Origin of the sequence: Corynebacterium pyruviciproducens ATCC BAA-1742, assembly GCF_000411375.1 — a bacterium.
In the GTDB taxonomy this organism is placed as follows: Bacteria; Actinomycetota; Actinomycetes; order Mycobacteriales; family Mycobacteriaceae; genus Corynebacterium; species Corynebacterium pyruviciproducens.
Genome location: NZ_KE150446.1, coordinates 453,496 through 494,501, shown reverse-complemented (window position 1 = coordinate 494,501; position 41,006 = coordinate 453,496). Strand labels below are relative to the sequence as shown.

General features: G+C 60.6%; 34 protein-coding genes and 1 tRNA gene. 11 read left to right on the top strand and 24 right to left on the bottom strand.

All coding sequences use genetic code 11. The annotated features are described in order from the left end of the window. Positions 1-267: 267 nt before the first annotated feature. Entirely contained in the window at positions 268-2,508 is a 2,241-nt protein-coding gene (locus HMPREF1219_RS02190; protein WP_016457382.1) for a HelD family protein, read from the top strand. 184 nt (positions 2,509-2,692) lie between these two features. On the opposite strand, the gene HMPREF1219_RS02185 is transcribed toward HMPREF1219_RS02190, so the two are convergent. Then, on the bottom strand, positions 2,693-3,133 hold the full coding sequence (locus tag HMPREF1219_RS02185) for a universal stress protein (protein WP_016457381.1): 441 nt from the start codon (positions 3,131-3,133) through the stop codon (positions 2,693-2,695). Between the two features lie 55 nt (positions 3,134-3,188). Then, positions 3,189-5,282, bottom strand: a complete 2,094-nt coding sequence (gene uvrB, locus HMPREF1219_RS02180; RefSeq protein WP_040426773.1) for an excinuclease ABC subunit UvrB — start codon at positions 5,280-5,282, stop codon at positions 3,189-3,191. A gap of 683 nt (positions 5,283-5,965) precedes the next feature. Between uvrB and HMPREF1219_RS02175 the strand changes: the two genes are divergently transcribed. Both HMPREF1219_RS02175 and HMPREF1219_RS02170 read left to right on the top strand, forming a co-directional pair. Beyond that, positions 5,966-7,561: a peptide MFS transporter gene (locus HMPREF1219_RS02175; protein WP_016457378.1), complete on the top strand. Its 1,596-nt coding sequence runs from the start codon at positions 5,966-5,968 to the stop codon at positions 7,559-7,561. A gap of 350 nt (positions 7,562-7,911) precedes the next feature. Then, a complete protein-coding gene (locus HMPREF1219_RS02170; RefSeq protein WP_016457377.1) occupies positions 7,912-9,267 on the top strand; it encodes a glycoside hydrolase family 183 protein in 1,356 nt (451 codons plus the stop codon). Here the strand turns inward: HMPREF1219_RS02170 and coaE are convergent. The 3 genes from coaE to rpsA all read right to left on the bottom strand — a co-directional run bounded on the left by coaE (position 9,258) and on the right by rpsA (position 11,990). Next, a complete protein-coding gene (coaE, locus tag HMPREF1219_RS02165; protein WP_016457376.1) occupies positions 9,258-9,857 on the bottom strand; it encodes a dephospho-CoA kinase in 600 nt (199 codons plus the stop codon). The genes HMPREF1219_RS02170 and coaE overlap by 10 nt on opposite strands. 270 nt (positions 9,858-10,127) lie before the next feature. After that, positions 10,128-10,343, bottom strand: a complete 216-nt coding sequence (locus HMPREF1219_RS13165; RefSeq protein WP_016457375.1) for a hypothetical protein — start codon at positions 10,341-10,343, stop codon at positions 10,128-10,130. A 201-nt stretch (positions 10,344-10,544) separates the two neighbouring features. After that, positions 10,545-11,990, bottom strand: a complete 1,446-nt coding sequence (gene rpsA, locus HMPREF1219_RS02155) for a 30S ribosomal protein S1 (protein WP_016457374.1) — start codon at positions 11,988-11,990, stop codon at positions 10,545-10,547. A gap of 233 nt (positions 11,991-12,223) precedes the next feature. Between rpsA and HMPREF1219_RS02150 the strand changes: the two genes are divergently transcribed. Continuing rightward, entirely contained in the window at positions 12,224-12,976 is a 753-nt protein-coding gene (locus tag HMPREF1219_RS02150) for a class I SAM-dependent methyltransferase (protein ID WP_016457373.1), read from the top strand. A 204-nt stretch (positions 12,977-13,180) separates the two neighbouring features. Here HMPREF1219_RS02150 and HMPREF1219_RS02145 read toward each other — a convergent pair whose 3' ends face one another. The 3 genes from HMPREF1219_RS02145 to HMPREF1219_RS12420 form a co-directional block, all read right to left on the bottom strand. Next, positions 13,181-13,513, bottom strand: coding sequence for a hypothetical protein (locus tag HMPREF1219_RS02145; RefSeq protein ID WP_016457372.1), 333 nt, complete (start codon positions 13,511-13,513; stop codon positions 13,181-13,183). A 2-nt stretch (positions 13,514-13,515) separates the two neighbouring features. Next, positions 13,516-16,122: a DNA polymerase I gene (gene polA, locus HMPREF1219_RS02140; RefSeq protein ID WP_051120502.1), complete on the bottom strand. Its 2,607-nt coding sequence runs from the start codon at positions 16,120-16,122 to the stop codon at positions 13,516-13,518. A 72-nt stretch (positions 16,123-16,194) separates the two neighbouring features. Continuing rightward, positions 16,195-16,719, bottom strand: a complete 525-nt coding sequence (locus HMPREF1219_RS12420) for a hypothetical protein (protein ID WP_016457370.1) — start codon at positions 16,717-16,719, stop codon at positions 16,195-16,197. Between the two features lie 86 nt (positions 16,720-16,805). On the opposite strand from HMPREF1219_RS12420, the gene HMPREF1219_RS02130 reads away from it, so the two are divergent. Next, positions 16,806-16,888: transfer RNA gene (locus HMPREF1219_RS02130), tRNA-Leu, on the top strand. A gap of 447 nt (positions 16,889-17,335) precedes the next feature. Here HMPREF1219_RS02130 and HMPREF1219_RS02125 read toward each other — a convergent pair. The 4 genes from HMPREF1219_RS02125 to HMPREF1219_RS02110 all read right to left on the bottom strand — a co-directional run bounded on the left by HMPREF1219_RS02125 (position 17,336) and on the right by HMPREF1219_RS02110 (position 21,689). Continuing rightward, complete coding sequence (locus tag HMPREF1219_RS02125) at positions 17,336-18,700, bottom strand: MFS transporter (protein ID WP_016457369.1); 1,365 nt, start codon at positions 18,698-18,700, stop codon at positions 17,336-17,338. Positions 18,701-18,790: 90 nt separating this feature from the next. Continuing rightward, a complete protein-coding gene (locus tag HMPREF1219_RS02120; RefSeq protein WP_016457368.1) occupies positions 18,791-19,591 on the bottom strand; it encodes an ABC transporter ATP-binding protein in 801 nt (266 codons plus the stop codon). Beyond that, positions 19,588-20,583, bottom strand: coding sequence for a FecCD family ABC transporter permease (locus HMPREF1219_RS02115; protein WP_016457367.1), 996 nt, complete (start codon positions 20,581-20,583; stop codon positions 19,588-19,590). The genes HMPREF1219_RS02120 and HMPREF1219_RS02115 overlap by 4 nt, the downstream gene beginning before the upstream one ends. A gap of 149 nt (positions 20,584-20,732) precedes the next feature. Beyond that, the gene (locus HMPREF1219_RS02110; protein ID WP_016457366.1) at positions 20,733-21,689 is read right to left on the bottom strand and encodes an ABC transporter substrate-binding protein; all 957 of its coding nucleotides are present in this window, start codon (positions 21,687-21,689) and stop codon (positions 20,733-20,735) included. A 298-nt stretch (positions 21,690-21,987) separates the two neighbouring features. Between HMPREF1219_RS02110 and HMPREF1219_RS02105 the strand changes: the two genes are divergently transcribed. From HMPREF1219_RS02105 to HMPREF1219_RS02095, 3 genes are read left to right on the top strand one after another with little or no spacing between them, the layout of a single operon-like run. Beyond that, a complete protein-coding gene (locus HMPREF1219_RS02105; RefSeq protein ID WP_040426769.1) occupies positions 21,988-22,932 on the top strand; it encodes an ABC transporter substrate-binding protein in 945 nt (314 codons plus the stop codon). Positions 22,933-22,951: 19 nt separating this feature from the next. Continuing rightward, the gene (locus tag HMPREF1219_RS02100; RefSeq protein ID WP_016457364.1) at positions 22,952-23,851 is read left to right on the top strand and encodes an amino acid ABC transporter permease; all 900 of its coding nucleotides are present in this window, start codon (positions 22,952-22,954) and stop codon (positions 23,849-23,851) included. A 15-nt stretch (positions 23,852-23,866) separates the two neighbouring features. Further along, positions 23,867-24,631: an amino acid ABC transporter ATP-binding protein gene (locus tag HMPREF1219_RS02095; RefSeq protein ID WP_016457363.1), complete on the top strand. Its 765-nt coding sequence runs from the start codon at positions 23,867-23,869 to the stop codon at positions 24,629-24,631. 272 nt (positions 24,632-24,903) lie between these two features. Here the strand turns inward: HMPREF1219_RS02095 and coaD are convergent, their stop codons facing one another. The 7 genes from coaD to HMPREF1219_RS02060 all read right to left on the bottom strand — a co-directional run bounded on the left by coaD (position 24,904) and on the right by HMPREF1219_RS02060 (position 31,794). Beyond that, the gene (coaD, locus tag HMPREF1219_RS02090; RefSeq protein WP_016457362.1) at positions 24,904-25,386 is read right to left on the bottom strand and encodes a pantetheine-phosphate adenylyltransferase; all 483 of its coding nucleotides are present in this window, start codon (positions 25,384-25,386) and stop codon (positions 24,904-24,906) included. 4 nt (positions 25,387-25,390) lie between these two features. Next, on the bottom strand, positions 25,391-25,963 hold the full coding sequence (rsmD, locus tag HMPREF1219_RS02085; protein WP_016457361.1) for a 16S rRNA (guanine(966)-N(2))-methyltransferase RsmD: 573 nt from the start codon (positions 25,961-25,963) through the stop codon (positions 25,391-25,393). Further along, positions 25,964-26,191 carry an acyl-CoA carboxylase biotin carboxyl carrier protein subunit gene (locus tag HMPREF1219_RS02080; RefSeq protein WP_040427112.1) on the bottom strand — a complete coding sequence of 76 codons (228 nt, stop codon included), beginning with the start codon at positions 26,189-26,191 and terminating at the stop codon, positions 25,964-25,966. 398 nt (positions 26,192-26,589) lie between these two features. Further along, entirely contained in the window at positions 26,590-28,698 is a 2,109-nt protein-coding gene (locus HMPREF1219_RS02075) for an ATP-dependent DNA helicase RecG (RefSeq protein ID WP_016457359.1), read from the bottom strand. A 3-nt stretch (positions 28,699-28,701) separates the two neighbouring features. Continuing rightward, positions 28,702-30,147, bottom strand: a complete 1,446-nt coding sequence (locus HMPREF1219_RS02070; protein ID WP_245554377.1) for a DAK2 domain-containing protein — start codon at positions 30,145-30,147, stop codon at positions 28,702-28,704. A 10-nt stretch (positions 30,148-30,157) separates the two neighbouring features. Continuing rightward, complete coding sequence (locus tag HMPREF1219_RS02065) at positions 30,158-30,826, bottom strand: uracil-DNA glycosylase (protein ID WP_016457357.1); 669 nt, start codon at positions 30,824-30,826, stop codon at positions 30,158-30,160. Further along, positions 30,826-31,794 carry a thiamine-phosphate kinase gene (locus HMPREF1219_RS02060; protein WP_016457356.1) on the bottom strand — a complete coding sequence of 323 codons (969 nt, stop codon included), beginning with the start codon at positions 31,792-31,794 and terminating at the stop codon, positions 30,826-30,828. Before HMPREF1219_RS02060 ends, HMPREF1219_RS02065 begins: the two co-directional genes overlap by 1 nt. A gap of 19 nt (positions 31,795-31,813) precedes the next feature. Here HMPREF1219_RS02060 and HMPREF1219_RS02055 point away from each other — a divergent pair, with 19 nt between their 5' ends. After that, entirely contained in the window at positions 31,814-32,701 is an 888-nt protein-coding gene (locus HMPREF1219_RS02055) for a DUF3515 family protein (protein WP_040427109.1), read from the top strand. 258 nt (positions 32,702-32,959) lie between these two features. Here HMPREF1219_RS02055 and HMPREF1219_RS02050 read toward each other — a convergent pair whose 3' ends face one another. Next, on the bottom strand, positions 32,960-33,979 hold the full coding sequence (locus HMPREF1219_RS02050) for a D-alanine--D-alanine ligase family protein (RefSeq protein WP_016457354.1): 1,020 nt from the start codon (positions 33,977-33,979) through the stop codon (positions 32,960-32,962). A gap of 6 nt (positions 33,980-33,985) precedes the next feature. Then, positions 33,986-34,981, bottom strand: a complete 996-nt coding sequence (locus HMPREF1219_RS02045) for an NAD(P)H-dependent glycerol-3-phosphate dehydrogenase (RefSeq protein ID WP_016457353.1) — start codon at positions 34,979-34,981, stop codon at positions 33,986-33,988. Positions 34,982-35,136: 155 nt separating this feature from the next. Between HMPREF1219_RS02045 and HMPREF1219_RS02040 the strand changes: the two genes are divergently transcribed. Then, positions 35,137-36,123, top strand: coding sequence for an NUDIX hydrolase (locus HMPREF1219_RS02040; RefSeq protein WP_016457352.1), 987 nt, complete (start codon positions 35,137-35,139; stop codon positions 36,121-36,123). A gap of 177 nt (positions 36,124-36,300) precedes the next feature. Here HMPREF1219_RS02040 and HMPREF1219_RS02035 read toward each other — a convergent pair whose 3' ends face one another. From HMPREF1219_RS02035 to leuC, 3 genes are all read right to left on the bottom strand, one after another. Next, positions 36,301-36,894 carry an arsenate-mycothiol transferase ArsC gene (locus tag HMPREF1219_RS02035; protein ID WP_016457351.1) on the bottom strand — a complete coding sequence of 198 codons (594 nt, stop codon included), beginning with the start codon at positions 36,892-36,894 and terminating at the stop codon, positions 36,301-36,303. Positions 36,895-37,697: 803 nt separating this feature from the next. Then, positions 37,698-38,285, bottom strand: a complete 588-nt coding sequence (gene leuD / locus HMPREF1219_RS02030) for a 3-isopropylmalate dehydratase small subunit (protein ID WP_016457350.1) — start codon at positions 38,283-38,285, stop codon at positions 37,698-37,700. Between the two features lie 95 nt (positions 38,286-38,380). Next, complete coding sequence (leuC, locus tag HMPREF1219_RS02025; RefSeq protein WP_016457349.1) at positions 38,381-39,754, bottom strand: 3-isopropylmalate dehydratase large subunit; 1,374 nt, start codon at positions 39,752-39,754, stop codon at positions 38,381-38,383. Between the two features lie 53 nt (positions 39,755-39,807). Between leuC and HMPREF1219_RS02020 the strand changes: the two genes are divergently transcribed. After that, positions 39,808-40,512, top strand: coding sequence for an IclR family transcriptional regulator (locus HMPREF1219_RS02020; protein WP_016457348.1), 705 nt, complete (start codon positions 39,808-39,810; stop codon positions 40,510-40,512). Positions 40,513-41,006 lie beyond the last annotated feature (494 nt).

Here is a 41,006-nt window from a genome sequence, read left to right as displayed (position 1 = left end):
CCTATGACTGCAGGCACGGGGCCACCACCTATGACTGCAGGCACGGGGCCACCGCCCCGTGCCTACCCCACTGACGTCGCACGCAACCGGGAATAATTCTGGTGGTGCCCACGGTTACACCGTTGTACGAACATTCGACGGGCATGAGGGATATGCCTTCAGTTCCACGCACGCCTGCTACCTCGGATCGACGTGGAAGCCCGGCCGCAGTGCGGTAAAATAATCACTTCGATTTTCCGCGGTAGAAAACAACTGGACACAACTGACATGAGGCGGAGGTTGACCCCGGTGACAGACAAGCTGACAGATAAACAGGACGCGATCGCGTCCGAACAGTCCTACGTAGACGGGCTTTTCGCCCGCATCGACGGAGACATCGACTCCGCCCGTTCCCGGCTCGAGCAGGCGGTGAAGAAGCTCGACACCAACAGCCCGCTCGCCGAGGACCTCGTCCAGCGAGAGGTGGAGGTAGCCACCCTTTCCAAACGCCTCGACACCATGAACCTGGCACAGGTGGGACTCGTGTTCGGCCGCATCGACGTGGACGATGCCGACCCTGAGACCCCCGTGCCTGGCAAGCCTCAGCAGGATCGCCGGTACATCGGGCGCATCGGTGTGGACGCGCCAGAGGACCACTACAAAACGCTGCTCTTGGATTGGCGCGCGCCTGCCGCCCGCCCGTTCTACCTGGCAACCACGGCACAGCCCGAGGGAGTCCATGTCCGCCGCCATATCCGCATGTCCTCCCGTGAGGTTACTGATATCGCAGACGAGGTGCTAAACGCTGACGCGCGCGCCGATGTCGCAACCGGTACGCGCCCGGCCAGCGACACCGTGGCCGGCGAGTCCGCACTGTTCGAGGCCCTCAACCGGGCCCGCACCGGTTACATGTCCGACATTGTGGAAACGATCCAGCGCGAACAGGACACCATCATCCGGGATCCCTCCCGCGGTGTAATGGTGGTTGAGGGCGGCCCGGGCACGGGCAAGACGGCAGTCGCGTTGCACCGTGTGGCCTACCTCCTCTACACCTGGCGGGATGTACTCGCCCGAACCGGTGTGCTGCTCCTCGGGCCCAACACAACGTTCTTGGAGTACATCTCCAGGGTCTTGCCCGAGCTCGGGGAAACGGGCGTTGTTCTGCGTACGCCAGGCACGCTCTACCCAGGTTTCCAACCCGTAGCTGAGGAGACACTCCTGGGCAAGGAGATTAAGGGCAGCGAGGAGATGGTGCATATCCTCACCGCTGCGGTGCAGCGCTACGAGGCACTGCCCCAGGAGGCGGTGGAAATCCAGCTCGATGGCGTGCGGGCCTCCATCACGCCCGCGATGGTGAAGAAGTCCCGCACCCGCGCCCGGCGTTCGAGGAAACCACACAACGAGGCGCAGGGGATCTTCCGCGACCAGCTGGCCCAGTTGACGGCCCGGGTCATCACCGACATCATCGGTGCCGATCCACTCGGCGGGGACAACTTACTTTCTCAGGCAGATACCGCAGAGCTCACCGACGAGTTGCTACAGGACCCCGGATTTGTCTCCGTTGCGGATTCGTTCTGGCCTGAGCTCACCCCAGAGGGCGTGCTCGCCGAGCTGCTCAGTGATGAGGCCGTGCTGGACGAGGTGGCGCACGATTACGACGAGGAGACGCGGGCGGGGTTGTACCGCCCAGACGGTGAGGCGTGGACGGATTCCGATGGGGCACTTGTGGACGAGCTTGCCCACCTCATCGGGGTGCTCGACCCGGAGGAGCAGCGCGCGCGGGAACAGCGTGAATGGCAACGCCAGATTGCCGAGGCACAGGAGGCCCTCGATGTTCTCCAGTCCTCGGAAAATACTGACCTCGACGACGAGCTCGAGGCCGAGATCCTCTCCGCCCACGACGTTATCGACGCCGAACAGCTGGCCAAGCGCCAGCAGGAAACCGATGACCGCACGACGGTAGATCGCGCCTCAGAGGACTACACGTGGGCCTACGGGCACGTCGTGGTTGACGAGGCGCAGGAGCTCACCCCGATGGAGTGGCGCATGGTCATGCGGCGCTCCCCCAACCGGTGGATGACGCTCGTGGGCGATACTGCACAGACCTCAGCACCGGCCGGCGTGGAAAGCTGGGAGGAAACCTTGGAGGGGTTCGTCGACAAGCGTTTCACTGTCCACCGACTGACTGTGAACTACCGTACCCCAGCGGAGATCATGGAGTATGCGGGTGAGTTGCTGGCGGAGATCGACCCCGAGCAGGAGCCCGCGCGGGCCATCCGTGAGACGGGGATCCCGGTGCGCAGGCTGTCTGCGGGCACCGACCCCGACACGGTGGCACGGGAGTTCGACGACGGGCGACTTGTGCGGATTATCGATGCCTCCAACGTCCATGACATCAAGGGCCTGGAATATGACCATGTCATCCTCGTCAATCCCGAGGAAATAGTGACACAATCGCCCCAAGGTTTACAGGATCTGTACGTGGCGGCGACCCGGGCGACGCAGACCCTCACCCTCATCGGCGAGTGAGTGGCCAAGATGGCCTCCAAGAACTAGCCCGGCTGGCCCATCGCCACTGACCGGTAAGAACCGCGACGACCAGCCCGCGCGGGAAAGTGGTGAGGTCAATCCGCAGCGAATAACCGCAGCAAAAAACCGGCCCCACACCACGAGCGAATGCTCGCGCTGGGTGGGGCCGGCGTTGCGCTAAAAGTTACTGCACCGTGTGAACGATCATGACATCGCACTCAGACTGGCGAGCCACGTCTGCGGGGACGGAACCGAGCAGGCGCCCGGTGAGGGAGTTGATCCCGCGGTTACCGACGACGAGCAGGTCTGCACCGTTTTCGTGCACAATGCTCATGAGAGCCTCAACAGGGGTACCCGGCTTGATCGCGGTCTCAATGTCGGTAGCACCGGCGCTTTCCGCCTCGGAGCGAGCACTCTCGAGGTTCTTCAACGCCGGATCGTCGCCAAGCACGGTGACGGAATCCTTGCGGAGAGTCTTGGTGGCCTGCTCCTCGTTTTCGTAGTAGGCGCAGCCGATGATGAGCTTGGCGCCAAACGCGGCGGCGATCTGAGCAGCGCGTTTTACTGCAAGAAGTGAAGACTTAGAACCATCAGTTCCCACAACGATGTTCTTATAAGCGGACATTCGTTACCTTCCACATGTGTGATTAGTTTGCCTGTTCCCAAGATTACATGGTTACCTAAATACCCGCTTCTTTCAACCCCCTCAGTTCCTTCTCCAGGCTCAGCACCTCGTCTCTCAAACGGGCCGCGAGCTCGAAGTTCAGCTCGCGGGCAGCAGCCCCCATTTGTGCACGGAGATCCTTGATCAGCTTCTCCACCTCGTCCTGGGCCATGCTCGACACGTCATAATCCTTCGCGATCACCGCATCGGCTTCGGGCGACTCCTGGTCCCCCTCGTCCTCGTAGACGAGGTCGAGGATGTCCGCGATCTTCTTGCGCAGCGGCTGCGGATCGATCCCGTGTTCCTTGTTGTATTTTATCTGTAGCTCACGGCGGCGTTCCGTCTCATCAATGGCCTGCTGCATCGAATCGGTGATGGAATCCGCATACATGTGGACCTCGCCCGACACGTTACGGGCGGCACGGCCGATCGTCTGGATGAGCGACTTGGTCGAGCGGAGGAACCCCTCCTTATCGGCATCGAGGATGGAGACCAGGGACACCTCCGGCAGATCCAGGCCCTCACGCAGCAGGTTGATTCCCACTAGCACGTCGAATTCGCCGAGCCGCAACTTGCGCAGCAGCTCCACACGCTGGAGGGTATCAACATCGGAGTGCATGTAGCGCACACGGACGCCGTTTTCTTGCAGGTACTGGGTGAGATCCTCGGCCATCTTCTTGGTCAGGGTGGTCACCAGAACGCGCTCGTTCTTCTCCGCCCGCACACGAATCTCGTGGATGAGGTCGTCGATTTGTCCCTTCGTGGGCTTAACCACCACCTTGGGATCGACCAGCCCTGTCGGGCGAATAACCTGTTCCACGAACTCGCCTCCGGCGGCGGCCAACTCGTAATCGCCGGGGGTAGCGGACATGTAGACCGTCTGCCCCTTACGTTCCTCAAATTCCTCCCACGTCAGGGGCCGGTTATCAAGCGCGGACGGCAGCCGGAAGCCGAACTCTACGAGGTTGCGCTTGCGCGACGCGTCCCCCTCGTACATGCCCCCGATCTGGGGCACGGTGACGTGGGACTCGTCGATGATGGTGAGAAAGTCCTCCGGGAAATAATCGATGAGGGTTGGCGGCGGATCGCCCGCATCGCGTCCGTCCATGTGGCGCGAGTAGTTCTCAATGCCCGAGCAGAAGCCCATCTCCTCAATCATCTCGAGGTCGTATTCCGTGCGCATCCGCAGTCGCTGGGCCTCAAGCAGCTTGCCTCGGTTTTCAAACGAGGCGACGCGATCCTCCAGCTCCTTGCGGATCTCCACCAGGGCCTTTTCCACACGCCCCTCGGAGGCGATGTAGTGCGTTGCCGGGAAGATCCGCAGCACATCCACGTTGCGGATGATCTCCCCGGTGAGCGGGTGAATGTAGTAGAGCTGGTCCACCTCGTCACCGAAGAACTCGACGCGAACGGCCACCTCCTCATACGCCGGGATGATGTCGACGGTGTCTCCCTTGACTCGAAATGCGCCGCGCTTGAGGTCATAGTCATTGCGGTCGTACTGGATATCCACGAGTAACCGCAGCAACCGGTCCCGGTCGATCTCCTCCCCCACCTCGATCTTCAAGGAACGATCAAGGTAGGACTGCGGGGTTCCCAGACCGTAAATACAGGAGACGGAGCTCACCACCACCACATCCCGACGCGACAGAAGCGCCGAGGTTGCGGAGTGGCGAAGCCGCTCGACATCCTCGTTGATGGACGAGTCCTTCTCGATGTACGTATCCGTCTGCGCGATGTAGGCCTCCGGCTGGTAGTAGTCGTAGTACGAGACGAAGTACTCGACGGCGTTATTGGGCAGCAGCTGGCGTAATTCGTTGGCGAGCTGCGCCGCCAGCGTCTTGTTGGGAGCCATCACCAGAGTGGGCCGTTGCACCTGCTCGATGAGCCAGGCTGCGGTGGCCGACTTACCGGTGCCCGTGGCACCCATGAGGACGATGTCCTTCTCACCGCGGTTGATCCGCTCCGTCAGCTCCTTGATGGCCTTGGGCTGATCGCCCGCCGGCTCGTACTCGGAGATAACCTCGAATGTTCCCTCACGTCTCTCCACCGCCTCCACGGGGCGGAAATCAGAATGCGGTAAAATGGGGTGCTCCATCGGAAATGCCATAGTTACAGTCTACGGTGGGCTCCACAGGCGGGCGAACAACGACGTTTCCCACCCCGTGCCCATCACCGAATCCCTTCCCAGCCGTTGCCTATGCTCCAACGGTTCCCCTTCCCACGTGGCCCAAAAACCCGTTTTCCAGCGCTTTTTCTCCGTACAGTGGTGGGCCTTATGCCCGGGCATAGTCCGCCCCCTGGGAACTGCCTCTGCACGCGAGCAAACCCCGTCCTCCGACTGTCCGGGCACGAGCCACCCTCTTCACCAGCTCCATCACCGTGCACATAAAGCACAGTGAGCCGCCCCACAGCGTGATGCGGATGCCAGCGGGGAACGCCGTGAGAACGCAGTGGTTGCAGCATGTTGACATGATGTTTCCTGTCGGAGTGTTTCATCCATGCACTGGGGCCTTATTCGAGCGAAGAAGGCAACACGGGGGTGAAACTACGCCGACGAGCGTGGACTTTTTCAATAACACCCCCAACCAGGACAGTCTCATATACCAGACGATTGAGTGCGTTCAACACGTCACCCCCAAAGTTCAGACGAGTTATAGGCTGTTAACCTTTTATCTGTTAAGTCAAAAATGCTCACCAGTGTGATGTATTCCACACTGGTTTTTTGACGGGGGCTGCACACGCAGTCCGATGCCACCGGAAGCGGTGGCTGTTGTTCCAGAAAGGAAGATTATGGGTAAAGACACGCCAGATACCCAGCTAGAAGGCATCGCCGGGGTGGCTTCACGAAAGTCCCTGTACAAACCCACTGGCCTAGTTACTGGCCCGCCTAGAGAAGACAAAGCTTTCCTCGGCCATCCAGGCGGGCTTCCCTGGATGCTCCAAGTTGAGATGTGGGAGCGATTCTCGTGGTTTGGCATGCGAGCCATCCTCGTTTACTTCCTCACCGATACCATCGCCAACGGTGGCATGGGCCTGTCAGACAACGCAGGCCAGGTTGTCATGGCTTCCTATGGCGCGGGCGTACTCCTCATGACGATTCCGGGCGGCGTTCTCGCCGACCGATTACTCGGGCCATGGCTATCTACCCTTTCCGGCGGTGCCGTGATCATGGGTGGGCACCTCGTCCTCGCAATCCCCACGGTCCCAACCTCGTGGGTTGGTTTAGTGCTCATCGCAATCGGCACAGGGCTTATCAAACCGAACCTTTCCACCGTTGTCGGCGGATTGTATGAGGACGGGGACCCGCGGCGAGACCAGGGCTTCCTCTTCTTCTACATGTCCATCAACATCGGCTCACTTTTCGCACCACTGGTGACCGGCTTCCTCAAAGACCGCTACGGCTACCACATCGGATTCATCGCAGCCGCGATCGGCATGGCGTTCGCGCTCGTCGCCTTTGTCTACGGACGCCGCAAGCTCCGCGAATTTGCGTTCAATATCCCCTACCCCCTGCGCAAAGGAGAGGGACGAAAGCTCAGCCTCGCCGCTGTTGCTGTCCTCGTGGGATTCCTCGCACTCGTCGCCCTGTGCACCGCCATCTTCGGCGAGCTGACATCGGGCATTGCCTACTCGCTGTTCTTCTTCGCAGTTGGCACGAGCCTGTTCTACTTCCTCACCATGTTCAAATCCCCACAGGTCACCAGCCACGAGCGTGGCCACCTCATGGCGTTCATACCGCTGTGGGTTGGGCAGGTTCTCTTCGTGATGATTTTCGAGCAGGCAGCGGGCAAGATGGCAACGTTTGCCCGAGATAACACCGACGGTGCGGTCGGTTCGCTGTTCACCCTGACCCCCGAGCAGTACCAGATGTTCAACCCGATCTTCGTGCTCATCTTCGCACCTATTCTCGGCTGGATTTTTGCCAAGACTCAGGGGCACTTCCCCAACACCCCGCAGAAGTTCGCTCTCTCGGTGTTCATCATCGGGCTTTCCGCCCTCCTCATGGGCTTCGGCTTTGGCCAGTGGCCCGGTGGCGAAGGAGGCCTCTCTCCGTGGTGGTTCCTCGTCGCCGTGTTTGCCGTACAGACGGTGGCCGAGGTGATGATGAACCCGATCGGCCTGTCTAGCGCGACCAAGCTCGCCCCGGTTAAATTCGCCTCCCAAACAATGACACTGTGGCTGCTCGCAGCAGCTTGTGGGCAGGGACTAGCGGCCGTTGTCATCGAGCGCACTTCGGCGCTTGGCGATGTGGTCTTCTACTACGGTGTTGGCGGAGTCACCCTCGTTGTCGCCGTCTGCCTCTTCCTCATCTCCCCGTGGACGCAGCGGCACATGGAGGACGTGGACCGTCTGGAAGCCATGGAAGCCGAAACTGCAGCCGAGTAGTCACTTACCTCTCCACGTGCCAGATCAGAGATCCGGAGTTACCGCTGCCCCTTTCATACCCAGTCGGTTGGCTCACAGAGGCGGAACGGAGAGGACTACCCAGACGGCTGCGCCTAGCGCTTCCACCCGCACGCTGTAAGTAGCGTGCGGGTTTCGTTTCTGCAGAGGAAAGCACCTCAGTTTGATCCCCTCTGCCATCCCTCGTGGTGGCGAGTGCATGCCTGTGCACGGGCAAACGCCGAGGGTTCTCCTCCAAGTACGCCTCGGAATATTCGGCATTGACAGCTCAATGACAGGTTAAAGGGGGCCAAACACTTGCGTGAACCCCAGAATTCATTAAGGTTTGTTCCATGGCTAGCACTAACCGTCATCGCATCGCCCCGGTCCTCGCTACAGTTGCACTTGCCGCAGGGCTTGTGCTCCCCATGGCACCGTGGACCGTCACTGTCGCTTCTGCGGCACCGTGTTCGCCGGACAACGGTTCCTCGGCGATGAACATTTCCTCCCGGCTTGCTGTCGGTTCCTCCTTATCCAGTGGCTCGTCCGATTCGAGCCGTCAATTCACCAAGGACGAGAACTACCTGGGCAGCTCCAACCCGCCCTTCCTCAAGGGCCAGCCGGGCGGGATGCCGGTACTCAAGGGGCACACGCAGGTGACGCAACTGGTGACGGGGCCGGGCTCCCCCGATCGCACCGATCGTGTTTTTGATGTGACGGGCACCGACCTGGGCATCACCTATGACGATAACCGAGGCAACACGATGCTCGTGCTGGGTGACACGATGGCCTGCAACTTTGCCGCCAACCAGTGGCGCTCCAACACCATCCTCCGCTCCCACGATTACAACTATCGGGACGGTTTCACTATTCACGAGGGGCTCGGCGCAAACGGCTACATGGAGGGTGGCCACGCCACCGAATTTATCTCCTCGCTCAAGATCCCCGGTGTCGAGCAGACCACCATTCCCACTGCTGGAATCGCGGTTGGGGACACGCAGTTTGTTGATTACATGTCGGTGCGGAACTGGAACGAACCCGGCACGTGGGTGACCAACTACGCGGCGACCGTTAAATCCACCGACGGCGTGCACTGGACACTCGTCCCCGAATCAATCCGCACCAACACCGACGCGCCGGCGGCACTGAACTTCCTGCCGGGTTTCAGGGCCGGCAACCAGAAGGCACAAATGTCCGCCTTCATCGAGCACGACGGCTTTGTCTACCGTTTCTCCACTCCCTCGGGACGCAACGGCAACGCAATTCTTGGGCGTGCGCCGATCGGCCAGTTCCCCAACGAGAACGCCTTCGAGTACCGCGTCGGCGACGGCTGGACGCGCGACCTCAACGCCGCCACCCCGGTCATCAACGACCAGGTCAGTGAGCTCTCTGTGGCATGGAATGATTACCTGCACAAGTTCATCGCCATGTACACCGACGGCAGGGGCCTCGTCGTCCGCACCGCAGACTCGCTCGAGGGACCGTGGTCAGAAAAGACCATGGTGGTGGACGTTGACACCATGTACGACTTGTACGGCGGGTTCATGCTCCCCCACCAGAACGGCAAGGACCTGTATTACGTTCTCACCACGTGGTCAAACTACAACGTGATGCTCATGCACACCGATCTCAACGCCCTGTTCGCGCAGCGTCCGAATCCTGTCTGGGACGACGGGCTGGAAAACCACGGCGTGGCCACCTACAAGTAACGAGACACAATCTCCCCGGCGACTTTCTCCACTTGGGCCTCCAGGTGGTGGAGGTCGCCGCTGTTGTCTATGACGAAATCTGCGACGGACCGCTTCTCTTCATCGCTCGTCTGGCTTGCGATACGTGAACGGGCATCGGCCTCGTCGAGCCCGCGCAACTGCACCAGCCGGTTAACCCGCACCTCCAGGTCGGTTACAACCACCACTACCTCGTCGCAGGAGGCGTAGAAACCCGTCTCTACAAGCAACGGCATATCTACCAAGACCGGATTGTGGCGGGGGTCCGCCTGGTCAAGCAGAGCCTGCGTACGAGCCCGAATGGCGGGATGGGTGATCAGGTTGAGACGCTGCGTTGCGGCATCGTCAACAAAGGCACGGGAGGCAAGCAGTTTCCGGTCCAGTGGCGAGGAAGGATCGCCTGTGAGAATGTCAGCGCCGAAGGCCTCAGCAAGCTTTGCAAGGACCTCCGGGGTCTCGACTTCCTTTCGCGCGATGGCGTCGGAATCAATGACGGCAAACCCGTGACGGGCAAACAGCTCCGCCGCGGTGGATTTCCCGCTCCCGATTCCGCCTGTCAAGCCAACTAGCATGGGGTAAACCGCCTCTCTGCAATCATTAGTGCCCCGCCATTATAGGACGGTGCAACGCGGAAATTTCCGGAGTGTCACTCCCCGGTGCGGTACGAAGTCGCTGCCCCGCAGCGAGATTAAATAACAGCACGTGTGATGGCCCCTGGTGGGGTCTTAAAAGAGGACCATCCACAGGACCGCAGTTACTACGAGGGCGAAGACGGCAACGAGTATGAGGAGGAACCTTCTGTTTACCTCCGGCAAACGGCGCTGCGGAATGTAAATGCTGTTTCAGTATTCCGGCCTCAGGGTGATTACCACCGACTTCTCTTGCAGCACCGCATCGGCAACGCATTCCAACGCTTGAACGGAAGCAAGGTCCACACGGGAGGCGTCGTACACCTCGTATTCGATCCCCGTGTGCGTGGATTCCGAGTACGCCAGGTTGGTGAGGCTGCCAATGCATGCGAGGATATCCGCCTCGGCCACGTCCGTTGGCTTGTTCACCCGCTTGACCCTACGCTTTCATTTTTGATAACGAACAAAAAGCAACGCCAGCTCATGGTACATCACGCGTAGGAATTATTCTTCCGATAATGAGCGGCTCCCCGGGCAGCGGGCGAAAGTCCAGGTAACGCAGAGGTCCGCCCGCATTACGCGGACGGACCTCTGTTTATTACCAGCAGCTTATATAGCTACGGGTGCAACTTAGTTGCCTGCGAGCTTCTCACGCAGTGCAGCGAGCTGCTCGTCGGAGGCGAGGGAACCCTCGGCTGCCGGAGCTTCGCTGGTGTAGTTGCTCGGCACATCGGCGCCACCCTTTTCGGAGCTTGCTGCCTCGGCAGCGGCGGCGCGGTTGCGCTCGATCTGAGCGGTGTGAAGTTCGAAGCGACGCTCGGACTCGGCGTAGCGCTCCTCCCACTCACGACGCTGCTCTTCGTAGCCCTCGAGCCATTCGTTGGTCTCGGCGTCGAAGCCCTCGGGGAAGATGTAGTTACCCTGCTCGTCGTAGGAGTCGGCCATGCCGTACTTCGAGGGATCGAACTCCTCGGTGTAATCCTCGTCAGCCTGCTTGAGGGAAAGGCTGATACGACGACGCTCGAGATCGATGTCGATGACCTTGACCATGATTTCCTGGCCAACGGAGACAACCTGGTCCGGAACCTCCACATGGCGCTGAGCCAGCTCGGAGATGTGGACGAGGCCCTCGATGCCCTCCTCGACGCGGACGAAGGCGCCGAACGGAACAAGCTTGGTGACCTTGCCGGGAACAATCTGGCCCACGGCGTGGGTACGTGCGAACACGCGCCACGGATCTTCCTGCGTTGCCTTGAGGGAGAGCGAAACGCGCTCGCGATCGAGATCGACATCGAGAACCTCGATGGTAACCTCGTCGCCCACGGAGACAACCTCGGACGGGTGATCGATGTGCTTCCAGGACAGCTCGGAAACGTGAACGAGGCCGTCTACGCCGCCCAGGTCCACGAAGGCACCGAAGTTGACGATGCTGGAGACAACGCCCTTGCGCACCTGGCCCTTTTGCAGCTGGTGGAGGAACTCGGAGCGAACCTCAGACTGGGTCTGCTCGAGCCATGCGCGACGGGACAGAACAACGTTGTTACGGTTCTTATCCAGTTCAATGATCTTCGCCTCGAGCTCCTGACCGATGTAGGGCTCAAGATCGCGAACACGACGCATCTCAACGAGGGATGCGGGGAGGAAGCCACGGAGTCCGATGTCGAGGATGAGGCCACCCTTGACAACCTCGATGACGGTACCGGTAACCGGCTCGTCCTTCTCCTTGAGCTCCTCGATGGTGCCCCAGGCGCGCTCGTACTGTGCGCGCTTCTTGGACAGAAGGAGTCGACCTTCCTTGTCTTCCTTGGTGAGGACGAGTGCGTCGATGCGATCGCCGACCTCGACAACGTCATCAGGATCGACATCGTGCTTGATGGAAAGCTCACGGGAGGGGATGACACCCTCGGTCTTGTATCCGATGTCGAGAAGGACCTCGTCGTTGTCGACCTTTACCACGGTGCCTTCAACGATGTCGCCATCGTTGAAGTACTTGATGGTCTCGTCGACTGCTGCGAGGAAATCCTCAGCGGAGCCGATATCGTTGACGGCTACCTGAGGCACATTGTTAGTGGGCATATGTATTGATTGCTCCGAATTAGATAGGAAATCGAAATTGGACAGTTTCCGCCTCATCTCCAACAGAACCATCAAGCCCAAGAAACATGGTGTCTAGGGCCCGTGGCGTGACGGCTGGATCCCGCTTATCGCCCCTGGTTACCCTCCTATTTAGGCAACCACGTTCGAATCCGCATTGAGACGCTTTTCCTAGGGTAGTGCACATAGTGCGAGGTTGCAAATACAATACCGGTATGCACCTCGATGAATCGACCTTTCAACACGCGGCCCGTTCGTGGTGGGACGGGGACGCCGACCACTACCACGCGGAGCACACCGGCTACTTCGACTCATTTTACTGGTGCCCCGAAATGCTCACTGAGGCGGATGCCCACCTGCTGGGCGATGTCACAGGAAAGCGCGTACTGGAAGTGGGCTGCGGTTCCGCACCATGTTCACGTTGGCTGGCTGGCCACACGGAACCGGAACTTCTCGTGGCCTTCGACCTTTCCGCTGGCATGCTCCGCCGCGCGGAGAGGTCTCTCAACCTTGTCCAGGCCGACGCAGCGGCCATGCCGTTTGCAGAGGACTCCTTCGACATCGTCTTTTCTTCCTACGGAGCGATCCCGTTTGTCGCCCACCCAGAGAAGGTGATGGAAGAGGTGGCACGGGTGCTGCGCCCGGGAGGGAAATTTGTGTTCTCCATTAACCACCCAATGCGGTGGATCTTCCCCGATGACCCGGGCCCTGCCGGCCTCATCGCTCAGATCAGCTATTTTGATCGGTCCCCTTACGTGGAGACGGACAACGGCGAGGTGACGTACGCCGAAACCTACCGCACCCTCGGGGATCGAGTCCGTGACCTCGTGTCCGCCGGATTCGTCATCAACGAGGTGATCGAACCTGAGTGGCCAGATGACCTCACCCAGGAATGGGGCCAGTGGTCACCGCTGCGGGGGAAGATCTTTCCAGGCACCATTATTTTCTCCTCCATGCTCCCTGGGTAACGTCGGCAGGCGAAGCCGAGGTGTAGGCGGGGGCACCGCGTCATTCGTCCACGCGGAATGCCGAGGCATCACCTGGCGCTCCACCGTTTCAGTCCGGCCGCTTATTCAAACCGGCTACCGTTTCAGGCCAGTCGCCGATGGCGCCGAGTGACCGCCCGTCAGTGATGACTGGGGTGGGTGCCACGCAGCGTTGGCACGCCTAACCTAGTTCTGGATTACCCAGCAGCCGTCTACCCGCTTGAATCTCATTCGCTCATGGAGGTCCTGCTCACCCTTCCTGCCGGTGGCAGTGAGGTTGAGCCGATCCTGCTCGAGCGGATGGAACTTGCGGTTCACGGTGATCCCGTCCGCCTCAAAGCTCACCTTGTTGGCGCGCGGGAAAATGGCGCGCAGGATGACATCGTGATCCGGGGCGTCAGAAATGTACTCGATCATATGGCGCTGAACGGTATCCCCACCTGCGGAAGGCGAGGTCAGTGCGAACAAAACGCCGGCGATGGCGAGGATTGACGTGAGGGAAATGATGACCAGGATCATGCCTAGTGCGCCGCCTCATCCCAATTGGAACCGTGGCCGGTGGAAACCTCCAGCGGCACGCGTAGGGTGATGGCGCCATCCATTTCCTCCCGCAGGATCGCGGCCACCTCATCCAGCTCACCGGGGGCGACCTCGACCACAAGCTCGTCGTGCACCTGCAAAAGCACTCGCGACTTGAGGTCTTTAAGCCTGCGGTCCACCCGCACCATGGCCACCTTAATGATGTCGGCGGCGGTGCCCTGGATTGGCGCGTTGAGGGCTGCGCGCTCGGCGTTTTCGCGGGCGATTCTGTTGGTTGAGGTGAGCTCAGGTAGGTAGCGGCGCCGCCCGAACAGGGTGGACGTGTAGCCGTCCTTGCGTGCCTCTTCCACCACGGACTGCAGGTAGGTCTTCACCCCGCCGAAGCGCTCGAAGTAGCTATCCATGATGGACTTTGCCTCGCGCTGCGGTATATCGAGCTGTGCTGCCAGCCCGAAGGAACTCAGGCCGTAGGCGAGGCCGTAGCTCATCGCTTTCACGCGGCGACGCAGTTCCGGGGTGACCTCGTCGATTCCCACATCGAACACCTTGGAACCGACGTAGTTGTGGAGGTCCTCGCCGTCCTTGTACGCCTGGATGAGCCCGGCATCGTTGGACACGTGCGCCATCACACGCATCTCGATCTGCGAGTAGTCGGCCGTGAGCAGAGTGTCAAAGCCCTCGCCCACAACGAACGCGGAGCGAATCTTCTTGCCCGCCGCGGTGCGTACGGGGATGTTCTGCAGGTTCGGGTCCGTGGACGAGAGCCTGCCTGTGGAGGCCACCGTCTGTTTAAAGGTGGTGTGGATCCGCCCGTCGCCACCCACGCTGCGGATGAGTCCCTCGAGGGTGGTCTTCATCTTGGAGTACTCGCGGTGCGCAAGCAGGTGCGTGAGGAACGGGTGGTCCGTCTTTTTCGCCAGCGCCTCGATCTCCTTGGCCGCTGTGGAGTAGCCGGTCTTGGTCTTCTTGGTCTTGGGCAGGTCGAAGGTCTCAAAGAGAACCACCTGCAGTTGCTTTGGGCTGGACAGGTTGAGGGATGGGTCGCCAGCGAGTTCGCGGGCCTTTTCCTCCTCTTGGGCAACGAGGTCGTTGAACCCGTCAAGCTGTTCCTCCAACGTGTGCACGTCCACGACGATGCCGGCGTCCTCCATCCTCGCCAAGATGGTCACCAGCGGCAGCTCCAGGTCGGTGTACAGCTCGAGCGCTTCGATCTTCGCCAGCTCGTCGGTGAGCCTGGGGATGAGCTCCAGAATCGCCGTCGCCTCCACAACGAGAGGCTCGGTGGGGTTGTCGTCCAGAAGAGACATTTGCCCCTCGGACTCCGGGAGTTGCTTTTGCAGGTGCCGCTGGTACACGTCGGCAAGCTCGTAGGTCCTCTGCCCCGGTCGCAGCAGATACCCCGCGATAGCAGTGTCGTGTGCTACGCCATTTAGGTGCATCCCACGCGAGACGAGGCGGTGATACGTGCGTTTGGCAAAGTGCAAGAACTTGGGGCGATTGGATTCCACCCACGTGGCAAAGGCATCTTGTTCTTTCCCCTCAAGGTCTGTGAGATCTACCGGGTAGGAGGAGTAATCGGTGGCCACGAGCACGGCGTTGGTGCAGTCGCCCTCCCCCGGTTTGTACTCGCCGTCGACGGCAAGGGCGATGCCTTCCTCTTGGTGCTCCTCCAGCCAGCTAGCAAGCGTTCCGCTTGCCTCCGTCACCTCGGGGGCGTTCGTCTGCGCGGGCTGTTCGGGCGCGTCTTCGCCCAGCGCCTGCAGCACACGCTCCCGCAGGTTGACGCCGAACTGCAGGTCATCAAACTTGTTGGCAATTTCCGTCACATCGGCATCCGCTCGGGTGAGCTGCATGGGTGAGACCTCCAGCGGGAGGTCTTTGACCATTTCGGTGAGCTTGCGGTTAAGTTTGACCTGCTCTACCCGCTCCCGCAGGGCATCGCCCACCTTGCCTTTGACCTCGTCCACGTTGTCGAGCAGCTCGGCCAAGCTTCCGTACTTCTTGATCCACTTGGTGGCGGTCTTCTCCCCCACTCCGGGGATCTTGGGCAGGTTATCGCTCGGGTCACCGCGTAGGGCGGCGAAATCGGGGTACTGCGTGGGCGTGAGATCGTATTTCTTCTCCACCGCCTCGGGGGTCATCCGGTTGAGGGTGGACACACCCCGGGTGGGGTACAGCACCGTCACGTCGTCGTTGACCAGCTGGAACGAGTCCCGGTCGCCGGTCACGATGAGGGTTTTCATGCCCTGATTGGTGGCTGCGGTGGCAAGGGTCGCGATGACATCATCAGCCTCGTACCCGGGCTTTTCCACGGTTGTTACACCCATCGCGGCGAGAATCTCCTTGAGCAACTCCACCTGCCCTTTGAATTCCTCCGGGGTGGGCGCGCGTTGCGCCTTGTACTCGGGGAAGAGATCGTTGCGGAAGGTTTCGCGCGCCACGTCGAAGGCCACAGCGAGGTGGGTCGGCTTCTCCTGCGTCAGGATGTTGACAAACATGGAGAGGAAGCCGTACACCGCGTTGGTGTGTTGGCCTCCTGTGGTGGAGAAGTTTTCCGCAGGCAGAGCGTAGAAGGCTCGAAATGCCATGGAGTGGCCGTCGATCAGCAGTAGCGTTTTTTGGGTTCCGTCAGTCACGCTACCCACTCTAGCGCGACCCGGTTACTCAAACGGCAGCTGGAGTGCTGGAAGCTGCGGCAGCAGGCCGTTGCCCACCGCGTACGCCCCCGCCAGGCCGAGCAACGTCACCGCTGCTACAAAGACCGCCTTACCCGCCGCAAGCAGCTGGAGGGAATGGGCCGACGTGCGCAAAATTTCCTGCTGAGCTGGTGTCGCCCCGGAATCGGCCAGCAGCCCGTCGACGATGTCGTCATTCATGAGCTCCTTCGTCGGCCAAAACCGTGGGTCGAAGAACACCGCTACCTCGTCGCTTCCGTCCCCATAGGACACTTTCTCTCCCCAGTAGAAAAGGTCAGCTTTGTCGCTCGAGGTCGTGCTCGACACTCCGTCGTCACTGTCACCCGCAGGACTGTGCTTGTCGACGCCATGGGCTGCGGTTTCATCCTGTGTTTGCGGTTTCCCCGCCACATCCATGGGCATCGCGTGGGCGCACGTTCCCGTGCACAGTGACAAAACCACCACCGCGCTGGCGGCAAGGCGTAGCAGGCCGGTTTGTCGGGTCCCCATGTGTAGCTCCCCTTTCTTGCGCTTTGCGCCACCATATTGTGCAATTTCCATTCCCGATAGGGTGTGGTTTAGTATATTTCAACGAGGCCGACATGGCGGAATTGGCAGACGCACTGCACTCAAAATGCAGCGCCCTTTGGGCGTCCGGGTTCGACTCCCGGTGTCGGCACACACAGGCACCTCGCTGCAGCACTAATGCTCACAGCGTGGTGCTTTAGCATTTCTAGACCGGGCGCGCCAGGGTGGGTGTAATCGTGCGGAATAGCCCCGGCATAGAGGACAAAACCTGCTACTTCCTGCTGGGTTGGTCGCGTCACCCGCAGCACAATCTTTAACGAGCAGTGTGCCCACACCGTCACCGCCTCGCGCTCACTCATTGCCCGCCACGCACCTGCGAATCACAGCACATCCATGGACCCCGTGAGACGGGACCGCCACAATTGCTGTGGCAGTTATTAATCCAGCGCACCGATCTTCATCGGAACTAGTAAGAGACTTCCTTGTCCGAACGGCGTGGCCCCACCGTCTGGGGCTCAACGGTCTGCGCCCCACCATCTGGGCCTCACCATGGTGGGCTCCGATGTGCCCTGAACATCCAACTGTTGGAGCCACGCTGCTAGTCCTCATCCAGCCGGACACCTTTCTTATCCTTAGTGAAAAGGTAGGTCACGGCACCGACGAGGAGACACGCTCCGTAAAACGTGAATGCGGGGCGAATGATGTCCAAACTCATGTCCCCCGCCACCGACTGGTCCCCGATCAGCCAGCCCAGTAGCGCCGGGCCTACGATTTTTGCGGTCGCACCGAGCCCGTACCCCAGCCCCAGCCCGGTGGAGCGGATCGACGTGGGGAATTGCTCCGCACCGTGGGAGTTGAGTATTCCGAACGCACCGTCGCCGAACATCAAGATGATGCACACCGCTATGAAGAAAGTCACCCCGTCATCAGGGTGGATGGCCACAGTGGCAAGGGCGCAGCCTCCGGCTGCAAGTATTCCCCACGCAAACAACACGATTTTGCGCCCAATGATATCGGCAAGAAAGGCCGCACCCACGCGCCCAATAATGTCCAACAGCGAGGCGATCATCATGAGTGAGGCGATCGTGCTTACGGAGTAACCGAATCCGTCTTTGAGCAGCGTTTGCCCCCACGATTGGATCGTCGTGGCACCGAGGATGAACGAAAACGTCCCGATCACCACGAGGAGAAGGGACACCCAGTGCTTGGTAATGAGCTCACGGTAGGCAGCCTTGCCTGCGCCACGCTGGGGGCGGGCATACGTGGGAAGTGCACCCACCTCGTCGCGTTCCATGTCCATCGCCCAGGCGAGGGCATCGCGCGCAGCGTCGGTGCGGCCTTTGAGTACCAGGAAGCGAGGAGATTCTGGCACAGCGGCGAGCCAGAACAGGAGCACGATGGGCACGCAGCCGAGCACGATGAGAACCCGCCAGTTCTCCCCCGCCGCCTTTTGAGCGAGGGAGCCGAGGAAGAGTCCGGCGGGGATGAACGTGGAGCCAAGGCCGGCAAGGAGGCCCCTCCTCCTCGTCGGCACGAATTCCTGGATGTAGGGGATGGAGGAAATGTTGAGGCCGCCGACCCCGATGCCCACGCCGATGCGCAGCAGCCCGAGGACGAACCACCCCCGCTCGGGTACAGCAAGAGTCAAGGCTGTGCAACTGACAAACATGATGACGCACCACATGTAGGACTTTTTGCGTCCGATAATGTCCGCCAATCGTCCCCACACGATGGCCCCAAGCACATTGCCTAAACCCGCGCAGGCCAGGATGAACCCGGCCTCGCCGCCGGTCAGGTGCCATGGCTGTGTGAGGAGCGCAACGACGAAGCCGATGAGGAACATGTCGAAGTATTCGGCAAGGTTTCCCACGACAACGAGCCCGATAAGGGACTTCTGATTACCCGTCAAGGCCCGCTCGTCTAACTGCTCATAGGCAGTAAGAGCGTGTGACTGATGTTCCACCGACTTCCCTTTTCATCGCTCAATGATCGTCTGCTGCTCTAGTGGCGCGGTCACACGTAGTACTACGTGCTACCGAGCGCATTCGGCGTCCTATTCTCTCTGGTTCGTGCGGACGGACGGCTTGCGCACCGGAATCACCGCAGCGTGACCCTCGACCTTGACTATCTTCACCTGCGCCCCGTAGACATCGCTGATCCTGTCGACGGTGAGAATTTCCTCCGCCTGACCTACCTGCACCAGGTGAGAATCGACAACGAGCCCGAGCCTGTCGCCGAATTGGCCGGCCAACACGAGGTCATGGACCGTAGAGATAACAGTGAGCCCGCGCTCGTGACGGACAGCATCTACACGCTCAAGCACGCGCTGAGCGTGACCTATGTCGAGAGCGCTGGTGGGCTCGTCGAGAAGCAAAACTTCGGGTTGCTGGGCGAGCGCGCGGGCAAGTGCGACGATCTGTTGCTGACCGCCGCTGAGGCGAGAAACCAACGCACCGCGCAGCTTTGCAATCCCCAGCTGAGTGAGGACGCTGTCCACGATCTCATCGTTAACACGCGACGAACTTGCGTACGCGTAGCGCCCTAGACGCACGTAGTCCGACACTGTCATGCCCGCTGGCACCGTAGGCCGTTGGGGCATCAGTGCCACGGTGCGAGCCAGCTTTCGGGGAGGCGTTTTCCTCAGGTTCACACCCGCTACACCAATGCTTCCGGTGCTCGGAACCAAGCCGGCTATGGCGTGGATAAGCGTTGTCTTCCCAGACCCATTGGGGCCGATGACCGTGAGCCACTCGCCACGTTGCACCGTGAGATCGAGATTGGACAGGCTTGGGCGTTCGGCTCCCCGGTACTGCACGGACACCCCGTGCAGCTGGACCGCCGGTTCTTCACTCATGACCTCGCCCCCGATCGTGTCGAACGAACGAGGAGGAAGAGGAAGAAGGGAGCCCCAACAAACGCGGTGACCACACCCACGGGAAGCTCCTGCGGAGCGACAAGGCTGCGGGCAAGGGTGTCTGCTGCAAGCAGGAAACCGCCACCAACGATAAGGGTCAGCGGAAGCAGCAGCTTGTGGCCTGGGCCGACGAGGAGCCGGAGGACATGGGGCACGACGATGCCGACAAACCCGATAAGACCGGAAACGCTCACGGCGGCCGCCGTAGCAAGGGTCGCAACCGCGATGAGCACAGCCTGCGCAACCACCACGTTGACACCAATGGAACGGGCCTCAGACTCACCCAGCATGAGCACATCCAGTGTTTTCGCCGCCGCGAGGATAACCGCCCAACACGGAACAACCACACACGTGATGACGGCGATCTTGCCCCAATCGGAACGCCCAAGGTTGCCAAGCAACCACACGTACACGTTTTCCAGCTTGTTGATGCCACGCACCTGTGTGTAACTCTGTATTGCGTTGGCCAGCGCAGACACTGCGACACCCGCGAGAATCACCACCGTGGGTTGTCCTCCCGCGCGGGTGCCCACAAGGTAGGCGATGCCTACCGCCGCAAGCCCTCCCACGAAAGCTGCGGGGATGACCCCTGCGCTCGACGCGCCTGCAACCATCGCCACCGTGACACCGAGGCTCGCACCCGACGAAACGCCGAGGAAATACGGGTCGGCCAACGGGTTGTGGAACAGGGTTTGGAAGACGGCTCCGGAAACCGCCAGCGTAGCACCAACGATGATGGCGAGCACCACTCGTGGGAGCCGGATGTGTGTCACCACGGCGAGATCCCGCGCACCGAGTGGCGCGCGACCGACGACGTGGTCCACCAATGCCCCGAAGCTGATGCCCAGGGCTCCGGACGACGTGGCTGCCACCGCTCCGATGAGCAGGGCAACAGCGGTGACCACCACGATGAGGACGTTGCGTTTTCGCACAGTTTTCCACCGTACCTTTCACCGGGGTAATCGCTCAATCCAACGGCAAGTCCCCCAGCTGCTCACCGCTACTGGGGGACTTGTCGTACGCACCGACTGTGCTTACTGCTTGCTTACCGGCGCGTCCGCGTGGGGGTTGTTATGCGGAACTACAGGTTCTCCGCGATCTGCTCCACTAGTTGGGGCAGGCGCGGCCCCCAGCGGCTGGCGAGGTCCTCGTCGAGGGGAATGATGCGGCCCTCTTGCACGGCGGTGATCGCAGACCAGCCGGGGCGGTCTGCCACCTGCTGCGGGGTCAGCTTCTCCGAGGTGTGGTCCACGAGGAAGATGTAATCCGGGTTAGCGGCGATGATCGCCTCCTCGGTGAGCTGCGGATAGCCGGAGGCATCCTCGGGAGCAATGGACGAAAGCCCAAACAGACTGTACACATCGCCGAGGAACGTGTCGTTGGAGACGGTGTAGTAGTCGATGGTCACCTCATGGAAGTACGACTTGCCCTCCCCCTTGTGATTGGAAGCCGCCACCGTTTTCTCGATCTGCTGCCTCATATCGCTAGTCACACCGGTAGCTTCCTCGGCGTGCCCGGTAGCCTGGCCGAGCCTCTCGATCTGCTCGTAGGCTCCGTCCACCGTGGTCGGCGGGAGCATCACGAGTACCGGAACGCCCACGGCATCGAGCCCGCCGATCAGTTCCTCGGCATTCCAGGACACCACTACGAGATCCGGGTTGTATGTCAGCAGCGCCTCGGCGTTGGTTGCGCGAGCACTGAGGTTTTCATCATTGGGTGCCTCCTCCGGGTAGGTGGAGTACTTATCGGCGGCAACCACGGCATCTCCCGCACCGATGGCGTAGAGGGATTCCGTGGAGCTCGCGGAAAGAGAAACGATCCGCTCGGGTTTTTTATCTAAGGTCAGCGTGCGCCCGTCATCACTGGCCACGGTGAGCGGAAACGCGCCGGCAGTTTCGCTCGGTGCCGAGGTCTCGGCGGCCGACGAGCCCTCCGATGCGCTGCCCGAACACCCGCTTACTACGAGGGCCACCACTGCCAAAAACGCAAAAAGCGCGGCAAGAAGAACCCCTCGCTGCCGCGTAGTTTCCAGCCTCATTGTCATCCTTAATTCCTTCCTTTTTTAGCGAGTGCGCCGCTGTCCGTGTGCTGACACAAGCTGCGTAACTGTACGTTACTGCAGCGTATCCGCGGTGAGCCAACAACCGCCGCGCCATACGCATCACCTCAGATTGGACAAACAGCCATCGTTGGCATTGTACGGCACATAGGCGCGTAACAATTTTCATTCAACCGTATATTCATCACTTTGATCCGCTGACACGTTCACCCATTATCACAGGTAGCCTTGCATTTATGACATACACTTGGCAACTGCATAATTTTTTGATACAGTTATGCGCATGAAAAGTTGGGTTAAAGGTGGATTGGCAGTGTGCATCACAGCGATGATGGCGCTGCCTCTCACCGGATGCGTGGTCAATGATGAGGGAGGTCACCCCGAGGGCTGGACGCCCGTTGAGGTGGAGACCGTTCCCGAAATCGCCGCTTTGGTTCCGGAGGATGTCGCCGCAGACGGCATCCTCACTTACGGAACCAACCCGCCGTTTCCTCCCATGGAGTTCAAGAACTCGGCCGGTGAAATCATCGGTTCCGATGTCGACTTGGCGTACGCCGTCGGCAAGGTATTGGGGCTTGAGGCCAAACCTGTGGAGCAGGAGTTTCCGTTGATTCTCCCCTCCATCAGCGCTGGCACAGTGGAATTCGGCGCGTCAGGGTTCACGGATTCTGAAGAGCGACGAAAGAACTACGACTTCGTTGACTACCTCACCGCCGGCATTCAGTGGGCCCAGCAGTCAGGTGGCAACGTCGATCCGGACAACGCGTGCGGTCTCACCGTCGCGGTCCAGCGTGGCACCGTCTCCGATACGGACGATGTGGCCCGCCGCTCCGAGGAATGCGTCGCCCAGGGAAAGCCGGAAATTCACAAGCTCGCCTACGAATCCTCCGATACCGCAGCCAACGCGCTCGTGCTCGGCAGGGTGGATGCATTCTCCGCGGACGCGCCGATCACGGCCTACGCCGCCGCCCGCGCGGACGGAAGGATGGAGGTCATCGGCGATATCTTCGATGCCGCCTACTACGGCTGGGCGGTAAAGAAGGGTTCCGATCTGGCCCCGGCACTCGCCCAGGCTCTTCAATACCTCATTGAGACGGGCAAGTACGAAGAGATCATGGGCCAGTGGAACCTCCACGACACCCTCATCGAGCAGTCGATGATCAACGGTGAGAAGGTTGAGCTTCCACCGGCTGTAGCCAGCAAAGTAAGCAAGGAAAAGTAAGAAGAGCTAGGGAAAAGCAATGAACGAACCAAAACCTATTGAAGCAAAACCGTTGCGGCACCCCTGGCGGTGGGTCGCAGCCATCATCCTCCTCGTGCTCTTCGCACTGTTTGTGATCAGCGCGGCCCACAACGAGGCCTACGGGTGGGACACCTATTTCCAATACCTGCTTGATAAGCGCATCGCCATCGCCTCGCTCCACACCATCGCGCTCACCATCATCGCGATGCTGATCGGCGTGATCCTCGGCGCGATCCTGGCGGTGCTGCGTATGTCCCCCAACCCGGTGCTCAGTGGCCTCGCATGGATCTACCTGTGGATATTCCGTGGCACCCCGATTTACGTGCAGTTGGTGTTCTGGGGCCTGCTGGGCTCCATCTACCAGACCCTCAACGTGGGGTTTGCAGAGATAGACCTCCAGGGGTTGCTGTCCAACATGTTCCTCCTCGCCTGCCTCGGCTTGGGCCTCAACGAGGCTGCCTACATGGCAGAGGTTGTGCGCGCCGGTTTGCAGGCCGTCCCCGAGGGGCAGTACGAGGCCTCCAAGGCCTTGGGTATGAGCTGGTGGCAGACGATGAAGCGGACGGTGCTTCCGCAGGCCATGCGGATCATTATCCCGCCCACCGGCAACGAGCTCATCTCCATGCTCAAGACCACCTCCCTTGTTGTTGCCGTCCCGTACACCTACGAGCTGTACGGCAAAGCCACCGACATTTCCTATTCGTTGTTTGAGCCTGTTCCCCTCCTGCTGGTCGCGGCGACATGGTACATCGCCATTACGTCCCTGCTCATGATCGGGCAGAGCTACCTGGAGAAGTACTACGAGCGCGGCGCCACCCGTGAGCTGAGCTCCCGGCAGCTGGCCGCGCTGGCAGATGCCGAAGGCAAACTCCCCGGCAACGTGATCATCAAGGACTAGAAGGAAGATTTAGCAATGTCACTCATGATTGACGCTCAAAAGGTGGTCAAAGACTTCGGTAGCCTTCACGTGCTCAAGGGCATCGATCTCCAGGTACCTGAGGGAACCGTCACCACACTCATCGGCCCATCTGGCTCCGGTAAGTCCACGTTCCTCCGCTGCTGCAACCACCTGGAAAAGGTGACCGCCGGCAGGCTGTACATCGATGGCCAGATCATCGGCTACAAGGAAAAGAACGGCGCGCTGTACGAGATCACGGCCAAGGAAGCAGCAGCCCAGCGGCAGAACATCGGCATGGTGTTCCAGAACTTCAACCTGTTCCCCCACCGCACCGCCATGGAAAACATCATGGAGGCGCCGATGGTGGTCAAGGGAGTCTCCGAGGAGGATGCCAAGCAGCAGGCGATGGAGCTCCTGGACCTGGTGGGCCTGGCACACAAGGCGACGGCTTACCCCGCTCAGCTCTCCGGTGGCCAGCAGCAGCGTGTGGCGATCGCCCGGGCTGTGGCAATGAACCCGAAGCTGATGCTTTTCGACGAGCCCACCTCGGCTCTCGACCCCGAGCTCGTGGGCGAGGTGTTGAACGTGATGAAGAAGCTCGCCGCCGACGGTATGACGATGCTCGTGGTGACCCACGAGATGGGCTTCGCATGCGAGGTAGCCGACCAGGTTGTGTTTATGGCCGACGGGCTCGTTGTGGAAAAGGGCACCCCCGAGGAGGTCATTGACCACCCGCAGCAAGAGCGGACCCAGAAGTTCCTCTCCACCCTGCTCAAGTAGCACACACGTCTAAGAAATAGTTGACGGGCCCGTGGTTAGCTCACGGGCCCGTCATTAGTGCACGGGCCCGTTACTGGTGCACGGGCCCGAACGTAGCCACGATTAGGTGCACCCTCGCGGGCAATGGCAATGGCTTCGGCGTTCTAGACTTTTTCCTACACACCGCTCCCCACCCGGGAAACCGAGAACTCTGGTGTTTGAGGTTTCTCTGGGTGGGGAGCGGTGCTATGCGAACTTATGGGGTGCCCAATCGTGTTTCCTGCCCTACGCGGCTACGTCAGGGCATCCCGCTTCCGCTCCAGTGCGGCCAAAACGTTATCCGGAAGCATCCCGTTGGCATCCCCGCCGAGAAGCGAGACTTCCTTGGCAATCGAGGAGGAAATATAGCCGTATGCCGGCGAGGTGAGAAGGAAGAACGTCTCCACGCCCGTCAGCTTGCTGTTGGCCTGAGCCATCGGCTTTTCGTACTCGTAATCCAGCCCGGATCGCAGTCCTTTCACCATCGCGGTGATGCCGTGCTTCGAGGTGTAATCCACAAGCAACCCCTCCCAGTGGTCAACAGTGACGTTGGGCAGATCGTGGACGCACTCGCGGATGAGGACCATCCGCTCCTCGGGGGTGAACATCGCCTTCTTCGACTTGTTCACCGTCACGAGGACTACCACGTGCTCGAATTGCTTCGACGCACGCTGGATAATGTCAAGGTGGCCGTAGGTTATCGGATCAAAAGAGCCGGGGCAGCACACAGTAGTCACGGCGCTATCCCTCCGCTTTTTCGAACACAGCCATATCGAAACGGGTCGTGCCGTACGTCCGCTTCTTCAACTTCTGCGTGGTCGGGTGGAAATCCTCCGGCCACTGCGGTTCCGAGGAGCTCGTCGACCGCTCGAATACGACCACAGCGCCATCCCTCAACAGCGGGCGCAGCGCGTCGATGATCTCGTTGATCGTCTCGTCGTCCACATCGTAGGGGGGATCGGCCAGCACCATATCAAAGTGGTCACGTGGCGCCGAGGCAACGTAGGTGGATGCCTTCGTTTCCTCTACAAACACCCCACCCAGGCCCACTGCCTTGGCGTTCTCTCGACAGATCGCCGCCGCCTTGGGGTTCGATTCCACGAGCACGGCCATGTCTGCCCCACGGGAGATCGCCTCCAGGCCCAGCGCACCAGATCCGGCGAAGAGATCGAGGACGCGTCGGTTGTGAAAACCAAAGCGCACGTCGAGGGAGGAGAACAATCCTTCCTTCGCGCGGTCGCTTGTCGGACGGGTGCCTTCTTCTGGGATGCGAAGCTTACGGCCACGCGCCTGGCCTGCAATGATGCGTGCCATTTATTGACCTTCCTGCGGTGCAGCATCAATGGTGAGAAGCACGTCTCCGCCCGCTACATCTGAAAAGTCCTCCGCCGATAGCGCACTCACCACACCGGGGACCGGCGCGAGCAGCGGGGCTTCCAGTTTCACAGCCTCGACAGAAGCCAAAGTGTCCCCCACTTCGACGTGTTGTCCAGCTTTAACACTAAAGTGCACGATACCGGCAAATGGTGCGCAAATTTCCATGCAGCATAGTCTAATAGCTTGCCCCCTCGTCATGCGGAATCGCACTCACCGTCAACCCTTATTTAGCCCCACTCCCAGTTCTATTTAGCCCCACTCCCAGTTCTATTTAGCCCCACTCCCAGTTCTATTTAGCCCCACCCCAGTTCGGCGCAACCCCCACAATCTGTGGTGCCAACCCGGATGCATCTGGAGGGCACGTCCCTGATCGTGGTGGTGCTCCCGTACAGGGTTGCCTCCCCGCGCAGCTTCGGCTCTGGCGCCCCTAGTGGCGCGTAGGAGGTACAGTGCGAGAGGCTTTGGGCAGGCGTAGAACAGGTCTGTCCTGACCCGTGTCGCCTGAGTCCCGCGACCGGTACCGAGTCACCAGAGGACATTTAGTGGCCCCGCGGTGGGGCCCCTTAGGATTTCTCCAGGTACTCGGCAACATTCGAGCCAAGATCAGAGACGAGCTTTTCCGCCAGGGGACGGTTGACCCGCACCAGCTGGGCGGCATCGACGTTCGCGCGTTCGATGATCTCACCGTCACGGACGAAGCTGAGGAGGCGCACCTGCTTGTTATTGCCTGACTGGCTCGTGCCGATGATGTCGCCCTCCTGGCGGATTTCCAGGTCCAAGGTTGCCAGGGTGTAGCCATCGTTGGTATCGGCGATCGCCCGCAGGCGGGCGTACTGAGGGGTATCCGGGGTGGTCAACGTGTGGAACAGGCACCACGATTCGAACCCGCCACGGCCAATTCGGCCACGAAGCTGGTGCAGCTGGCTCACGCCAAAGTGCTCAGATTCTCGCACCATCATGATGGTCGCATTGGGCACGTCGATACCCACCTCGATGACGGTGGTGGAAACGAGGACATCGATCCTGCCCTGGCCAAACGCCGTCATGATCTCTTCCTTATCGTCCGGGTGCAGCTTGCCGTGTAACAACGCCACCGCCAGATCCGGGTACACCGTCCCCTCTAGGTACTCGTACACCTCCTCCACCCCGCCGGGCCCATCGATGCGCGGGCACACAACAAACGCCTGGTGTCCCTTTTCCACCTCTTCGCGGATGCGTTCCCACGCCCGGTTCATCCACGCGGCATTCCCCTCGCACACAACAGCGGAGCGAATGGGCTTACGCCCTCCAGGAAGTTCCGTGAGCATGGAGACCTCCAAGTCACCGAACGCGGTGATAGCAATGGTGCGCGGAATCGGCGTGGCGGTCATCGCCAGCAGGTGTGGGGTGATGCCGTCCTTGCCCTTGTTACGCAGCGTGTCCCGCTGCTCCACCCCGAAGCGGTGCTGCTCGTCCACCACGATCATGCCAAGATCGAAGAACTCCACGCTGTCTTGGATGAGCGCGTGGGTGCCCACCACAATGTCCGCCTCGCCCGAGACCACCTTGAGCAGGGCCTCGCGCTTCTGCCCCACCGTCATGGAACCCGTCAGGCACACCACCCGGGCGGGCACGGCACCAAGGAGTTCCGTCAGCGACCGGGCGTGTTGCTGGGCCAGCACTTCCGTGGGGGCGAGAAACGCCGTCTGGTAGCCGGCGTCGATGACCTGAAGCATGGAGATGAGAGCCACAACGGTCTTACCGGAACCGACCTCGCCTTGCAGGAGCCTCGACATCGGCATCGAGCCAGCCAGGTCAGTGGCGATCTCGTCCACCACGGCGGACTGGCCGTCGGTAAGCGTATAGGGGAGGCTGGCGAGGAACATCTCCCGGCGCGACTGCCCGTCACCGAGGAGAGCGCACGGGTGGGAGCGACGGTGCGACTGGTCGTCGCGAAGCAAAGCCATGACGAGCGACAACCCGAGCGCCTCGTTGTAGCGGGCGCGCTGCTGGCAGGCGTAGGGCGACACGGTAGTGGGCACGTGTACACCGCGCACCATGGTGTCAAAATCCACCATCCCCTCCGGCGGCTCCCCCAGGGGCTCGGGGATGGGTGGCGTTTGGCGCAGAACCTCCGAGGTGGCCGCCCACATCCGCATGGAGGGGAAGCCGGCGGCGCCGTGGTAGATGGGTGTCCACGGGGAGGCGGTGAGGTTGCGGAGGATCTCCTCCGCGTCCGGGTACTTACCCAGCTCCTTCATTTGCCCGGTGCCCTTGTGCTTGGAATCGAGGACGAGGAACCCGGGGTGGGAAAGCTGAGGGGCCCCCCGGTAGGTTTTCACCTTGCCGGTAACGAGTACTCGCGCTCCTACCTCGAGCACGTGTTTGAGGTACGGCGAGTTGAAGAACACGCAGGTGACGCGGACCGAGCCGTCATCCACCTCGACGTGGAAGATCTGCATGCCCTTGCGGGTCATGGTCATGGAGGTATCGGTGATGGTGCCGATGACGGTGACGATGTCCCCGTCCTTTGCATCCAGGAGGGCCGTTCCCTGCCCGGAATCGATGTAGCGGCGTGGGTAGTTGAGGAGCAGCTCCGTTACGCTGGTGATGCCAAAGTTCTTCTTCAGTGCCCGGCACTCCGATGCCGGCAGCAGGTCCGTCAGCGGGCGCGAGTCTTTCCACCCCAACATGAGTTATTCCACCCCGATCTCACAAAATACGTCACTTGCGTGGGTCACAACTTCCGGTGCCACATTCTCCCCCGGCCGCCGTGTGGCCTGTTCACCAGCGTGTTGGTCTGACGGCGTGGTGGCGTAGCCCGCAACGGACTCCGATACGCGTGCCATAATACCCTCCGCGTCGAACGCGTGGGTGGGGCCGATGATGGTCACCAGCTCGCTTGCCGCCGTCACGGTGCTAGTCAAAGCACCTTCCACCGCCTGCCCCAGCGTTGCGGCGCGGGTGAGAACCTGCCCCCGGCAGCGGGCGACCCACGGTCTGCCTGCTGTTCCAGCCTTTTCGGTTTCCCTGTCTATCACCACAGAGGTCACCTGCATCGCCGCACGCTGCATCGTCTCGCGAGCCTGCGGCAGTGTGACGTGCGGATCAAACATGCTCACTGCCGCCACTGCCTCCACCAGGGTGTTGGTGTCCAAAACCTCGGCCGTGAGCGGCAGCTCCGGGGGAATGGGCAGCCCACAGCTGACGTAGATGTAGGGCAGCCCGCGGTTGGAGGTGAGGGTGGAGGCGTCGGGGAAAAATTCGTGCGCACTCTCCGGCACCACCACATCGATGGTGGTGTCGCGGGGATCATCCGGCAGCGCCTCGATACGCAGGTGTGTCACCGTCCCGCGGGCAAACGCCTCGGTGATGAGCTCTCCCGCTGTGCGGGTGTGCACATGGATTGTGCCGCTGTGCGCAGTGTCTCGCGCAACCATGAAGCTATCCCCGTCGAAGGCGACAATGTCAGCGTCGAAATTCGGCGAAGAAAAGTAAAACATCACCTCGAGGTAGCTGCCGCTTGCCTCCACCTCCGGGGACACGTGGCTGCCGATCCCGCCACTGAGGGCATCCTCCAACGCACCCAGGATGACTACAAGCCCACGCCCGCCGGCGTCGACTACTCCTGCCCGCCGCAGCTCCTCCAACTGCGAGGGCGTTTCAGCCAGTGCTTTGTTGGCAGCGGAGACAACATCCGCGATGGTGGCACCGTGGTGTTGAGCGGCCCGGGCTGCGGCGCGCAGAACGGTGAGAACCGTGCCCTCTTTGGGGTCGGCAATCGCCTGGGTCACCATGTCTACCGCTGCCCCCAGGCTTGCGGATACATCCTCCATCCCGGCGCTTTCCCCGGTAATGCCTGACAAACCCCGGAAAACCTGAGAGAGGACCACGCCCGAGTTCCCCCGCGCGCCCCTGACGGCGCCAGTGGCTAGGGCGCGGGCTATCTCACCAAAGGAGGAACCGGCTGGGAGGGATGTCGCCTCATCGAGCGCGGCCTGCATCGTGTGCGCCATGTTGGAACCGGTGTCCGAATCCGGGACGGGAAAGACGTTGAGGGCATTGATCTCCTCGCGGGACTCGTGCAGCGCGCTGGTGGCCAGCCTGGCCCACTGCAGCAGCACGTCACCGGTAATCTCCATAGGAGCCATTCTATGGCAAGCGCCAATCCACGGGGGTGGCCCCCAGCTGCGCGAGGATCTCATTGGCGCGGCTGAACGGGCGGGAACCAAAGAACCCGCGGGATGCCGAGAGCGGTGAGGGGTGCGGCGACGTGATGCAGGGAGTATCGCCGAGGAACTTCTGCGCCGACTGCGCGTCCCTGCCCCACAGGATGGCCACCAGCGGACGATCGCGCTCGGCAAGAGCGCGGATCGCCTGCTCTGTGATGTGTTCCCAGCCCTTGCCCCGGTGCGAGGCGGGCTTGCCCGGCTGTACCGTCAAACACCTGTTGAACAGGGCAACACCCTGCTCACACCACGGGCGGAGATCCCCATCGGTTGGCTTATCTACTCCCAAATCGGAGGCGAGCTCGGTGAAGATGTTGGCAAGGCTGCGGGGAAGCGGGCGCACTCCGGGGCGTGTGGCAAACGACAACCCCATGGCGTGGCCGGGCGTGGGGTACGGGTCCTGGCCGATGATCAGCACCTTCACCTTGTGAAACGGGTAGGTGAAAGCCCGCAGCACATCGTTTCCTGGTGGGAGGTATCCCCTGCCCGATTCCACCTCCTCGCGGAGGAACTCACCCATGGCGTGGATGTCCTTTTCTACGGGCGCAAGCGCCTGCTGCCAACCGTATTCGATGGGAAGCGTGGACTCCATCAGTAGGATCCCCACCCTTCTACCCACTTCGGTTTCTCGCCACCGATGGTGACCGGGCTGTCCGTGCGGCGAATCACGCGCCCGATGGGGCGGAAGCCGGACACGTTATCGCCGGTTGTGGTGGCCAGCAGCGTGTGATCTTCCCCGCCGGTGAGCACCCATTTCCACGGGTCCTTGCCCAGCAACTCAGCGGCGCGCAGGAGCCGGTGATCTGGTTCGATGGCGGAGGCGTTGAGGTCGATGGTGACCGCGGATCGTTCCGCCATGGTGGTCAGGTCCGTAATAAGCCCGTCGGAGTTGTCCGTCATGGCCGTGGCACCGGTCGCCCGGGCAACCACCCCGCGATCGGGCATGAGTGGCGGGGTGCAGTGCGCACGTACAAGCTTCTGGAACTCCACGGGAACGTCCTCGCGCCCAAACTTTTTGAGCAGATCAAAGCCGGCCGCGGAATAGCCGATGCGCCCACTGGCGATAACTTTTTGCCCCGGCCGCGCCCGGTTGAGCAGGAGTGGTGGCTGGCTACCCCCGAGCGACCCCACTGCAGTCAGTGAGACAACGATGGAGTCCCCGGCGGTGAGATCCCCTCCGACGAGCTCGGCGGAGAACTCCTGGATGCGTTCGTAGATGCCGCGGGCGATCCCCGTGACGAGCGAAAGCTCGGTGGTAGGGGGCGCGGACAAGGCAAAAAGCACAGCGATCGGGCGGGCCCCCATCGCTTGGATGTCCGCAAAGTTTTGCACCACCGCCTTGTGGCCCACCTCCTCGGGTGTGGACCAGGCGAGGTTGAAATGCCTGTTTTCCACCAGCATGTCGGTTGTTACCACCGTGCGGGTGTTGGGTGGCCCGATGGTGAGCACGGCCGCGTCATCCCCGTTGATGGAGCTGGGTGCCACCTCTTGGATGGCTGCGATGACGCCCTTTTCGCCCACCTCGGCTAGGGTCGCTGTGTTTAGGTGCTCATTGGTCACAACGGCTACCCTAGTGCCTATGGAACGCAAAAACACCCAAAGGAACACTCCCATGGTCATTGCCTTGGTGCTTGCCGTAGTGTTCGTCGTGGCCGTGCTGTTCGGCGCGAAGTTTGTTTATTCCAAAGCTGCCAGTGGCCCGACTGTGGTCACCGATTTGGGGTACGAGGAATCCAGTTCCGCCGAGTGCTCCCAGTTCATTGAGGCGCTGCCGGACAAGATCGGGCGATATAAGCAGGTCCCCATCGCCGATCCGGTTCCTGCGGGTGCTGCCGCGTATAAGAAGGGGCTCGAGGATGAGCTCACGGTCCGCTGTGGGATGCCTACCCCCACCTATGCGTCGGCTGCAAGCCACGTGACGGAGAACTCGAACGCGCAGTGGCTGCGGGTGAGTGACAATTCGGGCAACGCGACGTGGTACTCGCTTAACGTACGCCCCACTATTGCCATCACCGCCACCGATACGAGCGATTCGAAGACGGTCACGCGCGGCCTGGATGAGGCTATCGCCACGCTGGAATCTACCCCTGTTACTCTTCCGGAGACTCCGCTCGCGCCGCTTAACGCCTCCGCAGAGGATCAGACCGATTACTGCGCCAAGCTCGACCTCCCGGAGAAGTACGGCGAGGACCACAAGCTGACGAAGCGGCCGGATTCTCCCACCGGCTCGTGGCTGTACACCTCGGACACCCGCAACCCGATTGAGGTGCGCTGCGGGGTGGCGATGAGTGACGAGTACGGCCCCGGTGCTTCTCTCACTCAGCTCGACGGTCGCCCGTGGTTCACCGATTCCTCCGGCTTGCGGTGGTGGTCGATGGGCACCCCGACGGTCGCCGTTTTTGCACCGCTTGACCTCGCCGATAGTGTGCTTGTCGACGTTTCCCGCCAGATCGGGCCAGCTGAATAAGAAAACAGGCGCACACCACCCGCGCCACCTCCCCACCCAGTGGGGAGCATTTTCGTCGCAGCACTGACAACACCCGGCACCCGGCAACCGACACCCCGGCAGTTCAGTTCCCCGCCCGCAACGCCGTACAACGTGCGGTGACCAACCAGCCCGCAGCTACAAAGACCGCGGATCTAAAAACCCGCGGTCAACTAAACACTAAACCCGCGGTCTGCAAAGACCGCGGGTTGAAGATAACGCGGGTACGCGCGTTATCCGTTACTTCTTCTTGTTCAGCGCCTGGCGCACAAGGATGCGCAGAAGGTCACCGTAGCTCACGCCACTTGCCTCAAACACCTGCGGGTACATGGAAATCGGGGTAAATCCCGGAAGGGTGTTGATCTCGTTGATCACCGGACCGTTCTCGGTGACGAAGAAGTCCACGCGTGCCAACCCCTCGCAGTTGAGGGCTTTAAACGTAGCAATGGCAATCTCTTGCACTTTGGCAATTTGCTCATCACCAATACTTGCAGGGATACGAGCGGAAACCTGCCCATCAAGATACTTGGCAGAGAAATCGTAGAAACCGGCCTCGCCGTCCTCGGTTCCGATGAGCTCCGCAGGAACGGCCGCCTCAATCCGTCCGTCCGGGTACTCCAGAACGCCACATTCCACCTCGATACCCTTGATCTCCTCCTCGATGACAACCTTGGAGTCGCTTTCACGGGCGAGTGCGATAGCGGAATCGATGCCGGATTCGTCCTCTACGCGGGAGATTCCGATGGAGCTGCCGCCACGAGCTGGCTTAACATACACGGGGAAAGTCAAGCTTCCAGGCTTGAATTCCTCACCGGACTCGAGCACGACATCCTTGCCAATCGGCAGGCCAGCCACCTTGCATAGTTTCTTGGTGTACTGCTTGTCCATGCCACACGCAGATGCCAGCACGCCGTTTCCTACATAAGGAACACCGGACAGCTCAAACAGCCCCTGGATTGTGCCGTCTTCACCGTTAACACCGTGGAGTACCGGGAAAATCACGTCGACTGTTGCCAGCACCTCGCTTGTTGCAAGCACCCGGATTTCGTTGTTGTGGAGGAACACTTCCTGCTCCACGGTCACCTCGGGCAAGGTGTCCATCATCGTGCGGGGATCACCCGTGGTCCACGTGCCATCGCGGGTAATCCCCACGCCGATGACGTCGTAGTCCGTGAGGTGCTCCATGATCGCACGAGCGGAAATACAGGAAATGGAGTGTTCGGTGGACTTGCCCCCGTAAATTACGGCAATAGTGGTCACTTGTTTTTACTCTGCCTTCTTCGAGCGCCCCATGAGGGCCGTGATGGTTTGTTCAACGCTAACTGCATTGTGGCACACGCCGTACACCGCCTGTGTAATCGGCATCTCCACTCCGTGATCCTCCGCCAGGTGGAACACGGATTCTGACGATATTACCCCCTCTGCAACTTGGCCATGCGTTGCCTGGGAGGCTTGTTCGAGGGTTGCGCCGCGCCCCAGGCGTTCACCAAACGTGCGGTTGCGCGACAACGGGGAATTACACGTGGCTACAAGGTCGCCAAGGCCCGCTAACCCGGAAAAGGTGCGAGCATCGGCTCCCAGCTTCACACCGAGCCTGGTGATCTCTGCCAAGCCGCGCGTAATGAGCGTGGCCACGGTGTTTTCCCCCAAACCTCGGCCGACCGCGATGCCGCAGGCCAGAGCGATGACGTTCTTGCACGCTCCGCCTAGCTCCGCACCGATGACATCGGTGACCGTGTACGGGCGGAAGTAGGGTGCGGACACCGTTGCCTGGACAATTTTCGCGTTTGAATGATTCGTGCACGCGATCACCGTCGCTGCGGGCTGCTCCAGGGCAATCTCGCGGGCCAGGTTGGGTCCGGATAGCACGGCGATCTTCTCTTGCTGGTGGCCGGTGACCGTCGCGATGACCTCACTCATGCGCAAACCGGTGCCATTTTCTACGCCCTTGGCCAACGAGACAAGGAGCGCTCCCCTTTCCAAGAATGGGGTCCATCGCTCCAGGTTCCCCCTGAGGCTTTGGGAGGGAACGCCGAGGATGACAACGTCTGCCCCTTCCAGGGCTGCCTCCGCGGACGACGTTGCGGTGACTGCCGGCGGGAGCGTGAGACCAGGCAAGTAATCGGTGTTTTCGCGGGTGATCTGGATGTGCCGCGCCGCTTCCTCCCGGCGTGCCCACAGGGTCACCGTATTTCCTGCGTCGGCAGCTACTTTCGCCATCGTGGTGCCCCAACTACCGGCACCCATGACTGCGACGTGCATGAAATTTTTCCTTTCCACGACCCATCCTGAGTCCTGTTTTTCAGGTCTCTTCGCGGTCTATTTCGCGAGCCGAGGGCCGACCTTTTCGTGCTAGTCTGCTGTGAATTGTCAGCCATGTACTCGGTTCATTATTAAACCAGGGTAACTTAAAGAACATGTCGAAGTCACCACACGAACAAGACAAAGACAGCGAAAATTCGCTCGATGTCACAGGCCGCTATCAGGTGATCCCCGCGAAGCCAGGCAAGCACATCAAACGGCCGACGCTAGCCGCAGGCGCAGTCCTGTGGAAGGGAGATGTCTCTGATCCGCGCGTCGCCATCATCCACCGCCCCTGCTACGACGATTGGTCGCTGGCTAAGGGAAAACTAGACCCTGGTGAGTCGCTACCGGTCACGGCCGTGCGCGAGATCTTCGAAGAGACGGGGTACACCGTCAAGCTGGGCAAGCTCCTGGGCAAAGTAAGCTACCCGGTTTTGGACCGCACCAAGATTGTCTACTACTGGACAGCGCGAGTACTCGGCGGGCACTTCGTCCCGAACGACGAGGTCGACGAGATGCGTTGGGTCACCCTCGATGAGGCCAGGGATCTACTCACCTACGAAGTTGACACGCACGTCCTGGAGAAGGCAGAAAAGCGATTCCGCCTACCTGCGCAGTCTCGTGTTCTCCTCGTGCGCCACGCTAAGGCGCACGACCGCGGCAAGTGGGCTGGCGACGATAATCTTCGCCCCTTGGAAAAGAAGGGTCTCCGCCAGGCGGAGATGCTTGTCCCCATGCTCCTCGGGTTCCGTCCGGAGCGGGTATTTTCCGCCGAACCCGATCGCTGCCAGTCCACAGCGGCTCCCATTGCGGAAGAGGTTGGTGTAAGTGTCACTGTTGATCCGCTGCTCGGTGATTCCGCCGATCCGGATCAGGCCGTCGCCCGCTTTGATGAGATTATCGCCATGGGTGGCGTGTCAGTTGTTGTTTCCCAAGGTGAGCGCATCCCCGCGCTGCTTCAACACTATTCGGACACCGGCCGACTTCCGTTGCCGATGGAAGAGATCTCCTGCAAGAAGGGGTCGGTGTGGGTGCTGTCTTTCAACGGTGGTCAGCTCACAGGTGCCGACTACCTTGCCAGCGCCCTCCCCGTGAAGTAGCGCCGCACTACAAGCACTTAGCAGTCGATTGGTGCGCGAACCCCTGTCCTGCGACAGAACCGCCACGTTAGCCGACATTGCTCTGGAAGAGAGAAGAAAAACCGGCGAAGCAGTTGCTCCGCCGGTTCCTTTCTTTCTATTTATAAGGTCTGATCGCTAGACGATTCTTCGTCTCCGTTACTCCGACAATTCTCCGAGGAGGTCACGCACCAATCCGTCAATGACGTGGGCTGCCTCACGCATCGGTGCGAGACCCTTGCCTGCAGGATCCTCTACATCCCACGTAACGTAGCGAAGCCCGGGAAGACTTGGGGATTCTTCCACCCCGAGCAGCACAACCACGTCGGAGAAGTGGACGGTTCGTGGCGTGATCTCCTTCTCGTACAGAACATCGCCCGTAACACCCATTTCATCAAGCACAACGAGCACGTCGGGATCAACGCTTGCCTGGCCTTCCACACCCACGGTGCGGATGAACAGGTGATCTCCTGCGTAATGCCGCGCCAAAGCGTAAGCAAGCTGCGCGCGGGCGGAGTTGTGGAGTGAAGCGAACAGCACTTCCTTGCGCACGGTCCCCAACCGCTCAAGGCGCTCCCGCGCCTCGCGCTCAACAAGCACAGGAACAAAGTTCTCCAAGCGCGCGGAACTGGAAACCTCAGCAATAGCGTCGTCGACAATGCCGTCGATAACATCCTCTTCCACGGATCCGCCGTAGTAACGGTGAAGGTCCTCACGGACAATGCGGAAGCGATCCAGTAACTGTGCGGTCATTGCGGTTCCTTTCCTTGGGGGACACGGTGCCACCACCGGTCTCGAGTTACCCTTTTGTTAACCTGTTGTTAACTTTACTGAAGTCCACCACAATAGACAAGAAAATCGCCCTCACTGGGCGTGTTAGATTTTCCCTACCGGAATTTAAACGCCGATTTTAAGAAGAAGGTTTCTTTCAAAGTAACGCTTCGTTAACTTTTGCGTAACCTTCCCCGCCCGTGCCGTCATTGTTTTTCCCACGGCTATCCTCACGGGGTCAGCAGAAGCTTCCTACTCACCACAACGCAGGAAACGTAACGCTGACATGGCGTTTTCCAACCGCTCACAGGAGCTCAATCCGGACCTTTCTTCCAGACTGCCCTCGTGGGCTTTTTGTTAATTGGCGCACCAGAGAGGCGAAACCCCCCAGCGAGGAAGAACCGCGTCGGATGTTCACGGGTGCTCATTTCACCCCGTGTTCGTGAAAATTGCCCGAGTGCGCGAGACGGAGAGTTGCCTTCTGGTGGCGGAATCTCCTTGGGCGTATGTGTGGTATCGCGCAGATTGCTGACTATGTGGGCTTTATACCCAATCACCAAAAATCGGTGGTATCCGCTGACGTGCGAATACCACCGACGTGATGGAGGCCCGGTTCCGTCAGGTGCTGCGCCCTACTCGGAGCTCCCTCCCTCACCCCACCGGAGCAACTAACAGGGAACCGACGTGGCCGGATGGGGCCGACCATACGATCCTTGTTACCGGAGCCTACCTGTGGCTACAAGTTTTGTTACCGTTCCGGACCTCAGGTTTGCCCTAAGAACTCTCTAAAGAGTGGTCGGCTTGAAGCTTGGTCGGTGCGCCTCAAAATCGTTGATTTCTCGTTCGTGTGTCAGCGTCACCGAAATATCATCAAGCCCCTCGAGCAAACGGTGCTTGGTCTTCTCGTCGATCTCAAACGGAAGCACGTATTCGCCAGCCTGCACAGTCTGTTCACCAAGATCAACGGTCAGCTTGAGCCCAGGAGTCTCCTCCATGAGCTTCCACAGCAGCTCAATATCGTCTTGTGCCATGAGCCCAGCAACCAGACCCGCTTTTCCTGCGTTGCCACGGAAAATATCCGCAAAGCGGGAGGAGAACACGGCCTTAAAGCCGTAATCCATCAGCGCCCACACGGCATGCTCGCGGGAGGAGCCGGTACCAAAGTCGGGCCCTGCAACAAGTACGGAGCCATCCTTGTAAGCATCCTGGTTTAATACAAAGGCCGGATCCTGCCGCCAGGCAGCAAACAGTGCGTCGTCGAAACCGGTGCGCGTCACTCGCTTGAGGTACACGGCGGGGATGATCTGATCGGTATCCACGTTCGAGGTTTTCAAGGGCACCCCAACGCCGGTGTGCTTGTCAAACTTTTCCATCTTTTTCCTTGTGGTTCTACTGCGGTTGTGCGGTAGCCGGGTACCCGGCAGCGATCTACGCCGCCAGTATCTCGGCCACGCGTGTGGAGTTTGGGTTATGCGGACACGGGTGCCAAATCTTGGGGGGCAGCCAGGTGTCCGCTCACTGCGGTCGCGGCAGCAACCGGTGGGCTCACCAGGTGCGTGCGGCCACCCTTACCCTGTCGCCCCTCAAAGTTACGGTTCGAAGTGGAGGCACTGCGCTCACCCGGAGCAAGCTGGTCCGGGTTCATACCCAGACACATGGAGCAGCCAGGCAGACGCCATTCGGCACCAGCATCGGTGAAGACGCGATCGAGCCCCTCCTTTTCCGCCTCGAGCTTGACGCGGAAACTCCCGGGTACAACCAACGTGCGGGTGGTTACGGTACGGCCCTTGAGCACCTGCGCTGCAGCACGCAGATCCTCGATGCGGCCGTTGGTGCACGAGCCGATGAACACAGTGTCAATGTCGATGTCACGCATCGGGGTGCCGGGGGTGAGACCCATGTAGTCGAGCGCCTTGCGGGCACTGGCCTGGGCCTCGTCGCCAGCGAAATACTCGGGGGCGGGAACGGTGCTGGCCAGTGGCACGCCGTGGCCCGGGTTGGTGCCCCAGGTAACAAACGGCGTGATGGCCGAGCCGTCGATATCCACCACGGTGTCGAACTCCGCACCCTCGTCGGTGACGAGCGACTTCCAGTACTCCACGGCCTTGTCCCACTCCTCACCCTTGGGGGCGTGGTCGCGTCCCTTGAGGTATGCGAACGTGGTCTCGTCGGGGGCGATCATTCCCGCGCGGGCACCGGCCTCGATGGACATGTTGCACACGGTCATGCGCTGTTCCATCGTCAGCTTCTCAATGGCCGAACCACGGTATTCAATGATGTGGCCTTGTCCTCCGCCTGTGCCGATCTTGGCGATGACGGCAAGGATGAGGTCCTTCGCGGTCACTCCTGGGGCGAGCTCGCCAGACACGTTGATGGCCATCGTCTTCAAGGGTTCGATCTGCAGCGTTTGCGTGGCCAGAACGTGCTCCACCTGCGAGGTGCCGATGCCAAAGGCGATGGCGCCGAACGCTCCGTGCGTCGAGGTGTGCGAATCACCACACACCACGGTCATGCCGGGCTGGGTCAGGCCGAGCTGTGGGCCGACGACGTGAACAATTCCCTGTTCCTTGTCCCCCATCGAGTGCAGGCGGACACCGAACTCGTCACAGTTTTTGCGCAGCGTTTCCACCTGCGTCCGTGACACCGGATCCTTGATCGTGGTGGCATCGGTGGGAACGTTGTGATCCTCGGTGGCAATGGTGAGCTCTGGACGACGCACCTTTCGTCCGGCAAGGCGCAGGCCATCAAAGGCCTGGGGCGAGGTAACCTCGTGGAGAAGGTGGAGATCGATGTAGATGAGCCCATCGGAGACCTCGTGGGCCTTCCACACCTTCTCTGCCATTGTTAGCGGTTTCAAAACTAGCCTCCCACAGAATGGAATGTTAATATCGTCTCATGGGACAGTATAACACTGGCAAAAGTGGCATTAAGGTTCTGGATAGAACTGTGTCCATCGTCTGGGCAGTCGCAGAGGGGCCGCACACGCTCACCGAGCTGTGCGACATCACCGGCCTTCCCAGGGCAACAGCCCATCGCCTAGCCACAGCACTCGAGGTTCACTCGATCCTCGCTCGCTCAACCGACGGCAAATGGGTTATCGGACCGGCACTCACTGCGCTCGCCTCCGGTTCCACGGACAAGCTTATCGACGCCTCCGTACCGATCATGACCCAGCTCATGGAGGAAACGGGCGAATCGGTACAGCTCTACAGGCTCACTGGGATGCAGCGCACATGCATCGCCGCGCAGGAGCCACCTTCGGGGCTTAAGTACACCGTTCCCGTGGGCGCGCGGATGCCTCTCACCGCCGGCAGCGCAGCACGCGTCTTCGTCGCCTTCTCCGGGCCGACTCTGCGCGACCGAATTATGAAAGAGGCCGTCTACTCTGAGGAGACCGTCGACCAGGTTCGCCAACAGGGATGGAGCGATTCTCGCAACGAGCGCGAAAAAGGGCTTGCCAGCGTCTCCGCCCCGGTGTTCAACCCCACCGGCGACCTTGTCGCCGTTCTTTCTCTTTCTGGCCCCTCCGAGCGCTTCGACGGAAAACAGTATGTACAGCCCTTGCGTGACGCGGCCCGGGCGCTCGGCGCCAGACTCTAGAATCTGACAGTCAGCCCCTCGCCGCACCAGAAGCAGAAAAGGAACCAATCAGTAGCGCGGTGCGGTACGACATCACATTCTTCGCCGGACACGTACCCATTACGGTTTAGGCAGTTCCCTGCTGGGGACCCGAGGATTCATGGTTTCTCCCCTTTTGGGGTGGGTTATGTTTGTTCCGGTCCCTGCTTAGCAGCGGGACTCGTCACTGGCTTCGGTATGGCTTGTTTTTGTCCCTGTCTGAAAATGATCCGGGGGGTGATGCCGCCGAAGGCAGTGACATACTTCAACTGCTAATAGGAACCTGACTCGCCGGAATCCCTGGTGAAGTCTCAAGTAATGTGGATGCCAGCGAGAGTATGTCCGACGAACCCAGTGACGATATCTGTCCGTTTCACACTCATATCGCACATGGAGAATCGTCCTCGTGACCTACGATTTCGTCATCGGCATCGATGTCGGTAAATACTTTCATCACGCTTGTGTCCTCGACAAAG

What these genes read in the sequence shown, in the direction of transcription:
- HMPREF1219_RS02185 (WP_016457381.1), bottom strand. Translation starts at nt 3,133, where the DNA reads ATGTCCGCTTATAAGAACATCGTTGTGGGAACTGATGGTTCTAAGTCT.
- HMPREF1219_RS02175 (WP_016457378.1), top strand. Translation starts at nt 5,966, where the DNA reads ATGGGTAAAGACACGCCAGATACCCAGCTAGAAGGCATCGCCGGGGTG.
- rsmD (WP_016457361.1), bottom strand. Translation starts at nt 25,963, where the DNA reads ATGGCACGCATCATTGCAGGCCAGGCGCGTGGCCGTAAGCTTCGCATC.
- HMPREF1219_RS02145 (WP_016457372.1), bottom strand. Translation starts at nt 13,513, where the DNA reads ATGATCCTGGTCATCATTTCCCTCACGTCAATCCTCGCCATCGCCGGC.
- HMPREF1219_RS02100 (WP_016457364.1), top strand. Translation starts at nt 22,952, where the DNA reads ATGAACGAACCAAAACCTATTGAAGCAAAACCGTTGCGGCACCCCTGG.
- HMPREF1219_RS02105 (WP_040426769.1), top strand. Translation starts at nt 21,988, where the DNA reads ATGCGCATGAAAAGTTGGGTTAAAGGTGGATTGGCAGTGTGCATCACA.
- HMPREF1219_RS02095 (WP_016457363.1), top strand. Translation starts at nt 23,867, where the DNA reads ATGTCACTCATGATTGACGCTCAAAAGGTGGTCAAAGACTTCGGTAGC.
- HMPREF1219_RS02070 (WP_245554377.1), bottom strand. Translation starts at nt 30,147, where the DNA reads ATGGAGATTACCGGTGACGTGCTGCTGCAGTGGGCCAGGCTGGCCACC.
- HMPREF1219_RS02020 (WP_016457348.1), top strand. Translation starts at nt 39,808, where the DNA reads ATGGGACAGTATAACACTGGCAAAAGTGGCATTAAGGTTCTGGATAGA.
- HMPREF1219_RS12420 (WP_016457370.1), bottom strand. Translation starts at nt 16,719, where the DNA reads ATGGGGACCCGACAAACCGGCCTGCTACGCCTTGCCGCCAGCGCGGTG.
- HMPREF1219_RS02110 (WP_016457366.1), bottom strand. Translation starts at nt 21,689, where the DNA reads ATGAGGCTGGAAACTACGCGGCAGCGAGGGGTTCTTCTTGCCGCGCTT.
- HMPREF1219_RS02035 (WP_016457351.1), bottom strand. Translation starts at nt 36,894, where the DNA reads ATGACCGCACAGTTACTGGATCGCTTCCGCATTGTCCGTGAGGACCTT.
- HMPREF1219_RS02055 (WP_040427109.1), top strand. Translation starts at nt 31,814, where the DNA reads ATGGAACGCAAAAACACCCAAAGGAACACTCCCATGGTCATTGCCTTG.
- leuC (WP_016457349.1), bottom strand. Translation starts at nt 39,754, where the DNA reads ATGGCAGAGAAGGTGTGGAAGGCCCACGAGGTCTCCGATGGGCTCATC.
- HMPREF1219_RS02075 (WP_016457359.1), bottom strand. Translation starts at nt 28,698, where the DNA reads ATGTTGGGGTGGAAAGACTCGCGCCCGCTGACGGACCTGCTGCCGGCA.
- HMPREF1219_RS02040 (WP_016457352.1), top strand. Translation starts at nt 35,137, where the DNA reads ATGTCGAAGTCACCACACGAACAAGACAAAGACAGCGAAAATTCGCTC.
- coaE (WP_016457376.1), bottom strand. Translation starts at nt 9,857, where the DNA reads ATGCTAGTTGGCTTGACAGGCGGAATCGGGAGCGGGAAATCCACCGCG.
- HMPREF1219_RS02120 (WP_016457368.1), bottom strand. Translation starts at nt 19,591, where the DNA reads ATGAGTGAAGAACCGGCGGTCCAGCTGCACGGGGTGTCCGTGCAGTAC.
- leuD (WP_016457350.1), bottom strand. Translation starts at nt 38,285, where the DNA reads ATGGAAAAGTTTGACAAGCACACCGGCGTTGGGGTGCCCTTGAAAACC.
- rpsA (WP_016457374.1), bottom strand. Translation starts at nt 11,990, where the DNA reads ATGCCCACTAACAATGTGCCTCAGGTAGCCGTCAACGATATCGGCTCC.
- HMPREF1219_RS02170 (WP_016457377.1), top strand. Translation starts at nt 7,912, where the DNA reads ATGGCTAGCACTAACCGTCATCGCATCGCCCCGGTCCTCGCTACAGTT.
- HMPREF1219_RS02045 (WP_016457353.1), bottom strand. Translation starts at nt 34,981, where the DNA reads ATGCACGTCGCAGTCATGGGTGCCGGTAGTTGGGGCACCACGATGGCG.
- uvrB (WP_040426773.1), bottom strand. Translation starts at nt 5,282, where the DNA reads ATGGCATTTCCGATGGAGCACCCCATTTTACCGCATTCTGATTTCCGC.
- HMPREF1219_RS02190 (WP_016457382.1), top strand. Translation starts at nt 268, where the DNA reads ATGAGGCGGAGGTTGACCCCGGTGACAGACAAGCTGACAGATAAACAG.
- polA (WP_051120502.1), bottom strand. Translation starts at nt 16,122, where the DNA reads ATGGCATTTCGAGCCTTCTACGCTCTGCCTGCGGAAAACTTCTCCACC.
- HMPREF1219_RS02065 (WP_016457357.1), bottom strand. Translation starts at nt 30,826, where the DNA reads ATGGAGTCCACGCTTCCCATCGAATACGGTTGGCAGCAGGCGCTTGCG.
- HMPREF1219_RS02150 (WP_016457373.1), top strand. Translation starts at nt 12,224, where the DNA reads ATGCACCTCGATGAATCGACCTTTCAACACGCGGCCCGTTCGTGGTGG.
- HMPREF1219_RS02080 (WP_040427112.1), bottom strand. Translation starts at nt 26,191, where the DNA reads ATGGAAATTTGCGCACCATTTGCCGGTATCGTGCACTTTAGTGTTAAA.